The organism is Bacillus cereus group sp. BfR-BA-01408 (assembly GCF_022663305.1).
GTDB classification, from domain to species: Bacteria; Bacillota; Bacilli; order Bacillales; family Bacillaceae_G; genus Bacillus_A; species Bacillus_A pacificus.
Map to the genome: position 1 here is coordinate 1 of NZ_JAKUFF010000040.1, position 41,577 is coordinate 41,577.

Consider the following 41,577-nt stretch of genomic DNA (forward strand, 5'->3'; position numbering starts at 1 on the left):
TTTTGCTATTTAGCGTATTTAAACCTACTGTCACTTTCCCTGACCCATCTACTAATTTATTAGATCCATCTGCTAATTTCTGAACTCCATCCTTCATCTCTCCAGACTTCCCTTGAAGTGTATGAAGGCCGTCCGTCACTTTACTTGAACCATCATGCAGCTCACTTGATCCGTCGTGAAGTTTATTTGCTCCTTCCGCCCCATCTGCTAATCCTTTTGAGACGTCTTGAATGGAATCAAACATTTTCTCTGCATATGTTTTCGTTAACGTACTTGATACTTCACCTTTAATTTTTTCAATGGCTGTTCCGCCAATTTGTGAAGATAAGAAGTTCAAGCTTTCGTTTGGAATGTATTCTAAGTTTAATGGTTTTGGATCATCTTTTAATAACGTTGTAGCGTTACTTGAGAAGTCATCTGGAATGCGTACTAACATGTAATACTTTCTACCTTCCATTCCTCTTTTCGCTTCTTTTTCACTTACAAATTCCCATTTAAAACTTGTATTATCTTTTAAATTATCAACGAGCCCTTTTCCGACCTCAATTGGTTTCCCATCAAATACTGCTCCTTTATCTAAATTGACTACCGCAACTGGTAAATCATCTAACTGTTTATACGGATCCCAGAAGGCCCATAAAAACATACCTGCATATAAAATCGGTACGAATAAAACCGCGATAATTGGAATTAATATTTTTTTACTTTTTATAATTTGTGTGAACTCTTTACGAAGTAACTGATTTCCTTTCATTATTTCTCCCCCTTTTTAAAATGACTAAAATGTTCAATTAGTCATTTTTACCCAAACAAAAAGGCTATACTTATTCATACATATGCCTTATCCCCGAATTTATACTATGCAACTGTTCTTTACTATGAAGTGAATATTTTTATTATCCCTCCTAAAATAAATATATGACCGTTTCGTTCAATTGGTCACTTTTTATAAGAATAAAAGGATTATCTTAATTTGACAATCCTTTTAATAAATAAAGTTCAAATAATTCTGCAATTTTTTCTTTTTCTAGCGGTTCATGATTTTTTTCCCAATCAAAAATAAGCGATACATATAAGCGAAGCATAATAAATGCTGTAATTTCTGGATCACATTTGCTAATTTCACCTTTATCAATCGCAATCTTTAAATACGATTGAATGACAGAAACGATTTCCACATCTACTTGTTGCATGACTTCTTGTACTTCTTTCGTTCCCATATCACGCTCTTCTTGAATTAACTTAATCATGAGCTGATGTTCTTTTCTGAATTCTAATATGCTATATAATGCTCTATGTACATTTTCAAAAAATGAAACTTCTGAACGAATTGCATTTTCTGCAACTTGCTTCATTTCTGTAATTAAATTAGAAATAATCTCGCCAAATAGCTCTTCTTTATTTTTAAAAAAAGTATAAATCGTTCCTTTTCCTACATTCGCTAACTTCGCTACTTGATCCATCGTTGTTGCTTTATAACCGAATGCTGAAAAAGACTTTGTTGCAGCTTCAATAATAGAACGTTTTCGATCTATCGCCACATCTTCACCTCCAAAAATGACCAATTGGATAATATAGTCAATTAGTACATCTTTGATATTACCACACGCTTACATTGTATACAAGTTCTCTTTTTTATTATTTCCAGTATAAAAAATTCCAGTCAAGTTATATCATACTGTTCATAGTGTATCAAAAAGTATACTTGTATGGAAAGCTGGAATATATTCGTAAATAATTGCTGACTAGATCCCAATAAAAATTTAATAAAATAGACAGTGTTCTTAAAACAAAATGTTTAAGAACACTGTCTATTATTTTGACATAGAAAGTAAGATTTTCTCCATCTCTTTCTTAGTTAGCTCATCATCGATTATCTCTTCGTATATCTTTGTATCTCTTGTAAAAATATCATTCACTATGACAATTTGATACTCACTATTCTTACCTTGTGCTGGTACAAACATTTTGAGTCCTTTTAACTTACCCTCTCCATGAGAAGATTTATTATAGACCATTCCTTTCCCGTCTAAACTATAACTTTCTAGATTCTCTTCTCCAGGCATCATGTAGTGTAGTGGGTCCTTATTACCACCTGCATACATTCTTGACTGATAAATTGTAAAACCATATTTCCCTTTTTTATATTCTGATTTAGTAACTAATTCTATATCTCTTCCAAAATATGAATCAGCCCATTCTCTCTTTAACTCATAACCTTCAGGTATATAAGCCGGCTGCTTAATTTGAAATGGCACATGATTTTTCGCTTCTTCTATAGTATATGTTAAAGATTTCTCCAGCTTTTCTCCAAGCGGTTTTAATGTCTTCTCAATAGTAGCTAGTCTTTCCTGATCAGCTTTCTTCAAGCGTTCAGGTTTATATTCCTTTGTATCTCCATCATAATTTTCAGGCACATTTTTTTTAACCATTGCTTTTTTACGAATTTCTTGGGCTTCCTTAAATAATTGAACATACTGCTCAAATTCTTCTTTTGTAAAATTCTTTTCTGCCAAATATAAAAAATCTGTATTCATTTTATATGACTTTATTGACATCCCCCATTCTCTACTTGCATTCTCCGGTGTGCCTAATACTGTTTCTATCGCTTCTTCAAAAGCCGCTTTAGATTGCTTTTTTTCTACAACCTTTTCTTTCTGTCTTTCATCCCCCTCAGTTATCCTTGCATTTAATAAAAATCCGCCTGCTATAGCTGCTATAGCAATAACTCCAAGTAAAGAAAGACGATACGATTTCTTTTGGAACTTTTTAATCATAACGATTCTCCTTTTTAATGTTCGTTTATTTCTACTTAAATTTGCTAGGCTTGGTACTTGATAGGAATAATGTTCTAGGAGGGTAATAATTGTATGACCGTATGCAATTTGCTCCTCTTTATCTATAAACGTAAGCGCATATGCATCACAAGCTAATTCTTGATCTTCTCTCATACAGAAATAGGCGTACCAAAGAATCGGATTGAACCAATTTAATAGGATTAAACTGTACATAATCCAATTTACAGCTACATCGTTTCTTTTAATATGAGCTAACTCATGGTAAAAAACATGTTGTAATTGTTGCTCGTTTAATACTTTCATATGTTTTTTTGATAGTAATACTTTTGGGCGAAAGAAACTAAACACAGTTGGACTCGCAATCTTTCCTGCTAAACGTAATGAAACTACCTTCTTCATTTTCATAGACTGCTTACAGCGATTAAACACCGTAACGAACTGTTCATCCGTAATATCCGGTTGTTTCTTTATATAAGAATATAAACGTCTATTTGTAATAAACGTTATAACTGCTAATAGGAATACCCCAACTAACCAAACATACATAGCAAGTTTGTATAAAGAAAATGGAGTCTGTTGTTCCAAACTAACTTCTACTTCCGGTTCGCTAGTTTTTGTAACCATTTTAGAATTTGATTCCACTGTACGGTCGCTTTCTATATTCACTATACTCTCCGTAGACGGCATATTTTTAGGAATAACTTCCGATACGCTAGAACGATAGGAAAGTAATGAATAAATGCTATAAGAACTATCTGGTGACCATGGTAAAAGGAGTCTAATCATTAATACAATCCACAGCATATATTGCCACCGGGGTGTTAATTTATTTCTAAATAAAATTTTTATACATAAAATAAAACCCACTAATATGCTAGCCATAAGTGATGTTTCTATAAGCCAATCAAAAAAATGAGGAAGGTATACATTTATAAGCATGTCTATCATTTTTATCGATCCTTCCTCTTATTCTCCTCTGTCTTCTCATCTAAAATGCGTTTTAGTTCATTAATATCTTCTGAAGATAATTTCTCCTCTTTTAAGAAATTAACAAGTAATGGTTTAAACGCTGCACCGCAAAAACGCTTTAGCAAAGATTTCGTTTCCACTTGTAAATAATTATCTTGTGATACTAACGGATAATAAGCATACATGCGTCCTTTATCTTGATGGTAAGAAACGGCTTCCTTTTGTACTAACCGATTAATTAATGTACGGATTGTTTTCGGTTTCCAGTCCATTTCATCTTCTAGTTCTTCTATAATTTCATTCGCTGTTTGTGGAGAATTAGACCAAAGTACTTTCATAATTTCTAATTCTGCTTCGGATATTTTAGGTAATTGATTTGTCATAATATATTTCACTCCCTCGTATTACATTTGTAATCTATAACTAAGATTACAAATGTAATACTTAATTGTCAACCATATTTTAGAAAAAACTAATTTCAACTAAACCTTACTTCCCAACAACAAATTTCTCTTTTTTCAAATAATCAAATAAAAAAACAAGAAAATCTTTACATTTAATAGTAATATAGAAAATAGACAAGTTTATCCGACTTTAATGGGCAGTAAGACCCCCACCTCAAAATTCAGCGAAAGCAAAGAATTTAGGTGGGGATCGGGCTGTCCATAAAAGTCCGATTAGTGAAGACTAATAATCAGTGGGGGCTTTTTCAGTCATGATGCGTGCACTTCGTTTAAATATAAAGCAAGCTTTTTGTAATCGTGTTTCTTTAATTATTATGTTTAGTGGATTCGTTCTTATTTGTATTTATCATTATTATTATGTCATTCGTTATTTAGGAGACGCTGCGAGCGGACCTATATCAACAGATATAAAATGGATTGGATTTCGTGATAATGAAATGGATGTTTATTTATTATTAATGCCAGTTATTGCGAGTTTCCCCTTTAGTACAAGTTACAATTCCGATAAGTCAGATGGTTTTAAACCGTTCGTGAGCAAAGGAATTTCTTTATTTCCTTATTCAGTAACGAAATATATCGTTACGTTTTTTTGCGGAGGATTTCTTTATACCTTTCCATTCATCTTATCGTTATTATTTTGCAAATTAACAATTCCAGACGGAACACCTACGATTGGTTCTGGCATCATAAATGAGGATGGAATGTTCGCAAACCTATACTTCGATGCGCCTCTCACTTACATTACGGTATATATTGGAATTAATTTTTTATTTGCAGGTTTAATGGCCCTCTTAGGACTTGCTGCATCTGCATGGTCACAAAAAGACTATATGGCCATTCTATTTCCATTTGCAGTTAACTCCATTCCGTACGTCCTACTAAATACAATATTCCCTACAATAGGTGGAGCACCTATTCATTTATATGATCCAAAGCAACCATTGCAAGGCATGTCACCGTACATTTTAACGATGCAATGTGCTTTCTTCCTTCTCGTTAGCTTACTTATGTATATACAAGGAGTAAAGCGAGATAGAAAAAAATATAAAAGAAGACTGCAAAAAAGAGATCGATGTAGAAAAGCGTTTCAAGTAATTTCAGACTAAATCATTGAACGAATAAGAGCGTAATTCCCTAAGTTATATGGGAGTTACGCTCTTATTCTTAGTTCTCAAAAAAACTATATGCGATATTACACATTTGCTTTGGCTGCTCTACTACCGTCCAATGTCCACAATTCGCAATCTCTACAAACTCTATATGAGGTATGTATTCTGTAAAATGTTCTTTTATAGTGGCAAGAGTTAAAATATCATGACTTCCTTGCGCAATTAATATTGGAATTTTCGAGAGCTTTTTTATATGTTTAGTCACATCATAATTTTTCACCATATCTGCACCTAATATCGTATTAACTTCATTACTAAAAGTTGTTTTCTTTTTATAAGTTAAAGTTTCCATAGTAAATACATAATACGGATCTAACACTTGTAACATATCGTATATAGAAGCCTCTCCTATTTTAATCTTCTCGCTTACTTCAGAAATGATTACTTTATCTTCTTCCGTTAACCTCTTCTGCAGTTCTTCACCAAACATTTCTAATCCTTTTACATTAACTCCTATCGCAGCAGTTAAAAGTAACTTATTCACTCGTTCGGGGTATGTAGTTGCATACAATAATGCAAGCATCGATCCCCATGATTCACCTAATATATTTATTTTTTCAAACCCTAATTGCACACGCATTGCTTCTAAGTTTGCAACCTCATCCCTCATAGAATATTGATTATTCTTTGGTGCTTCCGATTCTCCACAACCTGCTTGATCATAAAAAACTAATTGGAATTTTTCTGCTAGTGGAGCCATATAGGGAAGAAAAAAGCGGTGTTCACTTCCAGGTCCTCCATGAAGAAATATGATTGGTTCACCTTCTCCTAACATTTTTACATAGAGATTATTATCATTTACATGTATCAATCGTATATTTTCAATACTCATATAATCATCTCCCCTTTACGGCGTACCTGCCAACATCCATAAAACTACAAAAACAATCATATAGATTATTTGAATTCCTACCGCCGAACATACTGAAATAATGGCATATTTACTTAATTCCTTTTTAATACCCAATATAGTAAAAATTACGGCTAGACCGAATGCTATATAAGCGATATTTGTACTAAGCGTGCCTAAATAATACATACCTAGTGGTTGCGTAAGACCTGTTACATCGGCTAGAAACTTAATTATTATGAACATGCTAAAAAAAATCGCTAGTTGGTTCATTAGTTTCCCATTTAGTTGGGCTACCATATGTCTACACCCCCTAACAATAAAATGAACATTCAGTCTATTTTACCACAAAATTCCTAATTATGTAAAAGAACGCTCAGTATATTTCTAAGCGTTCTTTTACAATTATTTAAGAAGCTTTCTTCAAATCAATTTGAGCAAGTACTGGGTCGTGGTCACTTACACGTCCATGTTCTTTCATAATGTTTGAGTTTAAGTGTACTGGATCTACGATTGTGTGTGGTGCAATGTTGTTTGTTACTAAAATATGATCTAACACTTGTGCATTTCCTTCATGGATGTACGTGTAGCGATTTTCTTTCGGCACTGTGTTTAACATATTTTTCAAGATTGTTCCTTCTAACGTTTTTAATGGTTTAGCGAACTCAAAATCGTTCATATCCCCTAACACAACAACTGGTGCATTCGTGTTTTTTTTCTGAATACCTTGTATGAAATTGTTTACTTCTTGTGCTAATTGAACTCGTTTTTCTTCACTTTTTAATACGAGCGGTTGTACTTTTCCAAATGGCGTTGCATCTCCTAGTTTTGAGTTTAAGTGATTTGCAACGACGACAACGTTTTGTCCTTGGAATGTAAATTCTGCCGCAAGTGGTTTACGTGTACTTTCAAACAATGGGTTTTCGTCTCCAATGCGAACGACATTTTTATCAAGTAACTTCGGTACCGCTGCTAATTTCACGCGTGATGGGTTGTAGAAGAAACCGACGCGAATATTCGCTCCTGGCGCTCCACCGTCTAGATTATTATGCGGAGCAATTTCTACATACTCATACTTTGGCCCGCGAATTTCTAGCACCGCATCAATAATACGTTTTGCGCTTAATGAAGCATCTGTTGTACCGTCATTAATCGTTCCATTATTATCTTGCATTTCCTCTACCCCGATAATATCTGGCATTTTTAAATTGTATTTAATAGAATACGCTAACGCCTTTACTTTTTCATCTGTTGTTTCTTTTTTATTCGCCGAGAAGTTTTCAATGTTATATGTAGCAACTGTTAACTTATCAAGACGCGGCTGAATATTGGCCCCTACTTGCTTAAATCCGCCGTCTACTACAGATGGTAATTCCGTTATTGGCGAAATGCGGAACGCACCATAATCATATCCGACTACTCCTGTTATATCTCCAGTGAAAGTATCTCCTACTTTTGCTACATAATCACGAGGTACTTTTACAGAAAGACGCTCTGGATTTAATTGATTTTCATCTAATACAGGTGTGCCATATTTCGTTACGACTTTATTCCCGCCATTTTTCACTGTTACATATAAATTCCCGTTTTTCTGAGGGGCAATAATTTTTGGCGTTGGCATCGTAACGCGCATACCTTCTATACTTTCATAAAAGTCGATTGCATCTTCATTTGGATCAAATAAACCAAATGCATCATTATCGATAATTTGATCAGGAATTTTCACACCGTTTTCTCCAAGTACAATCGGTGCTGGTAAAGCTTGATCTTTTGCGATTACAGCAACGCGGCTCGCTTTAATTTCCGTCGTCGTTAAGTCTGTTTCAAACCTTTCTGCATATCCAGGTCCAACATATTCTTCTACTACTCCATCAACTTGAATAAGATCTCCTACTGCTACATTTGCATCTTTTTTGTATACGTACATACCTTCTGAAGTAGCTGGATCATTATCTGGCTGGTTGTCTTCTATATAAAAACCATTTTTATCAAGTGCTGTTACAACGCCTTCCACATTGTATACTTTCTTCCCGTTGTAAGGAGAAATATGTGATTTCCCTTGAATATCATGAATACGAACTGGCTCATTGTTTACGATAATAAATGAAAATGTTGAAACTGCTGAAGAAGTAAGCCCTTCTTTTTCAGCAATTGCTTTCACTACACTATTTTCATTCACTATAATTTGTCCATTATAACGAACACTTTTATTTGTAGGGTTAGAACCATCTAACGTGTAATAGATTGTTGCTCCTTCTGTATTCGTTGTTAACGTTACCGCTGTTCCTTTCGCAACTTCTCCGCCACTAGGTGAAGCTACTACATCGCTAACACGGTTTTGTCCTTCTCCTTGAAACTTATGAGCTGTTACTGATTTTAAACCTGGGCTACTAAAATATAATTCAAGCGTCCCTGTTAAACTAACTTTCTTCCCAATATTTTCAGGATGATCTTTTACGTTTACTGCCGCTCTCACATCGCCTTTTGGCAACTGAACAGGCATGATTTTGTCTGGATTCGTTTCATTTGGAGAATCGGCAATTGCCACATTTGTGTCGTCAAACTTAGCCGGATCCTTCGTGTACTTAGAAGGGCTTTGCGTATATCCAACGATATATCCTTCCACTGTCCCCTTCGTTTTCCCTTGCTGCTTAAATACTTGAATTGCTTTTTCTACTGACATAGAAGTAGTTTCTTCTGCTTGTACTAAAGTTCCAGTAAATGAAAGCAATAGTATGAATGATAAAAAGACACTTAACAATTTCTTCACAGCCATTTTCCTCTCCCTATTTCATATTTTCTCAGCATTTCTATCATATCAAATGATTCGTTATATAGAATGATATTTCGACAAGTTTTACAAAAAATTAATCTAATTTACTCGTTTTCAAACAATAATACAAAATAATAATTTTACACCTTCGACGAATGCGTTTTATAATATGAAAGAGAAAAAACAGAAATATCGAAATTTAATTGGCATGTAAAATGGATTCATTTGAATAGGAGTGATTGGATGGAAGTGCAAACAGAAACATACCGCGCAGCTATGAATGGAAGAATTCATTCAAGGAATACTCATTAACGAACCATATTTTATAAAAGATATGAGTGAAGGAAATAGTTATCATTTAGATTTTGATGACTTAACAGAATGGGTTATTTATGCAGGAGATGCCGTTATAAAGCCAAATAACTTATATATGTTTATTGGTGAATAAGTAACAAAACGCCTTCAATGTGATTGAAGGCGTTTCTCTTTACTGTGCGATTAATTCCGTATCCATTACTTTCTCCAAATGAGCTAGCACACGCTTTGCTGCTTTCTCACCTTGATCAATACAGTCCGGCAGACCAGAACCAGCGTAGGAACTACCTGCCAAGTATATACCTGGCAACTCTTTTTCCATAAATGTTGTGAGTTTCTTCATTCGCTCGTTATGGCCTACTGTATATTGGGGCATCGCTTCTTTCCAGCGGCTTACGACTGTAAACTCTGGATCCTCTGTAATATCCATCGTCTTTCGTAAGTCTTCTAGTACGAGCTGAACGAGTTCCTCTTCTGTTTGTTCTACAACTGCTTCATCACCAGGTCGTCCAACGTAACAACGAAGTAGCATTTTTCCTTCTGGCGTTGTATGTGGCCATTTCTTATGTGTCCACGTACATGCTGTAATTGTGTAATCACTATTTCGAGAGACAACAAACCCTGTGCCATCAATATCGCGCTGAATGGCTGATTTCGGGAAAGCCATTGCTACATTCGCGACTGATGTGGACGGGATGTTACGGAAGAAACGAAACTGCTTGTACTGCGCAAACATAGATGGCAATACTTTATGTGAACTTGCCACTACGACCGCGTCCGCTTCTATTTCTTTTCCGTTACTAAGAGTAATCGTATAAGCATCACCCTGTTTTGCAACTTTTTCAATGCGAGTTCCCTTTATTATCGTACCTTCATGCATCTTTGCTTCGAGAGATTCTACTATAGATTCTAAACCTGTTTTCACTGTTTGGAAGATTCCTTTTTTCGGTTCAGCTTTCTCTTCTTTCGGAGCGAGCGTACGCATACCGAGTGAAATACTGCGATGTTTCTGCTCAATTTGATACATTTGCGGGAATGTTGACATTAAGCTCATTTCATCAATATCTCCTGCATAAATACCTGATAGTAACGGTTCTATTAAGTTTTCAACCACTTCGTTTCCAAGACGATGTCTGAAAAATTGTCCGAGTGATTGGTCACATACTGGCTTTGACCTCGGCATTAATAGATCAAAACCAGCTCTTAGTTTACCAATTGGGGAGAACAGCCTGGAGAATAGAAACGGCGTAATTTGCGTTGGAATTCCCATCATTGATCCATTCGGCATTTTATGTAACCGATTGTTTACGAGGATAAATGATTGACCGGCCTGATTATTTACAAGTTCATCGCCAAGACCTAATTCTTTCACTAATATAGCTGCACTTTCTTTTCGTGCTAAGAAAGAATCCGGTCCGCGCTCAATTGTAAATCCATCTTTTCGAACGGTTTGAATTTTCCCGCCAAGTTTACCCGATGCTTCTATCAGTAATGTATCAATCGGCAAGTTTTTTTCATGAATATGTTTTTGTAAGTTATACATTGCTGTTAATCCAGTGATGCCTCCGCCGATGATTACAACTTTTTTCCTCAAGCAGGCTCCCCCTTTCTTCTTACAGTACAGATTCTTTTTTCTTTAATACAACATCTGTTAAACAATCAATAAATGAGTCCGATGCATTTGGCATTTCTGGACGATAATATTTCGCGCCAATTTCATCCGTTACAACTTTACACTCAAAGTCGTTGTCATATAAAACTTCTAAATGTTCCGCAACAAATCCAACTGGTGCGTATACGAATGAAGTGTAACCGTACTTTTCATTTAATTCTCTCGTTAAATCTTGTACATCTGGACCAATCCAAGGATCTGGTGTATTTCCTGCACTTTGCCAGCCTACTGCATAGTTTGCTACTTCAGCACCTCTTGCAATATAGTCCGCTGTTTCATTTAATTGATCTGGATATGGATCGCCCATTGCAATAATCTTTTCTGGTAAGCTATGAGCTGATACGATTAATACTGCTTTTTCGCGTTCTGCGTCTGACATACCGTTATATATACCTTTCACTGCATCAACCCAGTACTGGATAAATTTCGGTTCTTTATACCAGCTATCGATGCCGTGAATTGTTAAGTTTCCAAGTTTCTCAGCTTCTTCTTGTGCTCGTCCAACGTATGATTTTACGCTAAACGTAGAATAGTGCGGCGCAAGAACAAGCGCGATTGCATCTTGTATACCATCGTTATGCATATCTTTCACTGCATCTTCAATAAACGGTTCAATATGTTTTAAGCCAAGATACATATGGTACTCTACTTCATCTTGTACTTCATTTAAACGCTTCTCTAACTTTTTAGCTTGCTCTAATGTAATAGTAGCTAAAGGAGAAATACCACCAATTGCACGGTAACGCTCTGTTAAATCTTCTAGCATTTCAGGACTTGGCTTTCTTCCTCTGCGAATATGTGTATAGTAACGTTCAATATCTTCTTCTTTATATGGCGTTCCGTATGCCATTACAAGCAAACCAATTTTCTTTTTCATACAGCAATGCTCCTTTACTTCGCTAACTGCCCTTTAGAGTATTCATGAATAAATGTAGTTAAACGTTTTAATGTATCTGGATTTACTTCTGGGAATACACCGTGACCTAAGTTAAAGATATAACCCGGCTGCTTCATCCCTTGATCTAAAATACCTTTTACATGTTCTTCAATAACAGACCATGGTGCAAGTAAGAACGAAGGATCCATATTACCTTGTACCGCCTTATGAACGCCGCGTGCACGTGCTTCTTCAATTGGTAAACGCCAGTCTAAACCGACTACATCAAGCGGTAAGTCGTGCCATTCATTTACTAAGTGTGCAGCTCCTACGCCGTGCATAATCATTGGAACACCCATCGTACGAACTTCTGCAAAAATACGCTCCATTGCTGGTTTAATAAATACGCGGTAATCTGCTACATTTACTGTTCCAACCCAAGAATCGAAAATTTGAACTGCTTTTGCTCCTGCGTTAATTTGCGCTTTTAAATATGTAATAACCATATCTGCTAGTTTATCCATTAATGCGAACCAAGCTTTCGGCTCTGCATACATGAACGCTTTCGTATTATGGTAGTTACGAGATGGACCGCCTTCAATCATATAGCTCGCTAACGTAAATGGAGCTCCTGAAAAACCGATTAACGGTACGTCTAACATTTCAGTCGTTAATAAACGAATTGTATCTAATATGTACGGTACGTCATCTTCTGGATTGATTTCCCCTAGTTTTTCTACGTCTTGTAAAGAACGGATTGGATTATCAATAACTGGGCCAATACCTGATTTAATTTCTACATCCACACCAATTGCAGGTAATGGTGACATAATATCTTTATATAGAATTGCTGCGTCTACGTTATATTGATCAACTGGCAGTTTTGTAACGTAAGCACATAACTCTGGATTATGTGTAATTTCAAATAAAGAATACTTTTCTTTTATCTTTCTATATTCCGGCTGCGAACGACCTGCTTGACGCATATACCATGCTGGTACATAATCAGTACGTTCCCCCCTACATGCTTTTAAAAATGTCTCATTTATAGTTCTTACCAAGACCCTTGCTCCCTTCCTTACCAATGCTTCGAATACGTTCGATATTTATCTTTTTTTACTATACAGCTTGTAAAAACAAAATGCATAATATTATGTACGTTGTTCATTAAATTGACACAAACATTCTTAAAAACGCTTACTATTTTCACAACATTCTTATTATAACACAGAGAAAAACTATGGTTTAGCTACTTTTGACTTTTCTCCTTCGCGATTCGTTTGTGTGTTATATGGCACAACGTAAAAGCTCGGTTTTGAAAAGATGTTAACGAACTTTTCCTCATATTCCCCGGCACCATTTACAGTACCTACATGCGTATGAATTCCATTTTCCACTCTATAAATACGATACATAATTCTTTCATCTGGAAGTGGTGTCCAGCTTAATTTCGCTTTAAATAAACCAAAAGGGCTAAATGCTAATTTCATTTTCACATCTTCAATCTTGCGCAACCGAATTGGAGCACCGATTGTTTCCACACCTTCTGGTTTCCTAAACTGCTCTTTCTGTTCTACATTTGCTTTCGTTAAAATTTTCTTAAACAATTTCGTTGCTGACGCACTTTCTCCTTGCAACTGATGCTCTTTATCTATGCGGTCATAGCCAATCCAAACAGCACCTACTAAATTTGGCGTATAGCCAACGAACCACATATCTCTCGCTCCATTATCGTCATTTGGTAAGGAAGTTGTACCTGTTTTCCCAGCTAACGCCCCGTTATATACACCGGCTTTCGCTGTCCCTTCCTTTACAACTCCTTCAAGCATTTTCGTCATATACCAAGCCGTTTGTTTCGAGAAAATTTTCGTTTCTACTTTTGGCGATTCTCCAATGACTGCGCCGTGTCTATTTAACACTTTATCAATCACGTGCGGCTCAATAATATCACCATTTGCTAAAAACGCACGGTACATTTTCACAAGATCAAATGGTGAAACCCCGTTTTTTAATCCGCCAAGCGCTGTACTTAAACCAGCATCAGCAATATGAACATTTCCTTTCTCTAAATATTGCTTTCCTTCTTCTACCCCTAACTCATTTAATAAAGAAACTGCCGGTACATTTGCTGACTCTAAAATCGCATCGTACATCGTCATTTCTTTCGAATACTCATGGTTATAATTTCGAGGTTCATACCCTTCAAAAGAATGTCTTTCATTCTTTAATAAAGAATACGGATTATACTTTTTCGTTTCGAGTGCTGGCGCATAAACGATAAGTGGTTTTAGTACAGAACCGGGCTGTCTTTTTGCAAAAATACGATTAAATCCTCTCGGGACGTACTTTCTTCCGCCAATTGCAGCTTTAATACCGCCCGTACGATTATCCATTAATAAAAAAGCACCTTGCGCCCCCTCTTCTTTCCCAGGGAAATTCCTTACATCTTGAAACTGGTTATATGCTACCTTTTGAATCTTTTCATCCATCGGTACAACAAACGTATACCCTCCGCGAAGTACTTCTTGATGAGACAATCCGTATAAACGTGCTGCTTCATCTATGACCATATCAATATACGGCATATATGCGAGTTCATTTTCATCTAAGTTTTTATATAGAGCAATTGTCTTCCCTTGATAACGTACGCTTTCTTCGGCAGTCAAATAGCCTTGTTTATGCATAAGTGACAATACGAGATCGCGGCGTTCTTTACTCTTCTCTGGAGAAAAATAAGGTGAATAACCGTTTGGCGACTTCGGAAGACCTGCAAGCATTGCCCCTTCTTCTACTGTTAAATCTTCTACATTTTTATTAAAATATAACTTTGCTGCAGCTTGAATACCGTAAGCTCCATGGCCAAAATAAATATGATTCATATACATTTCAAGAATTTGTTGCTTCGTATATTTTTGCTCTAATTGAAGGGAAATTGCGACTTCCTTCAACTTACGCGTAAATGTTTTTTCACGAGTTAAAAAAACGTTTTTAGCAAGTTGCTGCGTAATCGTGCTACCGCCTTCGACCTTCTCTCCTGCTAACGTATCTTTATAAAGGGCCCGAAATATAGACGGATAATCAATTCCTTGATGCTCATAAAAACGAGAATCTTCCACCGCAACGAACGCCTGCTGCACATATTTCGGAATTTGCTCGATTGGCACCAAGTCTCTATTTTCTACGTATAATTTCGTAATTTCTTTCCCTTTCTGGTCAACGATACGTGATGAAGAGTGGAAAACGAGCTGCTTTTCATCCATCATATAGCCACCAGCTAACACAATTAGTTTATAAAGGACAATCGCTAATAGTAGCGTTGCTAACCCACCTAATAAAGTCCACTTTACTTTCTTCATACATCGGCCTTCTTTCCAAATGATGGTACATTTATTATTTGAAAAAGAGATATCTTTATGTATATAATCTTCGAAGTTTTTTAAGAGAGTTGATATAATAGAAACAAATAGATAAGGGGGCATTAAAATGAAGGCTATTATTTCATACGAAACACCTCTAGAACAAGCACATTTCACTGCAAAAAATGATGAAAAAAATATGTTTTATAAAGAAAATACAGAAGAATCTGTAGAAGGATCTCTTAAGTATGACGTACTAGACGCTGTTGGAGAATTTAAAGGTCAACCTGGCTATATCGTTTGTAATAATATTTCTGTCACAGACGAAGGCCGCCCTGTATTTGAAAACCGTTTTAAAAACCGCGCAGGCCTTATTGAAAACGAACCAGGATTCCAAGCGATCCGCGTTCTACGCCCATTAAGTAACGATACATATGTCATCTTAACGATGTGGGAAACAGAGCAAAACTTTAAAGACTGGACAGAATCACGTTCATTCGAAAACGCTCATAAAAAACGTCCTGCCCAAGCAGAAGGACAAGCTCCGGCGCATCCACATGCAGAACAACAAAAGAGTATTTTCTCTCGTCCGTCTTTCGTGACTACTTTTGATGTGTTAGTTTAGGGGTTTGGAGTTCGAAGGCCACGATATGTGAAATTATATCGGCGATTTTCCGAATATATCGACTTATTGACAAATGACGACATAAAAAAGGAAACACTGTTACACGCCGGTGTTTCCTTTTTCTTTATACCAATTATATATACAAAGCGCATCTTCTTTTTGCATATGCTTCACTTTGTAAGGATGCCCCGCTACTGATACGACAGCTGTACATAGCTCGTCTTTCTTTTGAAAATACGATTGACTGTATCCGACTGCTTGCACATGCCTTCTTCGCATGATTCCTGTATATTTCGCGAGTCCTCGGTACACCATGACTAACTGATTGTCTCGTATCATATAACCACTACTTGTATACCGCGCGTATGCAAGTAACGTAAATATAATACATAGTGGTATGAGAGTGAATAACGCGATATTTTGTTTAAAATATATACTCGCACCTATGATTGGCACAGCGAGTACGGCACTTGTAATCCAGCCCATGATGACGTAACGACGTAATGCTGCTTTCGGTAAATGAACGATTTCCGCTTCCATTTCATACGGCAACTGTAAATATGCGAGTAACTGCTGCACATCTTTTTTCTTCATAAAAGGATGTAACATTACTTCATTTCCCGCCGCCTCTATACTTTGAATAACTTCTACTTCGACAGAGCAATATCCGAAAGGCTGGCGGAGAATACCTTCTTTCACCGTAATCGCTTGAATACGGTGTAATTTTAAAACAAACTCTTTCTTATCAAATAAACCTTGCACGATACGAACTTCATTTCCATTTCGCTCAATTTTAAAGTTCGCATATTTTAATGCATAACCGGCTGTTGAAATGACCCACGAAACTGCCATTAAAATCGCCGCCATAACGATTAATTCATATACACCGTTATCCATCACATACGCTTCCACTTTATTGATGAGCCATTTTGGAAGAAATTCATTAAACTCTGTGTAAAGGATGACTAACATTGAAAACACTAATCCGAATCTACCAGATGTAATAGATGCTGCTAAAATTTCTTTCGTTGTTAACTGATATACCGTCTTACTTCCTTCTTCCGTAGGCCCTTCTTCACTCACAACACTTCTTTCTTTATGTAATAAAGTAATGAGTTCCTTCGCTTCTTCTTCTCTAATCCCCGCCAACATCACTTCTGGCTCAGTACCGCCGCCTGCCACTTCAATATTTAATTTCGTCAGTCCGAGCACTTGATAAATGATGTTAGAAGACGTACTAATATTTTGCACACGTTCTTTATTTAAGTAACTTTCTTTCTTAACGAACACACCATGCTTTATATGTAAAATATTACTTTCAACCCAGTACACTTTGAAATACCATTTTATAGCTGAGAAAATTGCCATAATAAATAATACGGCCAAAAGGACAAGATGTAAGAAATACCAAGGTTCTACTTCACCATCTGAACGAAACAGAACGAGAAAAATAAAAGGCAGTAAACCTGCAATTCGAATACCTAACAATATTGTGATCGGATGTTGCCTCTTATACATCCTCATCACTCACTTTCGCAAGTTCTCCAATTTGTCTTTTCAGCTGCTCTGCTTCTTCTTTCGTTAAACCTGGAATACTATGAGAAGTTGCTGCTGTTGAAATATGTAATTCTGCTAAATTGTACTTTCTCATAATCGGGCCCTGCTCAATCGTTACGTGCTGCACGCGAATCATCGGAATAAGTACGCGTTTTACAACGAACATTCCCTTTTGAATCTCAATCTCTTCTTCATTTAATCTATAACTATAATAACGTTGACGTAAATTTGGAAACACAAAATAATCAAGCGGGATAAATAAAATAGCGCCTGTTACTAACAAGCCAAACAACCAACCCCACCAATTAAAATTGATCATAAAAAAGAAATATGCAATTACGACTGCTAGTATAACTGCCGCCCCAATTAAAGCGTGAATTCGCCACACTTTCAGCATATTAGAATGAATCTCTCTTTCTAACGGCTGCATTTCATCACTCCAATTATATGAATTTATTACTTATATATTAGTTGGTATATACATATTTGTAAAATTATAGTTTTTACATCGTATCAATTATTTCTTTAAAATTCCCTTCATTAATGGAATACACTTGAAACTGAATGTAATCTATCTCATTCGTATTTGGTTTAGCAAATGGCAAAATGTTAAATTTAGAAGCTGATCTTCCTAACATATCTACAATCATTAGAGAAACATCAATATGGTCGAAATCCACACGGAATACTACCGTTTCCCCTGTAAATTCATAATCTTGAATCGCATCATAAGATTTATTCGCACTAATGAGCATCACTTTTAATAGTTGGTTCAAATTTTCTGGTTTAAAATTAATCATATACGTGGCTCCTTTTCCAACAAAACACTATAAAAATAGTGTAATCTTATACTTTCATAGCTTCACACATCAATTATATTAAAAATAAAGCTAGTTTTTTATAAATTTTTTGATATAATTACTTACGGGAAAAGGGAAGAATTTTGTCTTCCCTTGTGTTTTTATTTGCATCTAGTACTTTTGCTAGATGCCTTTTTTTATGCTAAAAAGGTATCCTCAAACACTTTGAGGATACCTTTCCATTAATTTAGTGCACTTCAACAATTGTACCATCTTCAAATACTTTAAATACTCCAGTAAATCCTGATCCAGCTGCGCCTTCTATTTTATATGTCGTACGCACTCTAATTTGATAATATTTCTTTCCATTCTCTACTTGCGTATTTTCTAGCGTATAATCATAGTCTTCTTTATATTCATTTTTAATATATTCTTTCGCTTTCTCAAAAGTAAATGCATCTTGAGTCTTTCCTGTCTCTACCTTTTGGTTCTTCTCTGTCGTTACCTCCTGGTTCTTTTCTGTCTCTACTTTTTGAGGCTTCTCTGTTGTTACCTTTTGATTCGTTGCTACATTCGTTTTTTCTGCCTTCGCTACCGTTGCATTCTTTTCTGCTTCACCAATTTTAGTAATTAATCCTGAAGCCTTTTTATTATATTCTTCAAGATTTTTGTTATCTTTTGTTTCTGAAACTAGCTTATTTAATATATCTTTCGCTTCTGCGTAATTTTTCTTATTTATTAACTCTTCGCTTTTCACCAGTTGCTCGCTATACTTCTTTTTTTGTTCTAAAATGGCTAGTAATGCTGTTCGTTCTTCCTTTGCCTGCTTTATAAGCGCATTATTTCCATTCTTCGTGTTCTCTACTTTTTCAAATAATTGAATGGATTCTTCTATCTTTGTCTCTTCTTTTAATTTCACCGCTTCTATCATAATTTTCGTTTGTTCTACAAGCACTATTGCATCTGAATCGTCTTTTTTCTCATCCAGCGCTCGTTCAAATGATGATAAGGCATTTTTATATTCTTTATTCGTTAACGCAGTCTTTCCTGCATCCATTTCTTTTTCAAAATCTCCATTACTGCATCCTGCTAACATTAAACATGTAATTCCAATTACCGTTAATAACTTCCTCATTGTTTCTCCCCCTATGTATTCCTAAAACAATAACGTCATATGTATAAAAGCCTGCGTAGTAATTAGACTGAAAGTAAATATGTACTACATTGTGTGTGGGAAAGGAAGTACATTTCATTTACTATCATTAGTTAAAACTCCTAAATAGTTGGTAGTTGGTTTTCTTCTTTTAAGACAGAAAGGAATTTTAATAATGTGCGTAAAGCTCTCATCAGGTTCTTTACTACACACGCTCTTATACACACAGAAAAATTATTTTTATTTTTTAAACTTTATATATCTTCTGGCGATTCGATACGCACTCCGTTTTGTAACGCAATAAAAAACAAAAGAAAACAAAATGCAATATATGTTACAGTTTGTAACCGACTTGTAACACAAATGTAACACAGTGTTTTTAAATATACAATAGTTTTTTACATTATTTCCCCCCTTTCTATATTTTAAAGCGTTAATCAGGTTCCAAGCCTTAATGTAATACGTATTTTCATAACAATCACGCTAAAAAAAGAATTTACATTTTTGATTAAATTGAAGGATATACCCCCTTAAAAAGAAAAAATACGCTATTCTTTCCTATGAGCCTATAGGAAGAAAGAATAACGTATTTTTCAAAAATGAGTTCTTTTATACAAACGCTTTAGTTCTATATCACAATTAAAAGGGCAATCAACGCTAATATAGCTGGAAGCCCTTGTTTCACAATAATTGATTTATTAGATGTGAAACCGCCGAACAGAGCTGCTACTACCACACACATTACAAAAAATAATTGAACCATATAACCAATTGAATTGAAACCAAGTATAAGTCCCCAAATGAGACCAACGGCTAAAAATCCATTATATAAACCTTGGTTTGCAAACATAATGGCTACGTTTCGATCTCCTTCTAAATGCTCAGGTAATTTAAAAGCACGTTTTGCCACTTTTGAATTCATAAAAAACATTTCGAGGATCATGATAAATAAATGTTCTAATGCTACGATTCCGACTAAAATAGCTGCGATTATTTCCACAGTATTGTGCCCCCTCTATCTTCGCTTTAATCTTATAGCTTATATAAAAATCCGACATCGTCTGAATAACACGTTTTCAAAAATTCCTCCTTCTTACTTATTAAAACATTAATTGACATATCAATATTTGATATGTCAATTAATATACAACTCCCCTTTTAGTTTTGCAAGTTTTTTTGCTCAATTCGTTTTATCCCACTTTAATGGGCAGTAAGACCACCATCTCAAAATTCAACGAGAGCAAAGAATTTAAGTGGGGATCAACTGCCCATTAAAGTCCGATTAGTTCAACTAATAATCAGTGGGGATGAAGAAAACCCAAACTGATTAAAGTTTCACTTTATTTTGTTCCATCATCTTTAAATCAATTCAAATCCTATGTTAGCTCCCTAGAAACTATACTGTTTTTTAATAACTCCATAAAAGGAATCAGCTATATCGTCAAAATACATTATTCATTATTTTCACATAAAAAACAGCCCGCCTTCCGCAAAAGACGAGCCATTCCATTTAATTTTCACTTATTCTCTTCTTATACCAATCCTGCATTCTCTCCGCATCTTCTACTCTCGTATGCTCTAATTTATAACTTGATGATGCACTGGAAAACTTATACGTACATAAATCCGCGCGGCGCTGGAAATAGGATTGCGTCTTCTCCATTGATTGGACGTGTCTTCTTCTGACAAGTCCGGTATATTTTCCGACGCTGCGATATACAAGCGTAATTTGCTCTCCATTTACACTGTAACCATTTGTTTTAAATGTTGCGTATCCAAGTGTAAAGATGAGGATCGCGAGCGGAATGAGTGCCCACATAATGAAGTGCTTTTCAAAGTATATACTTATTCCAATAAGCGGGATAGCTAACATTGCGAAGAAGATGAAGCTATCAATGAGATAGCGGCGTAATGCTGCTTTTGGTAATGAAATAATATTTGTATTCAGTTCGTATGGTAGTTGTAAATGCACGAGTAACTGTTGTACTCGGTCTTTTCGAATGATTGGATGGAGTGTAACTTTCTCCTCTTTCCCCTCACTTTGAATAACTTCTACTTGCACAGCACAATAGCCGAACATTTGACGGAAAATGCCTTCTTTTATCGTAATCCCTTGAATACGATGTAACTTTAGGACGAGTTCTTTTTTCTCAAGTAATCCTTGTGAAATGCGGACTTCGTCATTTTTTCGATTTACTGTGAAATCTCCATGTTTTAGCGCATACCCGATTGTAGATATAATCCACGAAAGGGCAAGCAAAATAGCTACCATGAAAATCCAGCCATATATATCATGTTTCATTACATACGCCTTTACGCTATTCTCTATCCATTTCGGAATATACTCATCTACTTGGTGATACACGAAAAAGATTAACGAGAATAATAGCCCAAACTGACCCGATGTAACAGAGGCTAATAAAATTTCCTTCCAAGTCAATTTATATTCTGTCGTTTGTTTTTCTTCTGTAATGATTTCTTTTTCTACTGTATTTTCTATTGCTTCGTCTACCGTTTCTTCTGCTTTCACTTCTGGAGTTGGCTCATTGAGTAAGGAAATAAGCTCCTTCGCCTCATCTTCCTTAATTCCAGCTAAGCTTACTTCTGCATCATCGCCTCCGCCAGCTGTTTCGATTTGAATTTTCTTTAAGCCAAGCATTTGATATAGCACGTTAGAACTTGTATTAATCGTTTGCACACGTTCTTTATTTAAGTAGCTCTCCTTCTTCACAAAGAGACCTTGTTTCACATGTAATACGTTATTTTCAACCCAATACGTTGTGTAATACCATTTTTCAAACGCTGAAAAAACGGTGAGTAAACCGAATGCAGCGGGAATTAAATACCAAAACGGAAATTTTCCGTTTAAACTAAACATGAAAATAATGAGTGGGATAAAGTCTGTTATTTTTAATTCTAATAACATCGTGATTGGATGCTGCCTCTTATACATCCTCATCACTCACTTTCGCTAATTCTGCAATTTTCATTTTCAACATTTCTGCTTCATACATCGTTAAGCCTGGGATGCTGTGAGAAGTTGCTGCTGTTGAAATGTGTAATTCTGCTAAGCCATATTTTCTCATAATCGGCCCTTGTTCAATCGTAACGTGCTGTACACGAATCATCGGTACTAATACGCGCTTTACGACGAAAAGGCCGTGCTGAATTTCAAGTTCTTCTTCATTTAGTTGGTAGCTGTAATAACGCTGACGTAGTTTTGGGAATACGAAGTACTCCAATGGTGCTAACGCAACTGTTAACCCGATTAACACGTACAAAATCCACGCCCACCAATCAAACTTTATCATAAGGAAAAGGTAAGCTAAAATGACAAGAATACCGATCCCTTCTTCTATTACAGCCCGAACTTTCCACACCTTGACCATGTCAGGGTGAATTTCATTTTTCAATGGCTCCATGTAACCACTCCAAATCTAGTAATCTAATATATAAATAGTCTCAATCTATATTTTACGTAACCTTACAGAAAATTGAATTTTAATCTTCTTTCTTCTCAGGAATAAAATATCCGAACCAAAGTAGCCAAATGAAACCGATTAACTTCATCCAACTTCCATCCGCTTGAAAAGCTTCAATCATACCTGGTATTTTATAAATCCCAATAAATCCAAGAAAACCGAGCCACCAGTTTTTTTGCATTTTCATCTTTATCCCTCCTTCATGACGTTTTTCACATTTCGAATCCAAATTTCTTTATACTTTAGCTGAAATCCCATGAGCATGTAGTTGCTCATATTATCGATCACAAGCGCCAACGTATGAGCATTTTCTTCCGTTGCCTGTTGTGACACAACGTCAAGTTCCACACCTTTCTTCAATAAGTCGTGGAAACCATTTAAAAACTCTTCTTGTATTTCAAATAAGCGTTTCTGATACTTTTCATTTCGCGCCGCAGTTACGATAAATTCATTTATGACACGTAGTATTCCTTCTTGTCCTTCATACTCAGAGAGCATATGTAAACCATCTGCGATTAACTTTTCTGCAAAATTTTCTCTCGTATATTGCTCTTTATCAAAATAACTCATGAAATGATACCCAGAAAAAATTTCTTCAAATAAAAAGTCCACTAACGCTTCTTTAGAAGAAAAATGATAATAAATAGCCGGTTTTGAAATACCTACCTCTTTCGCAATCATGGAAAGGCTCATCTTCTCAATGCCGTGCTCTGCCATAAGTTTAAATGACGCCTCTACAATGTTTTGCGATGTTTGTAAATTCTTTGTCATACTGTACCTCACTTGTTTTTACTTACCGGTCGGTAAGTAAATTATAAAATGAAACAAAATGATTTTCAAGTTAGTTAGCGCTTCAGAAGGTATTTATTGGAAAATGAAGAAATTTATAAAGTAAACGCAACATATAACAATAAGGAGGATATCATATGGGACTTGGTGGTAAAGGCGGTAGTGGTGGCACTGGCGGCGGTGAAGCTGGACAAGCTGGTAAGAACGGATTTTCATTCATCATTGTACTTTTTATCGTATTGATTATAGTTGGAGTTAGCTATATCGGACTTAGCTTCTAAGAAAAGGCGCCCTACATTACACATGTAGGACGCCTTCCTTTTAATCCTTATTCAATAATCGCATACGATAACAATTCATCGTTACTTCTCCAAGTCTTTGCAATAATTGATAGTTCGCATATGCGCCGACCGGGGCACCGATTATTGGTACGAGCTGAAGCATTTTGGCTAAATCGATATAGTCTCGGTACTCTGTTTGGAACTTTTCCCAGTCCATATGATTTTCTTCTTCTGTATCCCACGTTTCGATTGCTTTCCATATTTCTTTTCGGTGGTCGTCACTTGAAAAGGCAAGCTGGAAAACGTGAAGGATAAAAAGGCGCTCTTCTTTGTCGCTCGTATCAAATCCGTACAATGTTGCTGCATCGAATAAAAATTTAATTTTAATACCGAGTAGAAGCGGAAAGTCAGCAAGGCCAAGGAGAATACCGCCTGCTCCCGTCCCTGCTCCTTCTGCCGCTGCTATTTTTTTGTACTCATCCATTTTTTTACGTACTTCGTCGTCTCGTCTTTGCAATGACCAGTTCGTCTCTTTTAATTTCGGCTTTATAAAGTTTGATCCGGCGCTAATTGTTTGTACCATCATCCGAATCGTTTCTGTTAATACTTTTTGTACTTTCGCCGGAATAAGCTGTTGTACTTTCGTCTGCACTTTCTTTGAGAACCGTGTCATCATAGAAGAATCTTTCATGAATGTAGCTTTCCACTGCTCCAGTTCTTTTATAACCTTTTCTTCATATGTAATCATAGGTTCATTCCCTTCAATTTAAACGCTCAATACGTTTTGCCCCGTATTGATAAACGAAGCCGATACTAAATACTATGCTTACGACTAATAAAATTCCCGTCATCATGAAATCTTTCGTCGCTAGTAGAAATATGATTGTAAAGATAATACTACCTGTAATAAGGATCGCATTTAATAAAGTAAGGAAATCTTTCTTCTTCTCTTCTCCGCCTACTGGGTACAAATCAAGCCAAATTTTCATGCGGTGATGTTTCCATAAAGTTAATAGCTGATAACCGATTAAGTATAGGAAGATAAGGCTTACGATAAATCGTCCATATAAAAACGGAATGAAGTAAAGAATAACTCCGCCAAGAGCGAGCAGGCGCACATATAAGCCAAAATAATTACCAGATCTTAAGAAAGTTCTCGTATATAAGTATAAATATGTACGCTTTTCGCCGATCATTGAAAGAATAAAATCAAGCCATTTTCTACGTGCTACTCTCTCTTTTAATGCTGGTACATCAACGAACATATTCGCGATGCGGTACAACAGCATCATCTTCTTACCTTCTTCAGAAATTAAATATTCCCAGTTTAACGGCTTTCCCTTCACCATTTGATACATAATCGCAAGGTATAACACCATGAGAAGGACGATTCCAGCAATAAAGATAACGGAAGTACGTTCTACAAGGAAATACACAAATAAGGCGTTTAAAATAAATCGAATGAACCAATCGGCTCTTTGTATATTTTGATCTGTTAAAAATGACTTTTCCCACGCTACAAATAAATTCCACGCTTTTACAATGACAAACGCGATTACAATCCATATGTAAGTCGCTCCTGTTTGCTTCATTTGCTGGAAGTATAACGGAGCAAGCGCTGCCGCTACAATTGCGATTATGTACAACTGAATCATAAACGTAAAAAGAAACGCCTTTGTAAAATATGGTTTTAATTTTTGTTCAACTGGCAGTAAGTAAACGAGATCCGCTTCTTTTAATAACGTTTGAATAGATCCGGCCGTTAATACGAATCCAAGTAACACTGCCATAACGAGCGCAGTCGGAAACGAAGGTGTTAACGTTTGTAACCATTGCTGGTAATAATACGCTCCTGCGCCGATGATGAATACGAAAATAAATTTTAAATGATCATTAAATACGTATTTACTATATGTACGAACTTCTTGTAGAAAGTGACGAAATCGTTCTTTCCATAACGCTGTGCTATTCATAATCTTCTTCCTTCGTTAATGCAATATAAATATCATCTAACGTTGCACCTGGCATATGAAACTGTGATTGCAGCTCAGATAACGTTCCCTTCGCTCTTACTTCGCCTTGATGCAAAATTATGAACGAATCACAATAACGCTCTGCTGTCGCTAAAATATGTGTACTCATTAAAATACCCGCACCGCTCTTTTTCATTTGATCCATCATTTGAAGGAGTGATTGAATCGCTAACGGATCAAGCCCAACGAACGGTTCGTCCACAATATAAAGAGATGGCTCCACTAAAAATGCACTCATAATCATTACTTTTTGTTTCATCCCTTTTGAGAAATGAGACGGAAACCATTTCAAACGATTTTTCATACGAAATTCTTGTAATAATTGTCCTACACGTTCTTCATATTGTTTTTCATCTACACCGTAAGCCATCGCTGTTAACTTCAAATGTTCTTCTAGCGTTAGCTCATCATATAATACTGGTGTTTCTGGGATGAACGAAAAACTAGAACGGTACGCTGTCATATCATCACGAATTGTTTTCCCATTAATTGTGACAGTTCCTTTTTTCGGTTCCATTAAACCGATAATATGTTTAATCGTCGTACTTTTACCCGCTCCATTTAAACCGATTAAGCCGACAAGTTCGCCTTTATTCACAGAGAACGAAACATCTTTTAATACAGGTCGTTTCGTATATCCTCCTGTAACATTTTCTACACGCAATAACTCGCTCATACGACACCACTTTCTTCATTTATATTCGTTCTATATTTATCTTACCAAAAATTACACTGTACTACATAGTATCGATGCGTTCAAAAAAAATTTAAATTTGTTCGCATATATTATTACGAAAGCGGACATCATAATTATTGAAGAAGGAACACATTGAAAAAGCGACCACCTATTGATGAGTACAACAACATAGTGAAGTCATCATGAAATGGGGTGTCCATGTTGGACAAAGAAATTTACACATAACCAGATCATTTGTTTCATTTTCGAAACGGGGTGTCTCTGAAAGAGCATATACTGTTTTAAAAAATAAACAATTTCATTTTATAAAAGATTGCAATTCATTTCACTTGAAAATGGGGTGTCTACGGCAGAAACTTTAGCCGATTTACCGTGCATTTCTTAAATAAATGAGGTGTCTGCGAAACGTAAATTACGATAATGCTTTTTCAATCCCTCTTCAGAAAACAGGAAGCTGAGTCAGCTTCCTGTTTTTCGTGTTTGTTCTCTTATGTAATTATGGTAAAATACGGCTAAGGATATTTGAAAGGATGAGATCAATGAATCATACAGCGGACAATTGTATTTTTTGTAAAATTATTGACGGGCAAATCCCTTGCTCAAAAGTATACGAAGATGAACATGTGCTTGCATTTTTAGATATTAGTCAAGTAACAAAAGGACATACTCTTGTTATTCCAAAAGTTCACAAACAAGACATTTTTGCGTTAACGCCAGAAATCGCATCACACATTTTTTCTGTCGTTCCGAAAATCGCAAACGCGATTAAAGCAGAGTTTAATCCAGTTGGCTTTAACCTACTTAACAACAACGGTGAAAAAGCTGGACAAACTGTGTTCCACTTCCACCTTCATTTAATTCCACGCTACGGTGAAAACGATGGTTTCGGTGCTGTTTGGAAATCACATCAGAATGAATACACTATGGAAAATTTACAAAACATCGCAAGTACAATTGCAAATAGCGTGAAATAGTGACACTATAATAAGTAGTCATACATAACAAGCCACTTTCCTAAAGTGATTAAATATGGCACGGCTTGTTTCTCCACTTAAGATGCCAGGGACTGCATACTTTCCTTTCCCTCGTCTTAAAGATATGCATATTTTTTCACATCATGAATACGAACAAAAAATAAGGAGGTCTCCTTTTATGTCAAAAGCTAAATCCTTTATTACAGGTGTCATTTGCGGCGGAGCAGTTGCTGGACTAGCTGTTCTTTTCTCAACTCCTTCTTCTGGCAAAGACATGCGCGGTAAGTTAAAAGAAAAAGGAAATGATATTAAAAAGACTTTAGCTGATATTACAGCTGATACAAAATTATTAAAACGTCAAATCGTTGAAACTGCTTCAGAAGGTAAAGAAGTGTTCCAAGAATTAAAAGACGACATGCACGATACACTTTCTAACTGGAAGCAAGATATTTATCAAAACAAACGACATATTGAGCAAGAGATTTTGGACATTCAAAAATCAATTGAGAAACTACAAGAAGCTGTTCCGGAAAAAGCGTAAACAAATTCCTGCTTAGTTTTTTGCATATAACAAATATTTTTTATATAAATTGACCTTAACACGGCATATCACATAGATATGCCGTGTTTTTATGCATTTACAATATATGTTATCACTTAACATGTATGGACAACACATGTATTCATGACTTATAAACCGCTTCCATAGTTATGCATGATTTGTATAGAATGTCATTTTTTTAAAAAATTTTCACAATTCTCACAAAAAGACTTTATTAATTTTTATTTTACTGGCATAATAGATAGTAATGAAAAAGAATGTTAAAGTGGGTGAGTATATGAAAAGTGGAGAAAAAGATTACTCGGTAAAAGAAGCAATGATTTTCAGCCAACGCATTGCTCAATTATCGAAAGCGTTATGGAAATGTGTAGAGAAAGATTGGCAAATGTGGATTAAACCTTATGATTTAAACATTAATGAGCATCATATTTTAACAATCGCTTATCATTTAAAAGGGGCTTCTATTTCTGAGATTGCTAAGTTTGGAGTTATGCACGTATCAACGGCGTTTAACTTCTCGAAAAAGTTGGAAGAACGCGGCTATCTTGTATTCTCGAAAAAAGAAGATGATAAACGAAATACGTACATCGAAATTACAGACAAAGGGGAAGAATTACTACTTCGCTTAATGGAGGAGTATGACCCTGAAAATAATTCAGTGTTTAATGGGGCTCTTGCACTTCGTAATTTTTATGGGAAGTTCCCAGAAAATATCGAACTGATTGCTATCTTGCGTAACATTTACGGACAAGACTTCATCGATATTTTTGAGAAATCATTAGAAGATATTGAAGAGAACTTTACAGAATCCGATCAAAAGTTAGTTAAGAAATAATCTATTTATTTTTTGCAATCATGCTTAAGAATTCATTCATAAGCGGTTTGAATAAACCTTGTTTTGCTAGCGCTTCCGCAGTTTCGTGTACTTCGAGCTGATGTGGAAGCGCTTTTTCAAATTGATCTAATAACGCATCAAACAAAAGAAGTCCTTCTGCTTTCTCCGCTACATATTGTTCGTTCAGCTTTTCACAAAGATGTAGTATACGTTCAACATCTTTTTTACGAGCTTTTTTCTTTATGATCAAAGAATAAAATGGACACTTTTCTTCATCAATCATTTTAAATAGTAGGTCTACGTAGTATTCAGCTTGTTCTAATCTTCTAACAACGTCCATTTTCTCCCTCACTTTCTAACACAAAGTCTTCTATTTCTGAATTTTATAACACGAACAAAATATCGTATGATACAATATATAAAGTATATGTATTTTAGCCAAAAGGAGGTCTCGCCTCATGACACTTATAACAGTTGTTTTTGTCGCATTCGCACTTCTTGTTATATTTTACACGAATTTCATGACACATACACTGTGTGAACGAAAACAAATATCTGCGAGCCGCCAACCCGGTGTCTTTCGGGTTATTAATGTATGTATAACAATTTTATTAATTTCTAGTTATATAGAAATTATATTTCATGGAAAGTGAGGAAGGAAAGCCTCTTCCTCACTTTTTTCCTCTATAAGCAAATTATACCTACTATAACCAATAAAATAAACAGTACAAGTAATAAAATAAGTTGAGAATTCATCCCCATCCCCTCCTCTATTCTGTATATGCGGCATACGCCCAATATGGTACACCTTCAAAATCTGACACGTACTGGTTAATTTTTCTTTATCAATATGAAAACACGTCGAAATATGATATATTAAATTTTGTACATATTGCTTATACTATGAAATAAATGACACGCATCTTAACTTTATCCTAAAGCCTCGGTAAGCCCTGTTAAGCGCGCTTTACCAACAAAAAAAGCAAAAGTATCAGTGAGACTTAATCGGGCTCTGATGAACTAAAATTCATTGGTATAGGATAAATTAAAAATACATAATAGTAGGAGTGTTTATCGAATGAAGAAAGCTATGCTTGCCTTAGCCGCAACAAGTGTAATCGCATTATCAGCATGTGGAACATCATCATCAGACAAAATCGTTACATCTAAAGCTGGTGACATTACAAAAGAAGAATTCTACGAGCAAATGAAAACACAAGCTGGTAAACAAGTACTAAATAACATGGTTATGGAAAAAGTACTTATTAAAAACTACAAAGTTGAAGACAAAGAAGTAGACAAAAAGTTCGATGAAATGAAAAAACAATACGGTGATCAATTCGATACACTATTAAAACAACAAGGTATTAAAGAAGAAACGTTAAAAACTGGTGTACGTGCTCAATTAGCGCAAGAAAAAGCTATTGAGAAAACAATCACTGATAAAGAATTGAAAGATAACTACAAGCCTGAAATTAAAGCAAGCCACATTCTTGTAAAAGATGAAGCAACTGCGAAAAAGGTAAAAGAAGAACTTGGACAAGGTAAATCTTTCGAAGAGTTAGCAAAACAATACTCTGAAGATACTGGTTCAAAAGAAAAAGGTGGAGACTTAGGATTCTTCGGACCTGGCAAAATGGTTAAAGAATTCGAAGAGGCTGCTTATAAACTGAAAAAAGATGAAGTAAGCGAACCTGTGAAATCACAATTCGGTTACCACATCATTAAAGTAACAGACATTAAAGAGCCAGAAAAATCATTCGAACAATCTAAAGCTGACATCAAAAAAGAAATCGTTCAAAAGAAAGCACAAGATGGCGAATTCATGAACGACCTTATGATGAAAGAAATCAAAAAAGCTGACGTAAAAGTTGACGATAAAGATTTGAAAGATCTTTTCAAAGAGCAAAAAGCTGACGCTAAGAAAGACGAAAAGAAATAATGAAAAGCTCGGGATTAGCCCGAGCTTTTTTGTTTGCCCTCTTTTTGCGGTACGTTACGTCCGGATTCGGTAAATGAAATTATATAGTTGGTCCTTTGAATAAATTATATCAGCGATTTTTCAATTATATCGACCGCAACTCCAATTATATCGGCGATTTTCATAATATATCGACTTACCGACAGAAACCGACAATAACCGCGAATCCCTCTTAAAACACAAAAAAACCTTGATCCACGTAGCATGGAACCAAGGTTTATCTTATTATCATTGATTAAATTAAAAAACTATGTTAAATTAGTACAGAAACACATTTTACAAAATACAAAGAACATATTTATCCGTATCTTAATTGTACACCAAAACACATCTTCAGTCAACCTCTATTTTTCACTTTTAAAGGAGTGCTTACCGTATGAACAAAAAACTTGATTTAGAGCAAAAACGATTGGATACCGTAATTGAAACAATTACGGAGCAAATTGATAAACTGGAAAACGAAACTGGCAGACGCCGGGCAGAAGTAATCAATATTCGTAAACACTTTTGGGATGATGTGAAAGTGAACACTGATACTTTTGATGATTATCTGGAAACAGTTATCAACTTAAGGCAACAAGCTCAGTCACTAGCTGTCACACAAATTACTCATAAGCACACCTTTAATCGACTTGCCGCATTAAGACGCATGCATAAAGCACCTTATTTCGGAAGAATTGATTTTAAAGAAGAAGGAGAACCTGCTGCGGAGAAAATTTATATCGGTGTAGCCACGCTTACTGATGCAAGCGGAGAAAACTTTCTTATATATGACTGGCGCGCACCTATTTCGAGTGTGTACTATGATTATCCACCAGGACCGGCTGAATACAGTACACCAGGAGGCGTAATTCACGGTAATGTGGAGAAAAAATTACAATACATTATTCAAAATGGCGAGATTGATTCTATGTTCGATACGAGCCTTACAATTGGTGATGAGATCTTGCAACAAGCGCTCGGAAAAGGTACGAACAAACATATGCAAAGTATCGTTGCTACAATTCAGCGCGAGCAAAATGAAATTATTCGTCACGATGAAGGCCGACTTCTTATCGTGCAAGGAGCTGCTGGTAGTGGTAAAACATCTGCTGCCCTTCAGCGAATCGCCTACTTACTATATAAATATCGCGAATGGCTAAAAGCGGATCAAATTATTCTCTTCTCCCCTAACTCTATGTTCAATAGCTACGTATCTAACGTACTACCTGAACTCGGCGAAGAAAATATGCAGCAAGTGACATTCCAAGAATATTTAAACCATAGACTAAGCAAGTCATTTGATGTTGAAGATCCTTATGAGCAATTAGAATATATGCTAACTGAAACGAATAGCCCTACCTATAAAACGAGAAATGCGAGCATCCGATTTAAGGCATCTACTCAATTTTTCGAAATGATTAGAACGTACAGAGAATCTCTTGAATCTTCAGGCATGCTATTTAGGGGAATGAAATTTAGAGGAAAGTTAATTGTTTCTGCTAAAGAAATTACAGAGCAGTTTTACAATACCGATTCCTCCCTCCGCTTCCATAATCGAATTGAAAAGTTAACGGATTGGCTAAATAAACAAATAGATGAAATTGAAAAAACAGAACTGAAAAAGCCTTGGGTAGAAGAGGAAATTGAATTACTTAGTAAAGATGAATATCAAAAGGCTTATAAATATTTACAAAAAAAAGGTGAGTTTGACGACAACTCCTTTCAAGATTTTGAAAAAGAAACGAGAGTACTTGGACGTATGATTGTCCGTAAAAAATTGAAGCCACTGCGTAAAGGCGTTCAAACATTACGCTTTATCAATTTCACGGGCATATATAAACAACTTTTCACAGATGCATCATGGGGGACTGGAGAAAAACCGAAAGAATGGGATGACATTTGTTCTTTAACGGTGAACATGCTCGATGAAGGAAAACTATATTACGAGGATGCGACTCCATTTTTACTTTTAAAAGAGTTAATTGAAGGCTTCCAAACGAACAGATCGATTAAACACGTACTCGTAGACGAAGCGCAAGATTATTCGCCGTTTCAGTTCGAGTTTTTAAAACGTCTCTTCCCTGCCGCAAGAATGACAGTACTTGGAGACTTTAACCAAGCGATATTTGCTCATGCGAGTGAAACGGTGAATTTCGATACACTTACGAATTTATACGGACCAGACGAAACGAACGGCATTAACTTAACCCGTAGCTATCGCTCAACAAAACCAATCATTGAATTTACACGTGCTCTCGTACCGGAAGGCAAGAACATTCACGCCTTTGAACGTGACGGTGAGAAACCTACAGTGACGAAAGTATCAAATGATAGCGAACTGCACAAACATATTACTGCCAAAGTTGCTGAACTACAAAAACAACAGCACAATACGATCGCAATTATATGTAAATCTGCAGCTGAAAGTGCCGCTGCCTACGAAGCACTTAGTCATATCGAGAATATTAAACTTGTGAAAAGTAACTCTGCCGAGTATGAGCAAGGCATCGTCGTGATCCCCGCTTATTTAGCGAAGGGTATTGAATTTGACGCTGTTATTATTTACGATGCTTCTAAAGATGTGTACAGTGATGAGAGCGTTCGTAGATTGTTCTACACTGCTTGTACGCGCGCAATGCATGAATTACAACTTTATAGCGTTGGCGAGGTTAGTCCTTTTATACTTGAGGCTGATTCGGAGAGTTTTGAACTTATTACAACACCTTGATAACAATCAAGGTGTTTTCTTTTTTATGCAGGACTTACACCTTTAAAGTAGAATATGTCAGTTTATAAAAAAGTTAAGGAGCGAAAAGATGAACCATTATTTTATTGCTATTTATGACGGTGAGTTTCCTACCGAAAAATTACATACCATTTTAAAATCTAAACACACTTTTACTGACCTAAACGTCCGCACCATTTCAATCTCCTCACCAAGACCTTTCACATTATTAGTTGGCGAAGAACACGATGCACTTACAACTGAACTTACAGACAAATACCACTTATTAACGAAAGAGTTGCAAACACTCAAGCAGCAAGAAAAGTACTACTATGTATACGATTATAAAATTAGAAAGACCATCGAGAATCCTACCCAAAAATGCTTTCCATTCGCACAAATCAATATAAGTGTTACGAAATTCCATCAGATGATTCAAAAAGTAAAAGACTTAAAACGCCCTGTATTTGCAGGCTATAACATCATTTTTCATGATGCAGACATTCTTACGATTGACGTACTTCTTTCTTCACCTTTACTAGATCCTAATACTTCTGAAAAAGATGCGACAGAATATGCTTATTTACAGCAGCTAGCTGAATCAATTTCTCGTTCTGAATTATGTACTTCTATAAAAGCAAGTGCACTTATTTAAACACGAAAAGAGGGTTATTTATCATCCCCCCCTTTTGCTATCTATTTACGTTTGTACTTGATCATAATAATAAATACCTTTATATGCAACTTATAATAAGTATCAAGGTGTCTTTCTCATTCTAAACGACATATCTTTACGTCGATATACACTCAGCACAATTCCCATTATAAATGCATGAAACAGAGTTGGTATCAATCCGTAGCTAATAAAAGGTAATGATATAGAAAAACGTGGTAATATCCCGAGAATCATGCCAACGTTACAAATGAAATGGATTGTGAAAAGAGTCACTCCACCAACGAGAAGCAATTTACCATAGCCATCATTGATTTTATAAGCTATGTTCATTATTCTTACTGCAAAAAGAGACAGAATCAAGACAAGAACTAGCGCAAGCCCATATCCATAATAGTAAGTCAAACTCGCGAATACAAAATCAGTATGGGCAGCAGGGATAGCCTTTATATTTCCATATGTACCAAACCAACCTGCTGAAGACATCGCCTCTTTCAAACGTAAATACCATAGATCATGCTCCGAGTTTATAAATCCTAAAATTCTAGCTATCCGGTATTCTTTTACAGCAGACCAGGAAAATAGATCCCTAATAATAAAGGGTAAAACTGGTAATATTGTAATGAGCCATGCCGTTTTCTTTCCTAGCTTACTCCACCAAAGCATAACGAATACCATCGTAATATAGATGAAAATTGGTAAAAGAATTGATGTAGCTGAAAATAGATATAAAGAAAATACGTACAACATGAGAAGATGTATAAACTTCAACCTACTATTATTGAAAAAAGAAGCCCAAGCTAGAAAAAAGAATGGTATCGTCATTAAACAGTCAATTTTGATAGGGCCAATTTTTATTATTGCTTCCCCAATCACGTAACCAGTTGGAAAACATTTTATAGCTAACAAGATAAGTACACCGATTGTATAAAACAGCCATCCGAGTCTTTCTAATTTCCGGTAATCAATCAGCATCATCACTACAACTGTTGCAACACCGAGAATAACAAAAATCACCTTATTCAGTAGTAAATCATTTGTATGTCCAAAAGCTATAACCGGCAAGAACCCTAATCCCATCGCAATCACTAATAAACCAATTAAAAACCAATCCACCTTTGGCTTATGTAGTTTGTTCAGTTCCCGGCCAAGTTTAATTGGACTCCCCATTTGCTCAACAGCCTTATCTTCAGCAACTTCCTCACTTAACCCTTTATCCATCCACATATTCTTTGCCTGTTTCAAGTGAAAATTCAGTTCAGTTGCTACTAAGTCCTTCGCTTCTTTTGATTTAATATGGTTCGTAACTTCTTTTAAAAAACGCTCCCCTTTTTTGTTCAATTTTTTCTCACTCCTGTACAAATCCTTTTAATATAAATTGTGCCTTCGTAGCATTTTTCTCTGCCTTCCGCAGCATCTTGTTTCCTTTATCATTTAATTGATAATATTTCGCTCCTGCATGATCCCAGCTAGATTGGATAAAGCGATTCTGTTCTAGACGATGTAATAACGTGTATAGAGACCCTTCATCCCCTTCGAATTTTTGAATCCCTCTCCCGCGCAGTAACTGCATCAATTCATAACCTGTTTTTTCATTCATAAGAAGTTGCAACACTGCTAAAAGGATATCTTCTTCCTTTTCGGACGATTGATTGATTTTTTCACGCACTCGTTTTCGATGTTGATCAGAAAAACTCAAATGTTTAAACGTTGTATTCTCCATTGATTTTCGCAGGCCTTTTAATCGATCTTCCATTTGATTATTCCTCCAATCCTTTCTTCAAAAGCTCCTTCGCTTTTTTCAGCCTCGTTTTTATCGTATTTTCCTTCACATCTATTACAATCGCAATCTCTTTAATTGATAATTCTTCATAATAAAATAGATAAATGACTTCTCGATATTTGATCGGTAAATTCATTACTGCAGACGCGAGCTCACGGTCCTCCGCATTTTGCATAACAGTTTGTTCGACACTATCATTTTGAACCCCCATATAAGCAGATTCATCCTCTGTCACGATCACCTTTTTGTTATACCAACTTTTTATATAGTCCTTACATTGATTAATCGCAATTCTCCATAACCACGTTTTCACATTCGAATTCCCTTTATATGTATGAAGAGATTTATAACATTTCACAAATATATCTTGCGTTAAATCCTCCGCAACCTCTTTATTATTTACATATGAATACACAAGCTGCAGAACTTCTTGTCCATACTTGTTCATTATTTCGTCGATAAGGTCTTCCTTATCTTCTATTTCAAACGCTTCTATCGTTAATTCATCCACATCATTTCCTCCTTCCCATATATTAGACGACGCACTGTATGGAAAAGTTTTATAAATTCACAAAAAATACAGAGGGTAATAACGTTTTTTATAAAACACTTCCTCAGCAACTTACATATAATAAACCGAATAGTCGTTACAATACATTCACCTAAAGAGCGCCTCTCTCCCAAGGCGCTTTTTAGGTTTGTAATAAGGATTTTGTGTTAGTTTTCTATGGTCAAAATTCCCCCTCACCACTAAATGAAAATGAGGACCCATTTAATCGAGTTCTCCTTCTTTCTAACACTCACTTAAAAAATCTAATATTTCATGACCATACAAAGATGAATCGATACTATCAAAACCGATACATTCTTCATACAAGTGTAGTATTTGAAGTTCTATACATAACGCAGCTGTTTGTTCTTGTTGATTTATTGCTTTTTCTAGTTCTGCCGTGTATTTCATTTGAATGTTGTTATCAGTATCCTTATTTTTTAGTTATGTTTATTTAACAAGAAATAAAGTTGTTTATGACAAACCAACCATTTAAAACTAGGGCTTTTCATCCATTTGTCTTGTTCCCTATTTTAAAACATAATACAATTAAACTGTAACTTAATAAGCTATAACTAGTAGGTGTGGCAATCATCTCTTCCATTTCGAAAAAAGGGGGAGGTGATAATATGATCGCGATGTTTGTAATGAAATTAATGTACGGTATCCTAACCGGAGCTGGCGTTGTCATCGGTAGAAGATACGTCGGTCCGTGGCTAATTTCTGTATACAAAAAAGCGAGAACCACCCTGCTTCGTGGAAAAGGTAAGGGCGGTTCTCGGCTAAAACGTTAATGTAATTTTCTTATAACCGCACCTACTACCACCACAATAGCAAGTTAGGTTACAAAGGCAGAAGTTTCTCAGGCTTCTGTCTTCTTTATTTTATGCAAAATTCATACTATATACTCTACCATCATTGTAACACATTTTATTTATTTTTAGTCAAGATAAAAAACACCTAAAGAGTTTCTCTTCAGGTGTTTCTCTATTTTACGCTAATGCAGCTGCATGCTCTTGTTGATCTACAGGAATGACAGCGTCTGTTAATGCTTTTTCTAGTTCTGCTGTGTATTTCATTTGCTCTTCTTTGCTCCAGCCTAGTTTTGCAGCCATGTAGTTGATCACTGCTTCTTTCCACTCGTATACCCAGTGAATGTTGAAGAATACAGCGCCTCTGCGGCGTACGAAGAAGTCGACTGGTTTTGCTGTCATTTCGTAATCCATTGCGTATACAAGTGGGATTAGAACGTCTAGCGGCATGTTGTATTCTTTCGCTTCGTCTTTATGTTTTTTCGCTAATTCGAACAATACGTCAACGTTAGAGCCATAGAATTTCGCGAATTCTTCTGCTTGTGCTGTCGTTAAACCGTATTTCGTACCCTCGCCTGCTTTTTTCGCGATAAATGCTGGTAATCCTTTAGAACCATCTACATGTCCACCAGAGATTGGCATATGTTTCGTTGTGCTCTTCGGATATGCACTATGGCCTTCTTTTTGTAGTAAGTTCGTTACATAGTCTACTACCATTTCAGCCATTTTGCGGTATCCTGTTAATTTACCACCTGCGATTGTAATTAAACCAGATTCAGAAGTCCAAATTTCGTCTTTACGAGAAATTTCAGATGCACTCTTACCTTCTTCGTAAATTAACGGACGTACGCCAGCCCAGCTTGACTCGATGTCTTTTTCCGTAATTTTTACGCTTGGGAACATGTAGTTAATCGCATTAATGATGTATGTGCGATCTTCTGTTGTCATTTGTGGTACAGCTGCGTCTTTATCATAGAACGTATCTGTTGTACCTACATAAGTTTTCCCGCCGCGTGGAATCGCGAATACCATACGTTTATCTGGTGTATCGAAGTAAATTGCTTGCCCTAATGGGAAACGTTTTTGATCAATTACTAAGTGAACACCTTTTGATAACTGAAGTACTTTTCCTTTTTTCGAGTTATCTTTTTCACGAAGTGTATCTACCCAAGGACCAGCTGCGTTTACAATTTTCTTACCGTAAACTTCGTATACTTCACCATCTAGTAAATCGATTACACGTACACCACATACTTTTCCATCTTTATATAAGAAACTATCTACTTTTGCATAGTTAACAGCTTTTGCACCGTGCTCAATTGCTTCTTTCATTACTTCAATTGTAAGACGCGCATCATCAGTACGATATTCTACGTAGTAACCGCCGCCTTTTAATCCTTCTTGTTTTACAAGAGGCTCTTTCTTCAGTGTTTCTTCACGGTTAAACATTTTTCTGCGCTCGCTTCGTTTTACACCTGCTAAGAAGTCGTATACACGAAGACCAATTGATGTACTGAATGATCCGAACGTACCGCCTGTATGGAACGGAAGTAACATCCACTCTGGTGTTGTTACATGGGGACCGTTCTCATATACGATCGCACGCTCTTTCCCCACCTCTGCTACCATTTTCACTTCAAGTTGTTTTAAATAACGTAGACCACCGTGTACAAGCTTCGTTGAACGACTTGATGTACCTGCTGCAAAGTCCTGCATTTCAAACACAATTGTTGATAACCCGCGTGTTGCTCCATCTAATGCAATACCAGAACCAGTAATACCTCCACCAATTACGATCACATCTAATTCTTGTTTATTTACTCCGTTTAATACGTCTTTACGTTGTTTACTTGAAAATTTCATGGTAATTCCTCCCTTTGATAACGAAAAAAGAGACCACAAACTCCGCTATAGATTTCGCCTCTATAGCGTGTTGTGGTCTCTCCAAATCTCCTACCGAATTATTAACTTGTCACCATTATAACACTGTTTATGATTATTTGAAAGCTTTTGTTGCTTCAATTGCTTTTTTCCATCCAGCATATAGCTCTTCGCTTGTTTCCGCTTCCATTGTTGGTTCAAAGCGTTTGTCCATATGCCACTGTTCTTTAATTTCATCTTGGTTTTTCCAATATCCAACCGCAAGACCAGCTAAGTACGCTGCACCTAAAGCTGTTGTTTCATTGATCACTGGACGCTCTACAGGAACGTCTAAAATATCACTTTGGAACTTCATTAAGAAGTTATTTTTAACTGCTCCGCCATCAACGCGTAATGTTTTCAGTTCAATACCTGAATCTGCTTCCATTGCGCATAATACGTCTTTCGTTTGGTAAGCTAAAGATTCTAGTGTTGCACGAATGAAATGCTCTTTCGTCGTACCGCGTGTTACACCAAACATAGCACCGCGTACTTCACTATCCCAGTACGGTGTACCTAATCCTACGAATGCTGGTACAACGTATACACCGTCAGTTGATTCAACGCGATTCGCATATACTTCACTCTCACTTGCATCTTTAAACATGCGCATTCCGTCACGTAACCATTGAATTGCAGAACCTGCTACGAAAATACTTCCTTCTAATGCGTAGTTTACTTTACCATCTATTCCCCATGCAATTGTTGTTAATAGACCATGCTCAGAAGCTACTGCTTTTTCACCAGTGTTCATTAACATGAAGCAACCAGTTCCGTAAGTATTTTTCGCCATACCTTCACCGAAACAAGCTTGTCCAAATAATGCTGCTTGTTGGTCACCAGCTACACCGGCAATCGGTACATTTTGCCCGAAGAAGTGATAGTCAATTGTTTCTCCATACACTTCAGATGATGGACGTACTTCTGGAAGCATGCTCTTTGGTACTGTTAACATGTCTAGAAGTTCATCATCCCATTGTAAGTCGTGAATGTTAAACATTAACGTACGTGATGCATTTGAGTAATCCGTTACGTGCGCTTTACCACCAGATAGTTTCCATACAAGCCATGTATCAATTGTTCCGAATAATAGATCGCCGTTTTTCGCTTTCTCTCTTGCACCTTCAACGTTATCTAAAATCCATTTTACTTTCGTACCAGAGAAATATGCGTCAATTAAAAGACCTGTTTTTTCGCGAACCATTTCGCCATAACCTTTTTCTTTTAACTCATCACAAATTTCAGCTGTTTGGCGAGATTGCCATACGATTGCGTTATAAATTGGTTTGCCTGTTGTTTTATCCCATACAACCGCTGTTTCACGTTGGTTCGTAATACCGATACCAGCGATTTGTTCTGGTTTTACATCTGCTTCGCTTAAGCAAGTTGCGATAACCGCTAAAATAGATCCCCAAATTTCTTGCGCGTTATGCTCTACCCAGCCTGGCTTTGGAAAATGTTGTGTAAATTCTTTTTGAGCTGAATGAACAATTTCACCCTTTTTATTGAACAGAATTGCACGTGAGCTAGTTGTTCCTTGGTCTAATGAAAGAATATATTTTTTCATATCGGTTTCCCCCTTATGCTACTTTTCTACTATTTGTATTGCTTCCACTTTTTTTACTTGTCATATAAGAGATTGCTAGTACAATCACAGTTGCAATAATTACATAAATAAGTGCTGCGTTTTGTTTTCCTTCAAATACAACTTGATGGAATAATCCTGCAAGTGATCCACCTAAAATTGGACCTACTACTGGAATCCATGCATACTTCCAGTTTGAACCGCCTTTTCCTGCAATCGGAAGGAAGAAGTGCGCGATACGCGGACCTAAATCACGTGCTGGGTTGATTGCGTATCCTGTCGTTCCACCTAATGATAAACCAATACTTACAATTAAGAAACCTACGATAAATGGATTTAATCCATCTGCAAATTTATTTGCACCAATTGCTAATATACCAAATACTAAAACGAATGTTCCAATCATTTCACTTAAAAGGTTTGCAAATGTGTTCGGAATTGCTGGACCTGTTGCAAATACGCCTAACTTTGTTCCTGGATCTTCTGTTTCTTTCCAATGTGGTAAGTAATGTAAATATACGATAACTGCCCCGAT

The 41,577-nt window shown here is 36.1% G+C and carries 41 protein-coding genes and 1 pseudogene; 12 read left to right on the forward strand and 30 right to left on the reverse strand.

Translation table 11 applies throughout. The annotated features are described in order from the left end of the window. The 4 genes from MR083_RS16505 to MR083_RS16520 all read right to left on the reverse strand — a co-directional run. Nucleotides 1-754, reverse strand: a 754-nt coding sequence (locus tag MR083_RS16505) for a YhgE/Pip family protein (RefSeq protein ID WP_242269597.1), incomplete at its 3' end; no start/stop codon positions are given. A 214-nt stretch (nucleotides 755-968) separates the two neighbouring features. Further along, nucleotides 969-1,541, reverse strand: coding sequence for a TetR/AcrR family transcriptional regulator (locus MR083_RS16510; RefSeq protein WP_000963380.1), 573 nt, complete (start codon nucleotides 1,539-1,541; stop codon nucleotides 969-971). Between the two features lie 273 nt (nucleotides 1,542-1,814). Next, the gene (locus tag MR083_RS16515; protein WP_242269598.1) at nucleotides 1,815-3,746 is read right to left on the reverse strand and encodes a M56 family metallopeptidase; all 1,932 of its coding nucleotides are present in this window, start codon (nucleotides 3,744-3,746) and stop codon (nucleotides 1,815-1,817) included. A 2-nt stretch (nucleotides 3,747-3,748) separates the two neighbouring features. Continuing rightward, on the reverse strand, nucleotides 3,749-4,150 hold the full coding sequence (locus MR083_RS16520; RefSeq protein ID WP_000184506.1) for a BlaI/MecI/CopY family transcriptional regulator: 402 nt from the start codon (nucleotides 4,148-4,150) through the stop codon (nucleotides 3,749-3,751). Between the two features lie 332 nt (nucleotides 4,151-4,482). On the opposite strand from MR083_RS16520, the gene MR083_RS16525 reads away from it, so the two are divergent. Further along, nucleotides 4,483-5,337, forward strand: a complete 855-nt coding sequence (locus MR083_RS16525; protein ID WP_242269599.1) for a hypothetical protein — start codon at nucleotides 4,483-4,485, stop codon at nucleotides 5,335-5,337. Nucleotides 5,338-5,395: 58 nt separating this feature from the next. Here the strand turns inward: MR083_RS16525 and MR083_RS16530 are convergent, their stop codons facing one another. The 3 genes from MR083_RS16530 to MR083_RS16540 form a co-directional block, all read right to left on the reverse strand. After that, complete coding sequence (locus tag MR083_RS16530; protein ID WP_242269600.1) at nucleotides 5,396-6,232, reverse strand: alpha/beta fold hydrolase; 837 nt, start codon at nucleotides 6,230-6,232, stop codon at nucleotides 5,396-5,398. Nucleotides 6,233-6,247: 15 nt separating this feature from the next. Continuing rightward, nucleotides 6,248-6,550, reverse strand: coding sequence for a hypothetical protein (locus MR083_RS16535; RefSeq protein ID WP_000226523.1), 303 nt, complete (start codon nucleotides 6,548-6,550; stop codon nucleotides 6,248-6,250). A 109-nt stretch (nucleotides 6,551-6,659) separates the two neighbouring features. Then, entirely contained in the window at nucleotides 6,660-9,026 is a 2,367-nt protein-coding gene (locus MR083_RS16540) for a DUF6359 domain-containing protein (protein ID WP_242269601.1), read from the reverse strand. 280 nt (nucleotides 9,027-9,306) lie between these two features. On the opposite strand from MR083_RS16540, the pseudogene MR083_RS16545 reads away from it, so the two are divergent. Beyond that, nucleotides 9,307-9,471 (forward strand): annotated as a pseudogene (locus MR083_RS16545) (DUF4026 domain-containing protein); the annotation flags it as partial. 39 nt (nucleotides 9,472-9,510) lie between these two features. Here MR083_RS16545 and hemY read toward each other — a convergent pair. From hemY to MR083_RS16565, 4 genes are all read right to left on the reverse strand, one after another. Next, nucleotides 9,511-10,932 carry a protoporphyrinogen oxidase gene (hemY, locus tag MR083_RS16550; RefSeq protein ID WP_242269602.1) on the reverse strand — a complete coding sequence of 474 codons (1,422 nt, stop codon included), beginning with the start codon at nucleotides 10,930-10,932 and terminating at the stop codon, nucleotides 9,511-9,513. A 19-nt stretch (nucleotides 10,933-10,951) separates the two neighbouring features. After that, nucleotides 10,952-11,887 (reverse strand): ferrochelatase, encoded by a 936-nt coding sequence (gene hemH, locus MR083_RS16555; RefSeq protein WP_000726781.1) that lies wholly within the window; start codon nucleotides 11,885-11,887, stop codon nucleotides 10,952-10,954. A 14-nt stretch (nucleotides 11,888-11,901) separates the two neighbouring features. After that, nucleotides 11,902-12,948: a uroporphyrinogen decarboxylase gene (gene hemE / locus MR083_RS16560; RefSeq protein WP_000252614.1), complete on the reverse strand. Its 1,047-nt coding sequence runs from the start codon at nucleotides 12,946-12,948 to the stop codon at nucleotides 11,902-11,904. A 177-nt stretch (nucleotides 12,949-13,125) separates the two neighbouring features. Further along, nucleotides 13,126-15,243 carry a transglycosylase domain-containing protein gene (locus MR083_RS16565; protein WP_242269603.1) on the reverse strand — a complete coding sequence of 706 codons (2,118 nt, stop codon included), beginning with the start codon at nucleotides 15,241-15,243 and terminating at the stop codon, nucleotides 13,126-13,128. 127 nt (nucleotides 15,244-15,370) lie between these two features. On the opposite strand from MR083_RS16565, the gene hmoB reads away from it, so the two are divergent. Beyond that, nucleotides 15,371-15,868: a heme-degrading monooxygenase HmoB gene (gene hmoB / locus MR083_RS16570; RefSeq protein WP_000644055.1), complete on the forward strand. Its 498-nt coding sequence runs from the start codon at nucleotides 15,371-15,373 to the stop codon at nucleotides 15,866-15,868. Nucleotides 15,869-15,967: 99 nt separating this feature from the next. Here the strand turns inward: hmoB and MR083_RS16575 are convergent, their stop codons facing one another. The 9 genes from MR083_RS16575 to MR083_RS16615 all read right to left on the reverse strand — a co-directional run bounded on the left by MR083_RS16575 (nucleotide 15,968) and on the right by MR083_RS16615 (nucleotide 23,631). Next, nucleotides 15,968-17,386 (reverse strand): PH domain-containing protein, encoded by a 1,419-nt coding sequence (locus tag MR083_RS16575; protein WP_242269604.1) that lies wholly within the window; start codon nucleotides 17,384-17,386, stop codon nucleotides 15,968-15,970. Next, nucleotides 17,379-17,855, reverse strand: coding sequence for a PH domain-containing protein (locus MR083_RS16580; protein WP_001182705.1), 477 nt, complete (start codon nucleotides 17,853-17,855; stop codon nucleotides 17,379-17,381). The genes MR083_RS16575 and MR083_RS16580 overlap by 8 nt, the downstream gene beginning before the upstream one ends. Nucleotides 17,856-17,928: 73 nt before the next feature. Beyond that, on the reverse strand, nucleotides 17,929-18,225 hold the full coding sequence (locus MR083_RS16585; protein WP_242269605.1) for a protoporphyrinogen oxidase: 297 nt from the start codon (nucleotides 18,223-18,225) through the stop codon (nucleotides 17,929-17,931). A gap of 247 nt (nucleotides 18,226-18,472) precedes the next feature. Next, nucleotides 18,473-19,360: a hypothetical protein gene (locus MR083_RS16590; protein ID WP_001228791.1), complete on the reverse strand. Its 888-nt coding sequence runs from the start codon at nucleotides 19,358-19,360 to the stop codon at nucleotides 18,473-18,475. A gap of 646 nt (nucleotides 19,361-20,006) precedes the next feature. Beyond that, nucleotides 20,007-20,378 (reverse strand): DUF1304 domain-containing protein, encoded by a 372-nt coding sequence (locus MR083_RS16595; protein WP_000402488.1) that lies wholly within the window; start codon nucleotides 20,376-20,378, stop codon nucleotides 20,007-20,009. Nucleotides 20,379-20,888: 510 nt separating this feature from the next. Beyond that, nucleotides 20,889-22,331, reverse strand: a complete 1,443-nt coding sequence (locus tag MR083_RS16600) for a PH domain-containing protein (protein WP_242269606.1) — start codon at nucleotides 22,329-22,331, stop codon at nucleotides 20,889-20,891. Then, nucleotides 22,324-22,800 (reverse strand): PH domain-containing protein, encoded by a 477-nt coding sequence (locus MR083_RS16605; protein ID WP_000433534.1) that lies wholly within the window; start codon nucleotides 22,798-22,800, stop codon nucleotides 22,324-22,326. The genes MR083_RS16600 and MR083_RS16605 overlap by 8 nt, the downstream gene beginning before the upstream one ends. A gap of 79 nt (nucleotides 22,801-22,879) precedes the next feature. Continuing rightward, nucleotides 22,880-23,047, reverse strand: a complete 168-nt coding sequence (locus MR083_RS16610) for a hypothetical protein (RefSeq protein WP_000783808.1) — start codon at nucleotides 23,045-23,047, stop codon at nucleotides 22,880-22,882. Between the two features lie 2 nt (nucleotides 23,048-23,049). Next, on the reverse strand, nucleotides 23,050-23,631 hold the full coding sequence (locus tag MR083_RS16615; protein WP_000164840.1) for a TetR/AcrR family transcriptional regulator: 582 nt from the start codon (nucleotides 23,629-23,631) through the stop codon (nucleotides 23,050-23,052). Between the two features lie 155 nt (nucleotides 23,632-23,786). On the opposite strand from MR083_RS16615, the gene MR083_RS16620 reads away from it, so the two are divergent. Continuing rightward, nucleotides 23,787-23,930: a YjcZ family sporulation protein gene (locus tag MR083_RS16620; RefSeq protein ID WP_000522750.1), complete on the forward strand. Its 144-nt coding sequence runs from the start codon at nucleotides 23,787-23,789 to the stop codon at nucleotides 23,928-23,930. Nucleotides 23,931-23,970: 40 nt separating this feature from the next. Here MR083_RS16620 and ecsC read toward each other — a convergent pair whose 3' ends face one another. The 3 genes from ecsC to ecsA are packed head-to-tail and all read right to left on the reverse strand — an operon-like array spanning nucleotide 23,971 to nucleotide 26,639. Continuing rightward, a complete protein-coding gene (gene ecsC / locus MR083_RS16625; protein ID WP_000634125.1) occupies nucleotides 23,971-24,678 on the reverse strand; it encodes an ecs operon protein EcsC in 708 nt (235 codons plus the stop codon). Nucleotides 24,679-24,691: 13 nt separating this feature from the next. After that, the gene (gene ecsB, locus MR083_RS16630) at nucleotides 24,692-25,903 is read right to left on the reverse strand and encodes an ABC transporter permease EcsB (RefSeq protein ID WP_242269607.1); all 1,212 of its coding nucleotides are present in this window, start codon (nucleotides 25,901-25,903) and stop codon (nucleotides 24,692-24,694) included. Next, on the reverse strand, nucleotides 25,896-26,639 hold the full coding sequence (gene ecsA, locus MR083_RS16635) for an ABC transporter ATP-binding protein EcsA (protein WP_001292602.1): 744 nt from the start codon (nucleotides 26,637-26,639) through the stop codon (nucleotides 25,896-25,898). Before ecsA ends, ecsB begins: the two co-directional genes overlap by 8 nt. A gap of 560 nt (nucleotides 26,640-27,199) precedes the next feature. Between ecsA and MR083_RS16640 the strand changes: the two genes are divergently transcribed. The 3 genes from MR083_RS16640 (at nucleotide 27,200) to MR083_RS16650 (ending at nucleotide 29,031) form a co-directional block, all read left to right on the forward strand. Beyond that, entirely contained in the window at nucleotides 27,200-27,634 is a 435-nt protein-coding gene (locus MR083_RS16640) for an HIT family protein (protein WP_001016840.1), read from the forward strand. Between the two features lie 178 nt (nucleotides 27,635-27,812). Further along, complete coding sequence (locus MR083_RS16645; RefSeq protein ID WP_242269608.1) at nucleotides 27,813-28,175, forward strand: YtxH domain-containing protein; 363 nt, start codon at nucleotides 27,813-27,815, stop codon at nucleotides 28,173-28,175. A gap of 298 nt (nucleotides 28,176-28,473) precedes the next feature. Continuing rightward, on the forward strand, nucleotides 28,474-29,031 hold the full coding sequence (locus MR083_RS16650) for an HTH-type transcriptional regulator Hpr (protein ID WP_000834918.1): 558 nt from the start codon (nucleotides 28,474-28,476) through the stop codon (nucleotides 29,029-29,031). Nucleotide 29,032: 1 nt separating this feature from the next. Here the strand turns inward: MR083_RS16650 and MR083_RS16655 are convergent, their stop codons facing one another. Beyond that, the gene (locus MR083_RS16655) at nucleotides 29,033-29,371 is read right to left on the reverse strand and encodes a DUF1878 family protein (RefSeq protein WP_000383661.1); all 339 of its coding nucleotides are present in this window, start codon (nucleotides 29,369-29,371) and stop codon (nucleotides 29,033-29,035) included. A gap of 118 nt (nucleotides 29,372-29,489) precedes the next feature. Here MR083_RS16655 and MR083_RS16660 point away from each other — a divergent pair, with 118 nt between their 5' ends. The 4 genes from MR083_RS16660 (at nucleotide 29,490) to MR083_RS16675 (ending at nucleotide 34,374) form a co-directional block, all read left to right on the forward strand. Continuing rightward, a complete protein-coding gene (locus MR083_RS16660) occupies nucleotides 29,490-29,684 on the forward strand; it encodes a hypothetical protein (RefSeq protein WP_000172692.1) in 195 nt (64 codons plus the stop codon). A gap of 425 nt (nucleotides 29,685-30,109) precedes the next feature. Beyond that, entirely contained in the window at nucleotides 30,110-30,973 is an 864-nt protein-coding gene (gene prsA / locus MR083_RS16665; protein WP_000710071.1) for a peptidylprolyl isomerase PrsA, read from the forward strand. Nucleotides 30,974-31,388: 415 nt separating this feature from the next. Further along, nucleotides 31,389-33,722 (forward strand): RNA polymerase recycling motor HelD, encoded by a 2,334-nt coding sequence (gene helD, locus MR083_RS16670; protein WP_242269609.1) that lies wholly within the window; start codon nucleotides 31,389-31,391, stop codon nucleotides 33,720-33,722. An 88-nt stretch (nucleotides 33,723-33,810) separates the two neighbouring features. Continuing rightward, nucleotides 33,811-34,374, forward strand: coding sequence for a hypothetical protein (locus MR083_RS16675; protein ID WP_001017086.1), 564 nt, complete (start codon nucleotides 33,811-33,813; stop codon nucleotides 34,372-34,374). A 102-nt stretch (nucleotides 34,375-34,476) separates the two neighbouring features. Here the strand turns inward: MR083_RS16675 and MR083_RS16680 are convergent, their stop codons facing one another. The 3 genes from MR083_RS16680 to MR083_RS16690 are packed head-to-tail and all read right to left on the reverse strand — an operon-like array spanning nucleotide 34,477 to nucleotide 36,686. After that, on the reverse strand, nucleotides 34,477-35,733 hold the full coding sequence (locus MR083_RS16680) for an FtsW/RodA/SpoVE family cell cycle protein (protein ID WP_242269610.1): 1,257 nt from the start codon (nucleotides 35,731-35,733) through the stop codon (nucleotides 34,477-34,479). A 7-nt stretch (nucleotides 35,734-35,740) separates the two neighbouring features. Then, the gene (locus MR083_RS16685; RefSeq protein ID WP_016716710.1) at nucleotides 35,741-36,148 is read right to left on the reverse strand and encodes a PadR family transcriptional regulator; all 408 of its coding nucleotides are present in this window, start codon (nucleotides 36,146-36,148) and stop codon (nucleotides 35,741-35,743) included. A 4-nt stretch (nucleotides 36,149-36,152) separates the two neighbouring features. Next, nucleotides 36,153-36,686 carry a sigma-70 family RNA polymerase sigma factor gene (locus MR083_RS16690; protein WP_000344001.1) on the reverse strand — a complete coding sequence of 178 codons (534 nt, stop codon included), beginning with the start codon at nucleotides 36,684-36,686 and terminating at the stop codon, nucleotides 36,153-36,155. A 668-nt stretch (nucleotides 36,687-37,354) separates the two neighbouring features. On the opposite strand from MR083_RS16690, the gene MR083_RS16695 reads away from it, so the two are divergent. Further along, nucleotides 37,355-37,519 (forward strand): hypothetical protein, encoded by a 165-nt coding sequence (locus MR083_RS16695; RefSeq protein ID WP_000561155.1) that lies wholly within the window; start codon nucleotides 37,355-37,357, stop codon nucleotides 37,517-37,519. 198 nt (nucleotides 37,520-37,717) lie between these two features. Here the strand turns inward: MR083_RS16695 and glpD are convergent, their stop codons facing one another. The 3 genes from glpD to glpF all read right to left on the reverse strand — a co-directional run. Further along, nucleotides 37,718-39,400, reverse strand: coding sequence for an aerobic glycerol-3-phosphate dehydrogenase (glpD, locus tag MR083_RS16700; RefSeq protein WP_000672816.1), 1,683 nt, complete (start codon nucleotides 39,398-39,400; stop codon nucleotides 37,718-37,720). Between the two features lie 133 nt (nucleotides 39,401-39,533). After that, nucleotides 39,534-41,024 carry a glycerol kinase GlpK gene (glpK, locus tag MR083_RS16705; RefSeq protein ID WP_242269611.1) on the reverse strand — a complete coding sequence of 497 codons (1,491 nt, stop codon included), beginning with the start codon at nucleotides 41,022-41,024 and terminating at the stop codon, nucleotides 39,534-39,536. 13 nt (nucleotides 41,025-41,037) lie between these two features. Beyond that, the coding region (glpF, locus tag MR083_RS16710) for a glycerol uptake facilitator protein GlpF (protein WP_242269612.1) at nucleotides 41,038-41,577 on the reverse strand (540 nt) is incomplete at its 5' end.

What these genes read in the sequence shown, in the direction of transcription:
- MR083_RS16605 (WP_000433534.1), bottom strand. Translation starts at nt 22,800, where the DNA reads ATGGAGCCATTGAAAAATGAAATTCACCCTGACATGGTCAAGGTGTGG.
- hmoB (WP_000644055.1), top strand. Translation starts at nt 15,371, where the DNA reads ATGAAGGCTATTATTTCATACGAAACACCTCTAGAACAAGCACATTTC.
- MR083_RS16610 (WP_000783808.1), bottom strand. Translation starts at nt 23,047, where the DNA reads ATGAAAATGCAAAAAAACTGGTGGCTCGGTTTTCTTGGATTTATTGGG.
- MR083_RS16580 (WP_001182705.1), bottom strand. Translation starts at nt 17,855, where the DNA reads ATGCAGCCGTTAGAAAGAGAGATTCATTCTAATATGCTGAAAGTGTGG.
- MR083_RS16540 (WP_242269601.1), bottom strand. Translation starts at nt 9,026, where the DNA reads ATGGCTGTGAAGAAATTGTTAAGTGTCTTTTTATCATTCATACTATTG.
- MR083_RS16655 (WP_000383661.1), bottom strand. Translation starts at nt 29,371, where the DNA reads ATGGACGTTGTTAGAAGATTAGAACAAGCTGAATACTACGTAGACCTA.
- MR083_RS16515 (WP_242269598.1), bottom strand. Translation starts at nt 3,746, where the DNA reads ATGATAGACATGCTTATAAATGTATACCTTCCTCATTTTTTTGATTGG.
- MR083_RS16565 (WP_242269603.1), bottom strand. Translation starts at nt 15,243, where the DNA reads ATGAAGAAAGTAAAGTGGACTTTATTAGGTGGGTTAGCAACGCTACTA.
- prsA (WP_000710071.1), top strand. Translation starts at nt 30,110, where the DNA reads ATGAAGAAAGCTATGCTTGCCTTAGCCGCAACAAGTGTAATCGCATTA.
- MR083_RS16685 (WP_016716710.1), bottom strand. Translation starts at nt 36,148, where the DNA reads ATGGAAGATCGATTAAAAGGCCTGCGAAAATCAATGGAGAATACAACG.
- MR083_RS16615 (WP_000164840.1), bottom strand. Translation starts at nt 23,631, where the DNA reads ATGACAAAGAATTTACAAACATCGCAAAACATTGTAGAGGCGTCATTT.
- MR083_RS16695 (WP_000561155.1), top strand. Translation starts at nt 37,355, where the DNA reads ATGATCGCGATGTTTGTAATGAAATTAATGTACGGTATCCTAACCGGA.
- MR083_RS16640 (WP_001016840.1), top strand. Translation starts at nt 27,200, where the DNA reads ATGAATCATACAGCGGACAATTGTATTTTTTGTAAAATTATTGACGGG.
- MR083_RS16660 (WP_000172692.1), top strand. Translation starts at nt 29,490, where the DNA reads ATGACACTTATAACAGTTGTTTTTGTCGCATTCGCACTTCTTGTTATA.
- MR083_RS16600 (WP_242269606.1), bottom strand. Translation starts at nt 22,331, where the DNA reads ATGTATAAGAGGCAGCATCCAATCACGATGTTATTAGAATTAAAAATA.
- MR083_RS16530 (WP_242269600.1), bottom strand. Translation starts at nt 6,232, where the DNA reads ATGAGTATTGAAAATATACGATTGATACATGTAAATGATAATAATCTC.
- ecsC (WP_000634125.1), bottom strand. Translation starts at nt 24,678, where the DNA reads ATGATTACATATGAAGAAAAGGTTATAAAAGAACTGGAGCAGTGGAAA.
- ecsB (WP_242269607.1), bottom strand. Translation starts at nt 25,903, where the DNA reads ATGAATAGCACAGCGTTATGGAAAGAACGATTTCGTCACTTTCTACAA.
- hemH (WP_000726781.1), bottom strand. Translation starts at nt 11,887, where the DNA reads ATGAAAAAGAAAATTGGTTTGCTTGTAATGGCATACGGAACGCCATAT.
- MR083_RS16645 (WP_242269608.1), top strand. Translation starts at nt 27,813, where the DNA reads ATGTCAAAAGCTAAATCCTTTATTACAGGTGTCATTTGCGGCGGAGCA.
- helD (WP_242269609.1), top strand. Translation starts at nt 31,389, where the DNA reads ATGAACAAAAAACTTGATTTAGAGCAAAAACGATTGGATACCGTAATT.
- glpK (WP_242269611.1), bottom strand. Translation starts at nt 41,024, where the DNA reads ATGAAAAAATATATTCTTTCATTAGACCAAGGAACAACTAGCTCACGT.
- ecsA (WP_001292602.1), bottom strand. Translation starts at nt 26,639, where the DNA reads ATGAGCGAGTTATTGCGTGTAGAAAATGTTACAGGAGGATATACGAAA.
- MR083_RS16590 (WP_001228791.1), bottom strand. Translation starts at nt 19,360, where the DNA reads ATGAGGAAGTTATTAACGGTAATTGGAATTACATGTTTAATGTTAGCA.
- MR083_RS16650 (WP_000834918.1), top strand. Translation starts at nt 28,474, where the DNA reads ATGAAAAGTGGAGAAAAAGATTACTCGGTAAAAGAAGCAATGATTTTC.
- MR083_RS16520 (WP_000184506.1), bottom strand. Translation starts at nt 4,150, where the DNA reads ATGACAAATCAATTACCTAAAATATCCGAAGCAGAATTAGAAATTATG.
- MR083_RS16575 (WP_242269604.1), bottom strand. Translation starts at nt 17,386, where the DNA reads ATGTATAAGAGGCAACATCCGATCACAATATTGTTAGGTATTCGAATT.
- MR083_RS16525 (WP_242269599.1), top strand. Translation starts at nt 4,483, where the DNA reads ATGATGCGTGCACTTCGTTTAAATATAAAGCAAGCTTTTTGTAATCGT.
- MR083_RS16620 (WP_000522750.1), top strand. Translation starts at nt 23,787, where the DNA reads ATGGGACTTGGTGGTAAAGGCGGTAGTGGTGGCACTGGCGGCGGTGAA.
- MR083_RS16535 (WP_000226523.1), bottom strand. Translation starts at nt 6,550, where the DNA reads ATGGTAGCCCAACTAAATGGGAAACTAATGAACCAACTAGCGATTTTT.
- MR083_RS16585 (WP_242269605.1), bottom strand. Translation starts at nt 18,225, where the DNA reads ATGATTAATTTTAAACCAGAAAATTTGAACCAACTATTAAAAGTGATG.
- glpD (WP_000672816.1), bottom strand. Translation starts at nt 39,400, where the DNA reads ATGAAATTTTCAAGTAAACAACGTAAAGACGTATTAAACGGAGTAAAT.
- MR083_RS16675 (WP_001017086.1), top strand. Translation starts at nt 33,811, where the DNA reads ATGAACCATTATTTTATTGCTATTTATGACGGTGAGTTTCCTACCGAA.